At 70.6% G+C, this 55125-nt stretch carries 57 protein-coding genes and 2 tRNA genes (1 of these 59 cut by a window edge); 32 read left to right on the forward strand and 27 right to left on the reverse strand.

All coding sequences use genetic code 11. The features are described 5' to 3' along the window. Positions 1–102 precede the first annotated feature (102 nt). Entirely contained in the window at positions 103–1068 is a 966-nt protein-coding gene (locus JOF40_RS07780) for a hypothetical protein (RefSeq protein WP_129181657.1), read from the reverse strand. A gap of 217 nt (positions 1069–1285) precedes the next feature. Here JOF40_RS07780 and JOF40_RS07785 point away from each other — a divergent pair, with 217 nt between their 5' ends. Both JOF40_RS07785 and JOF40_RS07790 read left to right on the forward strand, forming a co-directional pair. Next, the gene (locus tag JOF40_RS07785; protein WP_129181660.1) at positions 1286–1699 is read left to right on the forward strand and encodes a DUF3151 domain-containing protein; all 414 of its coding nucleotides are present in this window, start codon (positions 1286–1288) and stop codon (positions 1697–1699) included. A 9-nt stretch (positions 1700–1708) separates the two neighbouring features. Further along, positions 1709–2668, forward strand: a complete 960-nt coding sequence (locus JOF40_RS07790) for a DUF389 domain-containing protein (RefSeq protein WP_129181664.1) — start codon at positions 1709–1711, stop codon at positions 2666–2668. Between the two features lie 13 nt (positions 2669–2681). Here JOF40_RS07790 and JOF40_RS07795 read toward each other — a convergent pair whose 3' ends face one another. Next, entirely contained in the window at positions 2682–3572 is an 891-nt protein-coding gene (locus JOF40_RS07795; protein WP_129181667.1) for a diacylglycerol/lipid kinase family protein, read from the reverse strand. Between the two features lie 9 nt (positions 3573–3581). Then, entirely contained in the window at positions 3582–4538 is a 957-nt protein-coding gene (locus JOF40_RS07800; RefSeq protein ID WP_129181670.1) for an EamA family transporter, read from the reverse strand. A 59-nt stretch (positions 4539–4597) separates the two neighbouring features. Between JOF40_RS07800 and JOF40_RS07805 the strand changes: the two genes are divergently transcribed. The 14 genes from JOF40_RS07805 (at position 4598) to JOF40_RS07870 (ending at position 18032) form a co-directional block, all read left to right on the forward strand. Further along, positions 4598–5131, forward strand: a complete 534-nt coding sequence (locus JOF40_RS07805; protein WP_129181673.1) for a CGNR zinc finger domain-containing protein — start codon at positions 4598–4600, stop codon at positions 5129–5131. Between the two features lie 91 nt (positions 5132–5222). Continuing rightward, the gene (locus tag JOF40_RS07810) at positions 5223–6506 is read left to right on the forward strand and encodes an adenylosuccinate synthase (RefSeq protein ID WP_129181676.1); all 1284 of its coding nucleotides are present in this window, start codon (positions 5223–5225) and stop codon (positions 6504–6506) included. A gap of 186 nt (positions 6507–6692) precedes the next feature. Then, positions 6693–7862 (forward strand): Ig-like domain-containing protein, encoded by a 1170-nt coding sequence (locus tag JOF40_RS07815; protein WP_129181679.1) that lies wholly within the window; start codon positions 6693–6695, stop codon positions 7860–7862. 217 nt (positions 7863–8079) lie between these two features. Beyond that, the gene (locus tag JOF40_RS07820; protein ID WP_129181682.1) at positions 8080–9045 is read left to right on the forward strand and encodes a hypothetical protein; all 966 of its coding nucleotides are present in this window, start codon (positions 8080–8082) and stop codon (positions 9043–9045) included. A 112-nt stretch (positions 9046–9157) separates the two neighbouring features. Next, positions 9158–10429, forward strand: a complete 1272-nt coding sequence (gene purD / locus JOF40_RS07825) for a phosphoribosylamine--glycine ligase (RefSeq protein WP_129181684.1) — start codon at positions 9158–9160, stop codon at positions 10427–10429. Continuing rightward, complete coding sequence (gene purB / locus JOF40_RS07830; protein ID WP_129181687.1) at positions 10426–11847, forward strand: adenylosuccinate lyase; 1422 nt, start codon at positions 10426–10428, stop codon at positions 11845–11847. Before purD ends, purB begins: the two co-directional genes overlap by 4 nt. 42 nt (positions 11848–11889) lie before the next feature. Then, positions 11890–12279, forward strand: coding sequence for a DUF3592 domain-containing protein (locus tag JOF40_RS07835; protein ID WP_129181690.1), 390 nt, complete (start codon positions 11890–11892; stop codon positions 12277–12279). A gap of 9 nt (positions 12280–12288) precedes the next feature. Then, positions 12289–13155 (forward strand): phosphoribosylaminoimidazolesuccinocarboxamide synthase, encoded by an 867-nt coding sequence (locus JOF40_RS07840; RefSeq protein WP_129181693.1) that lies wholly within the window; start codon positions 12289–12291, stop codon positions 13153–13155. Positions 13156–13226: 71 nt separating this feature from the next. Continuing rightward, on the forward strand, positions 13227–14783 hold the full coding sequence (locus JOF40_RS07845; RefSeq protein WP_129181696.1) for a long-chain-fatty-acid--CoA ligase: 1557 nt from the start codon (positions 13227–13229) through the stop codon (positions 14781–14783). A gap of 127 nt (positions 14784–14910) precedes the next feature. Further along, a complete protein-coding gene (purS, locus tag JOF40_RS07850) occupies positions 14911–15162 on the forward strand; it encodes a phosphoribosylformylglycinamidine synthase subunit PurS (RefSeq protein WP_129181699.1) in 252 nt (83 codons plus the stop codon). Next, positions 15159–15833 (forward strand): phosphoribosylformylglycinamidine synthase subunit PurQ, encoded by a 675-nt coding sequence (gene purQ / locus JOF40_RS07855; protein WP_129181702.1) that lies wholly within the window; start codon positions 15159–15161, stop codon positions 15831–15833. The genes purS and purQ overlap by 4 nt, the downstream gene beginning before the upstream one ends. A 91-nt stretch (positions 15834–15924) precedes the next feature. Continuing rightward, complete coding sequence (locus tag JOF40_RS07860; protein WP_129181705.1) at positions 15925–16143, forward strand: SCO4848 family membrane protein; 219 nt, start codon at positions 15925–15927, stop codon at positions 16141–16143. Between the two features lie 14 nt (positions 16144–16157). Continuing rightward, positions 16158–16436 carry a GNAT family N-acetyltransferase gene (locus tag JOF40_RS07865; RefSeq protein ID WP_129181708.1) on the forward strand — a complete coding sequence of 93 codons (279 nt, stop codon included), beginning with the start codon at positions 16158–16160 and terminating at the stop codon, positions 16434–16436. A gap of 171 nt (positions 16437–16607) precedes the next feature. After that, on the forward strand, positions 16608–18032 hold the full coding sequence (locus tag JOF40_RS07870) for a DEAD/DEAH box helicase (RefSeq protein WP_209674451.1): 1425 nt from the start codon (positions 16608–16610) through the stop codon (positions 18030–18032). 74 nt (positions 18033–18106) lie between these two features. Here the strand turns inward: JOF40_RS07870 and JOF40_RS07875 are convergent, their stop codons facing one another. Then, complete coding sequence (locus JOF40_RS07875) at positions 18107–18535, reverse strand: hypothetical protein (RefSeq protein WP_209674453.1); 429 nt, start codon at positions 18533–18535, stop codon at positions 18107–18109. A gap of 78 nt (positions 18536–18613) precedes the next feature. On the opposite strand from JOF40_RS07875, the gene JOF40_RS07880 reads away from it, so the two are divergent. Genes JOF40_RS07880 through JOF40_RS07890 form a run of 3 tightly spaced genes read left to right on the forward strand, consistent with a single transcriptional unit; the run spans position 18614 to position 21837 of the window. Beyond that, on the forward strand, positions 18614–19831 hold the full coding sequence (locus tag JOF40_RS07880) for an Nramp family divalent metal transporter (RefSeq protein WP_209674774.1): 1218 nt from the start codon (positions 18614–18616) through the stop codon (positions 19829–19831). A 46-nt stretch (positions 19832–19877) separates the two neighbouring features. Next, positions 19878–20969: an alpha/beta fold hydrolase gene (locus JOF40_RS07885; protein WP_129181711.1), complete on the forward strand. Its 1092-nt coding sequence runs from the start codon at positions 19878–19880 to the stop codon at positions 20967–20969. A gap of 7 nt (positions 20970–20976) precedes the next feature. Continuing rightward, positions 20977–21837, forward strand: coding sequence for an Fpg/Nei family DNA glycosylase (locus JOF40_RS07890; protein WP_129181713.1), 861 nt, complete (start codon positions 20977–20979; stop codon positions 21835–21837). A gap of 104 nt (positions 21838–21941) precedes the next feature. On the opposite strand, the gene JOF40_RS07895 is transcribed toward JOF40_RS07890, so the two are convergent. Continuing rightward, positions 21942–22769: an EamA family transporter gene (locus JOF40_RS07895; RefSeq protein ID WP_129181716.1), complete on the reverse strand. Its 828-nt coding sequence runs from the start codon at positions 22767–22769 to the stop codon at positions 21942–21944. A gap of 58 nt (positions 22770–22827) precedes the next feature. Here JOF40_RS07895 and JOF40_RS07900 point away from each other — a divergent pair, with 58 nt between their 5' ends. Next, positions 22828–23460, forward strand: a complete 633-nt coding sequence (locus JOF40_RS07900; protein WP_129181719.1) for a hypothetical protein — start codon at positions 22828–22830, stop codon at positions 23458–23460. Between the two features lie 30 nt (positions 23461–23490). Here JOF40_RS07900 and JOF40_RS07905 read toward each other — a convergent pair whose 3' ends face one another. Continuing rightward, complete coding sequence (locus JOF40_RS07905) at positions 23491–25902, reverse strand: hypothetical protein (protein ID WP_129181722.1); 2412 nt, start codon at positions 25900–25902, stop codon at positions 23491–23493. Positions 25903–26015: 113 nt separating this feature from the next. Here JOF40_RS07905 and JOF40_RS07910 point away from each other — a divergent pair, with 113 nt between their 5' ends. The 3 genes from JOF40_RS07910 to JOF40_RS07920 all read left to right on the forward strand — a co-directional run bounded on the left by JOF40_RS07910 (position 26016) and on the right by JOF40_RS07920 (position 29619). Further along, positions 26016–26834 carry an ABC transporter gene (locus JOF40_RS07910; protein WP_129181726.1) on the forward strand — a complete coding sequence of 273 codons (819 nt, stop codon included), beginning with the start codon at positions 26016–26018 and terminating at the stop codon, positions 26832–26834. A 135-nt stretch (positions 26835–26969) separates the two neighbouring features. Continuing rightward, a complete protein-coding gene (gene purL, locus JOF40_RS07915; protein ID WP_129181729.1) occupies positions 26970–29255 on the forward strand; it encodes a phosphoribosylformylglycinamidine synthase subunit PurL in 2286 nt (761 codons plus the stop codon). Between the two features lies 1 nt (position 29256). Continuing rightward, complete coding sequence (locus JOF40_RS07920; protein WP_245343106.1) at positions 29257–29619, forward strand: sterol carrier family protein; 363 nt, start codon at positions 29257–29259, stop codon at positions 29617–29619. 9 nt (positions 29620–29628) lie between these two features. Here JOF40_RS07920 and JOF40_RS07925 read toward each other — a convergent pair whose 3' ends face one another. The 5 genes from JOF40_RS07925 to JOF40_RS07945 all read right to left on the reverse strand — a co-directional run bounded on the left by JOF40_RS07925 (position 29629) and on the right by JOF40_RS07945 (position 35306). Then, positions 29629–30381 carry a glycerophosphodiester phosphodiesterase gene (locus JOF40_RS07925; protein WP_129181732.1) on the reverse strand — a complete coding sequence of 251 codons (753 nt, stop codon included), beginning with the start codon at positions 30379–30381 and terminating at the stop codon, positions 29629–29631. A 2-nt stretch (positions 30382–30383) separates the two neighbouring features. Next, positions 30384–31703 carry a glycoside hydrolase domain-containing protein gene (locus JOF40_RS07930; protein ID WP_129181734.1) on the reverse strand — a complete coding sequence of 440 codons (1320 nt, stop codon included), beginning with the start codon at positions 31701–31703 and terminating at the stop codon, positions 30384–30386. A gap of 46 nt (positions 31704–31749) precedes the next feature. After that, entirely contained in the window at positions 31750–33090 is a 1341-nt protein-coding gene (locus JOF40_RS07935; protein ID WP_129181735.1) for a glycoside hydrolase domain-containing protein, read from the reverse strand. A gap of 152 nt (positions 33091–33242) precedes the next feature. After that, positions 33243–34805, reverse strand: coding sequence for an AMP-binding protein (locus JOF40_RS07940; protein ID WP_129181737.1), 1563 nt, complete (start codon positions 34803–34805; stop codon positions 33243–33245). Between the two features lie 51 nt (positions 34806–34856). Further along, positions 34857–35306: an SRPBCC family protein gene (locus JOF40_RS07945; protein WP_129181739.1), complete on the reverse strand. Its 450-nt coding sequence runs from the start codon at positions 35304–35306 to the stop codon at positions 34857–34859. A 115-nt stretch (positions 35307–35421) separates the two neighbouring features. Between JOF40_RS07945 and purF the strand changes: the two genes are divergently transcribed. The 4 genes from purF (at position 35422) to JOF40_RS07965 (ending at position 38881) form a co-directional block, all read left to right on the forward strand. Then, a complete protein-coding gene (purF, locus tag JOF40_RS07950; protein ID WP_129181742.1) occupies positions 35422–36915 on the forward strand; it encodes an amidophosphoribosyltransferase in 1494 nt (497 codons plus the stop codon). After that, positions 36912–37985 (forward strand): phosphoribosylformylglycinamidine cyclo-ligase, encoded by a 1074-nt coding sequence (gene purM, locus JOF40_RS07955; RefSeq protein WP_129181745.1) that lies wholly within the window; start codon positions 36912–36914, stop codon positions 37983–37985. The genes purF and purM overlap by 4 nt, the downstream gene beginning before the upstream one ends. Positions 37986–38108: 123 nt before the next feature. Beyond that, entirely contained in the window at positions 38109–38279 is a 171-nt protein-coding gene (locus tag JOF40_RS07960) for a DUF3073 domain-containing protein (protein WP_082555933.1), read from the forward strand. 113 nt (positions 38280–38392) lie between these two features. Then, complete coding sequence (locus tag JOF40_RS07965; protein ID WP_188111733.1) at positions 38393–38881, forward strand: ATP-binding protein; 489 nt, start codon at positions 38393–38395, stop codon at positions 38879–38881. A 103-nt stretch (positions 38882–38984) separates the two neighbouring features. Here JOF40_RS07965 and JOF40_RS20230 read toward each other — a convergent pair whose 3' ends face one another. Continuing rightward, positions 38985–40073: a Glu/Leu/Phe/Val dehydrogenase dimerization domain-containing protein gene (locus JOF40_RS20230; RefSeq protein ID WP_129181747.1), complete on the reverse strand. Its 1089-nt coding sequence runs from the start codon at positions 40071–40073 to the stop codon at positions 38985–38987. Between the two features lie 158 nt (positions 40074–40231). Between JOF40_RS20230 and JOF40_RS07975 the strand changes: the two genes are divergently transcribed. After that, positions 40232–41674 carry an NAD-dependent malic enzyme gene (locus tag JOF40_RS07975; RefSeq protein WP_129181750.1) on the forward strand — a complete coding sequence of 481 codons (1443 nt, stop codon included), beginning with the start codon at positions 40232–40234 and terminating at the stop codon, positions 41672–41674. Here the strand turns inward: JOF40_RS07975 and JOF40_RS07980 are convergent. Genes JOF40_RS07980 through JOF40_RS08005 form a run of 6 tightly spaced genes read right to left on the reverse strand, consistent with a single transcriptional unit; the run spans position 41633 to position 45449 of the window. Then, entirely contained in the window at positions 41633–41962 is a 330-nt protein-coding gene (locus JOF40_RS07980) for a hypothetical protein (protein WP_129181753.1), read from the reverse strand. The genes JOF40_RS07975 and JOF40_RS07980 overlap by 42 nt on opposite strands. Next, entirely contained in the window at positions 41959–42426 is a 468-nt protein-coding gene (locus tag JOF40_RS07985; RefSeq protein WP_129181756.1) for a MarR family winged helix-turn-helix transcriptional regulator, read from the reverse strand. The genes JOF40_RS07980 and JOF40_RS07985 overlap by 4 nt, the downstream gene beginning before the upstream one ends. Before the next feature lie 50 nt (positions 42427–42476). Next, entirely contained in the window at positions 42477–42953 is a 477-nt protein-coding gene (locus tag JOF40_RS07990) for a heme-degrading domain-containing protein (RefSeq protein ID WP_129181758.1), read from the reverse strand. Continuing rightward, positions 42950–43993, reverse strand: a complete 1044-nt coding sequence (locus JOF40_RS07995; RefSeq protein ID WP_129181761.1) for a zinc-dependent alcohol dehydrogenase — start codon at positions 43991–43993, stop codon at positions 42950–42952. Before JOF40_RS07995 ends, JOF40_RS07990 begins: the two co-directional genes overlap by 4 nt. Then, a complete protein-coding gene (locus JOF40_RS08000; RefSeq protein ID WP_129181764.1) occupies positions 43990–44811 on the reverse strand; it encodes an SDR family NAD(P)-dependent oxidoreductase in 822 nt (273 codons plus the stop codon). Before JOF40_RS08000 ends, JOF40_RS07995 begins: the two co-directional genes overlap by 4 nt. Continuing rightward, positions 44808–45449, reverse strand: a complete 642-nt coding sequence (locus JOF40_RS08005; RefSeq protein ID WP_129181767.1) for a TetR/AcrR family transcriptional regulator — start codon at positions 45447–45449, stop codon at positions 44808–44810. The genes JOF40_RS08000 and JOF40_RS08005 overlap by 4 nt, the downstream gene beginning before the upstream one ends. Positions 45450–45525: 76 nt before the next feature. Between JOF40_RS08005 and JOF40_RS08010 the strand changes: the two genes are divergently transcribed. Next, positions 45526–46422 carry a sterol desaturase family protein gene (locus tag JOF40_RS08010; protein ID WP_245343107.1) on the forward strand — a complete coding sequence of 299 codons (897 nt, stop codon included), beginning with the start codon at positions 45526–45528 and terminating at the stop codon, positions 46420–46422. Here the strand turns inward: JOF40_RS08010 and JOF40_RS08015 are convergent. Both JOF40_RS08015 and JOF40_RS08020 read right to left on the reverse strand, forming a co-directional pair. After that, a complete protein-coding gene (locus JOF40_RS08015) occupies positions 46406–47161 on the reverse strand; it encodes an SDR family oxidoreductase (protein WP_129181773.1) in 756 nt (251 codons plus the stop codon). The two genes, JOF40_RS08010 and JOF40_RS08015, sit on opposite strands and share 17 nt — an antisense overlap. Positions 47162–47195: 34 nt before the next feature. Then, positions 47196–47654 carry an MSMEG_6728 family protein gene (locus JOF40_RS08020; RefSeq protein ID WP_129181776.1) on the reverse strand — a complete coding sequence of 153 codons (459 nt, stop codon included), beginning with the start codon at positions 47652–47654 and terminating at the stop codon, positions 47196–47198. A gap of 79 nt (positions 47655–47733) precedes the next feature. On the opposite strand from JOF40_RS08020, the gene JOF40_RS08025 reads away from it, so the two are divergent. Continuing rightward, positions 47734–48072, forward strand: coding sequence for a DUF3140 domain-containing protein (locus tag JOF40_RS08025; protein WP_129181779.1), 339 nt, complete (start codon positions 47734–47736; stop codon positions 48070–48072). Positions 48073–48102: 30 nt separating this feature from the next. On the opposite strand, the gene JOF40_RS08030 is transcribed toward JOF40_RS08025, so the two are convergent. The 6 genes from JOF40_RS08030 to JOF40_RS08055 form a co-directional block, all read right to left on the reverse strand. After that, positions 48103–49398 carry an HNH endonuclease signature motif containing protein gene (locus tag JOF40_RS08030; RefSeq protein ID WP_129185970.1) on the reverse strand — a complete coding sequence of 432 codons (1296 nt, stop codon included), beginning with the start codon at positions 49396–49398 and terminating at the stop codon, positions 48103–48105. Positions 49399–49537: 139 nt separating this feature from the next. Further along, on the reverse strand, positions 49538–51031 hold the full coding sequence (locus JOF40_RS08035; protein WP_129185393.1) for a serine/threonine-protein kinase: 1494 nt from the start codon (positions 51029–51031) through the stop codon (positions 49538–49540). A 204-nt stretch (positions 51032–51235) separates the two neighbouring features. Then, positions 51236–51309, reverse strand: a tRNA-Phe gene (locus tag JOF40_RS08040). 63 nt (positions 51310–51372) lie between these two features. Further along, entirely contained in the window at positions 51373–52710 is a 1338-nt protein-coding gene (locus JOF40_RS08045) for a dipeptidase (protein WP_129185394.1), read from the reverse strand. Positions 52711–52742: 32 nt separating this feature from the next. Continuing rightward, on the reverse strand, positions 52743–53357 hold the full coding sequence (locus JOF40_RS08050; protein WP_129185395.1) for a malonic semialdehyde reductase: 615 nt from the start codon (positions 53355–53357) through the stop codon (positions 52743–52745). Positions 53358–53428: 71 nt separating this feature from the next. Continuing rightward, positions 53429–53505 (reverse strand) — tRNA-Asp (locus JOF40_RS08055). A gap of 153 nt (positions 53506–53658) precedes the next feature. Here JOF40_RS08055 and JOF40_RS08060 point away from each other — a divergent pair. Continuing rightward, entirely contained in the window at positions 53659–54171 is a 513-nt protein-coding gene (locus tag JOF40_RS08060) for a cysteine dioxygenase (protein ID WP_209674455.1), read from the forward strand. Beyond that, on the forward strand, positions 54168–54590 hold the full coding sequence (locus tag JOF40_RS08065) for a rhodanese-like domain-containing protein (RefSeq protein ID WP_129185397.1): 423 nt from the start codon (positions 54168–54170) through the stop codon (positions 54588–54590). Before JOF40_RS08060 ends, JOF40_RS08065 begins: the two co-directional genes overlap by 4 nt. Before the next feature lie 9 nt (positions 54591–54599). Here JOF40_RS08065 and JOF40_RS08070 read toward each other — a convergent pair whose 3' ends face one another. After that, on the reverse strand, positions 54600–55125 hold the 3' portion of the coding sequence (locus JOF40_RS08070; RefSeq protein WP_129185398.1) for a hypothetical protein. Its footprint extends 80 nt past the window's final position; the window shows 526 of its 606 coding nt (coding positions 81–606); the start codon falls outside the window, past its right edge; its stop codon occupies positions 54600–54602.

Consider the following 55125-nt stretch of genomic DNA (forward strand, 5'->3'; position numbering starts at 1 on the left):
CCGGAATCTCTCGGGCTGCACCACGACAACCGGCACGTCACCCCTGTTGCATCCGGGAGGGCGTGCCGGTTTTCTGTGGGCGGCTCCGGTGGCCCCCGGACGTCAGGCGATGTGGCGGGCGTAGAGCGACCGCGAACGGTCGAGGTCGGCCTTCAGCCTGGCCATCGCCCTGGCGACGGCCAGCTCACCGAGATCGGACCAGATGAGCCGCGTGAGGCCCCACAACTGGGCGCGGACGAGATCCTCGCGCCGTTTCTCGTCGAAGACGGACGCGAAGCCGTCTGGGCCGAACGTCCCGTCGTACTTGATGCGGCCGTCGAACTCGGCCAGGTGCCGGTGCAGCCGCCAGGCGAAGTCGGTGCGCGCCACGAACAGTCCGCTCTCGTCTGTGACCCGGAACTGCAGGTCGGGGCGCGGGATGCCGTGACGCCAGAACTGATACCGGGCTCGTGACTCACCCGGCGATTCGGCGCGGCCGTCAGCCAGGCTCAGCGCGAGTCGTCCCGACCGGGAACCACCCCAGGTGCGGAACCGGCCCGAGGTGTCGTGCAAGGACGCGGCCGTGACCAACCCCTGGTGCAGTGCCGCGTCGGCCGAGACGATCGCCGACTCGGGGGACTGCCCGCAGGCCAGCTCCCACACACATCGGTCGGGACTCGACACCAGGACGCCGTCGATCTCGACGACGTCGGCCTCGGCCATGCCGCCGACATGGTGCTGCACGCCCGCCTCGTGCCGGCTGCGTCCGTGATCGAGTCGTGTCACGTGGACCTCGTCGAGCGGTGCGCCCCACAGCGCGATGCCGTGGACGGCCGCGGCGGACTGGTGGGTGAGGGCGACGGTCCCACGGTGGCGGTCGAACACCGCCCTGCTTCGGGTGACCAGCTTCTCCTCGTCTGTCAGACCACGGTAAAGCGTTGCCGGCGCGTAGAGGCCGGCCCCGATCCGGGTCAGGAGGCCCGATCTGATGGCCGACCGGATCTCGCGGTCTCCGTGACCCGTGGCGAGGATCTCGGGCCGGGAGATGTGTCCGCGTTCGTGCGCGAGGTGGAGGAGGGAGGCGTCCATGGCCCGATCGTGGCCCGGTCCGTCGGGCGTCGACACGGGCGATTCGTCGGCTGTGGACAGTCGGACTGGAGCCGTGACGGTGTGGACCTTTCACCTCACCCCGTTTCCTTGCACGTCGCCCCTGTCGCATCCGGGGTGAGGTGGCGGTTTCCCAGGTGCGCCCCCGAAGATTCCGGGGTGAACCTGGGAAACCGGCAGCGCCTGACACACTGAGCCCATGACCAATCTCTTCGGTGAACCGCCCGCCACGCTCCTGCCCGCCGACCCCGGTGCCGCCGAGCTCGCCGCCGGCGACAGCCCGCAGACCGTGGCCTCGCTGCACCCCGACTCCGCGCTCGCCTGGGTCACCCTGGCCGAGCTCGCGCTCGCCGAGGGCCGCGACCTCGAGGGCTACGCCTTCGTCCGCACCGGCTACCACCGCTCGCTCGACCTGCTGCGCCGCAACGGGTGGAAGGGCCACGGCCCGCTGCCGTGGGAGCACGAGCCGAACCGTGCGTTCCTGCGCTCGCTCGCGGCGCTGGCCGATGCCTCCGAGCGTCTCGGCGACGAGGGCGAGGCCCACCGCTGCCGCGAGTTCCTGCACGAGTCGAGCCCCGAGGCCTACGCGGAGCTCGTCGCCCCCAGCGGCTGAGACCGACCCGTGCTGAGCGTGCGCGTCGTGGCGTCGTCGGCCCTCTGCGACGAGGTCGTCGACCGGCTGCGGGACGATCCGGCGGTCGTCGACATCGTGCTCGTGCGGGGCGCGGCGGTCGCCGACGGAGGCGATCTGCTGATGTTCGACGTCGCGCGCGAGGGTGCCGACGCGGTCATCCACCACCTGCACGACCTGTCGGTCGACCGCACCGGCTCGATCTCGATCACCGAGCCCCTGGTCGTGATGTCGCGCGCAGCCACCGAGGCCGAGGCGCAGGCACCGGGGCATCCCGACGACGGCGTGGTGTGGGCGCAGGTCGAGAGCCGGGCCCGTCGGTCGGCCAGGGGCTCGTGGTCGTTTTTCGTGTTCCTGACGATCGCCTGCCTGATCGCCGGGGTCGGTCGCTACCTCGACCAGCCCATCCTGATCATCGGCGCGATGGTCGTCGGTCCGGAGTTCGCTCCGATCGCGGCGATCTGCCTCGCGGTCGCGCGACGTCGCCCGGGGCTGGTGGGCCCGGCAGCCGCGACGTTGACGCTCGGGTTCTCGGTCGCCTTCGCGATCTCCGTCGCGGTCTGGTGGGTCGCCGCGCAGCTCGGCGTCGTCGACACGGTCGAGGCGACGACCGGCGACCTCACCGAGTTCATCGTCAAGCCGGACGCGTGGTCGTTCGTGGTCGCCCTCCTGGCGGGCTGCGTCGGCGTGCTGTCGTTGACGGCGTCGCAGTCGTCGGCGCTGGTCGGCGTCTTCATCTCGATCACGACCGTCCCGGCGGTCGCGACGGCGGGGCTGACGGTCGCGGTGGGTGCCTGGGGCGAGGCGGGCGCGTCGGTCCTGCAGCTGGCCGTCAACCTGGCAGGCCTCGTCGTCGCGGGCACCGTCACTCTCGCGGTGCAGTCGGCCGTGTGGACGCGGCTGGCCGAGCGTCGGCGGCGCCTCGGTGCGATCGTCGACGGTCCCCGGTAGCGGTCGAGACGGGCTACGGCACGTACATCGTCATGGCCGCCGGCTCGATGCGCCACGAGTAGCGGGGGGACGCCTCGGTGAGCTCGCCGTCGCTGGTGCAGCGCAGGGCGTCGCCGCGCACGTCGATCTCGGTGCCGCGCAGGTAGACCACGTCGTCGCGCCGGTGGTGCTCGCCGCGGCGGACGCTGAAGGCGTAGGCGATGCGCCGGCGCGGCGACTCGGTGTACGACACCGACACGTCGATCAGCCCGTCGGACGGATCGGCGCGCGGCAGCAACGGAGCGCCGCCCCCGACGTACCGCCCGTTGCCGATCGCCACCTGGATCACGGGCTCCTTGCGGGTCAGGGTCTTGCCGTCGACCGTGATGCGCAGCCGCGCACCCGGTGTGGTGAGTCCCTTGAGGCCGGTCAGCGCCGCGCCGACGGCGTAGCCGACAGGGCCGAGCGCCTTCTTCCACGGGCGGGCGGCCGCGGCGGCCTCGGCGCCGATGCCGATGTGCGCGGCGTTGACGACGACGGTGTCGCGTCCGTCGACCACCACGTCGATCGCCCGGGTGCGTCCGGCCACGACGATGCGGGCGGCCTCGACGTGTCCGTCGGGCAGCCCGAGGGTCGCCGCGAAGTCGTTGCCGGTGCCGAGCGGCACGAGCCCGACGACGACCTCACCCAGCCGACCGGCGTCGCGCATGGCCTGGACGACGGCGTGCAGGCTGCCGTCGCCACCGAGCACCACGACACCGTCGACGTCCGGGTGCTGCGCGAGCGCCTCGGCGAGGTCGTCGGGGCTGGACGTGCGGACGAGCTCGACGTCGGCTCCCTCACCCAGGGCGGCGACGACCTCGTCGACGGCAGCGTCGTCCGAGGTGCCGGCGTCGGCATTGGCGATGGCGATCAGTGACGTCACTCCCGCACCCTACGGGGCGGTGCCCGGTGGCGCAGCCGCGTCGACCCGCGGCTCTCCGAGCTTGACCCCGACGACGCCGAGCAGGATCAGCGCGCCGCCCAGCAGCTGCACGGGCCGGGGTGTCTCCGACAGCAGCAGCCAGGCGAAGACGACCCCGAACACGGCCTCGCTCAGACCCACGAACGATCCGAGCCGCGATCCGAGCCGGCGGCTGCCCGCGATGCTCAGGACGTAGGCGAGCCCTGCGGTTACGACACCCAGCAGGAGCAGCGGCAGCCACCAGGCGACGGTCGTGCCGGCCAGCGCGACGTCGCTCGTCGACGCGTCCATCGGGATGACGCCCACGATGCCCGCGGCGAGCAGCGCCAGGCCACCGAACGTCATGCCGCCGGCCGCGAGCGCGATGCCCGGCAGGCCGTTGCCCTCGTCGGCCGACAGGATCCAGTAGACCGCTGCGCAGGCCATGGCACCGAACGCCCACAGCAGGCCGACAGCGTCGGCAGTGGCCCCCGACGTCAGGTCGAGCACCAGCACGAGCCCCCCGATCGCGAGCGTCGCTCCGATCGCGGTGATCCGCGACGGACGCTGTCCGTGCCGCCACCACATCCAGCCGAGCACCGCGACGGGGCACGTGAACTCGATCAGCAGCGCGACGCCGACCTGCATGTGGTCGACCGCGTTGAAGTAGGCCAGCTGGCAGCCGGCGACCGCGATGAGTCCGTACGCGGCGACGAGCCCGAGGTTGCCGCGGGCTCGCACGAGGTGCCACCGGCCACGCATCGTGACGGCCGCGGGCACGGCGAGCACGACGGCGGCGATCAGCACCCTGACCGTGACGGCGGCACCTGCGGTCCACCCCGCGTCGATGAGCCCCTTGGCCAGCGGGCCCGACATCGCGAAGGACGCCGCGCCGGCTGTCGCCAGCGCGATCCCGGACGTCGTGCGGGACGTTCCGGAGCGCGACATGTCATGAGTCAATGTGGCCATGACATGTGACATTAAAGCGGCCGCGGTAAGGTGTCAACATGGTCTTTGCTCATGACACCGAGCTGGCGCTGGTCGCCGCGGTCGCCCTGGTCAACTCCGCCCAGCAGCCCGACACCCTCGAGACGACCGGTCAGCTCGAGGCGTTCTACGACGAGCAGGGATACACCGGACGCCTCACGGGCGACCAGACCGAGCTCGACGAGCTGCGCGAGCTCCGCCCCGGACTGCGCCGGCTGCTCACCAGCAGCCGCGACGACGCCGTCGCGACCGTCAACACGATGCTGCGCGAGGCGGGAGCGCTGCCCCAGCTCGTGCGCCACGGCGACATGGACTGGCACCTGCACGCCGTCGAGGGCGACCGGCCGTTCGCGACCCGCATCGTCGTCGAGACCGCGATGGCCATGATCGACGTCATCCGCGCCGACGAGATGTCGCGACTCGGGGTCTGCGCCGACGACGACTGCGGTGGACTCGTGCTCGACCTGTCGCGCAACCGCTCGCGCCGCTTCTGCAGCACGGCGTGCGGCAATCGCGCCGCCGTCGCCGCCTACCGTGCCCGCCAAGGCTCGTAGACGGGACGCATCGCCCCGATCTCCGATAGGGTGAACCGGTAAGAGCCCCGCGAGAACGGGGCTTGTCGCATGTGTGAGGGTGGTGCATCCCATGCCCGCAGTCGTCATCGTCGGAGCCCAGTGGGGCGACGAAGGCAAGGGCAAGGCCACGGACATCCTGGGTAGTCGCGTCGACTACGTGGTGAAGTTCAACGGTGGCAACAACGCAGGCCACACGGTGGTGATCGGCGACCAGAAGTACGCCCTCCACCTGCTGCCGAGCGGCATCCTGAGCCCCGGGTGCGTCCCGGTCATCGGCAACGGCGTCGTGGTCGACCTCAAGGTGCTGTTCGAGGAGATCGAGGGTCTCGAGCAGCGCGGCATCGACACCTCCAAGCTCGTCATCAGCGCCAACGCGCACGTCATCGCCGACTACAACCGGACGATGGACAAGGTCGCCGAGCGCTTCCTGGGCAGCCGCAAGATCGGCACGACCGGCCGCGGCATCGGCCCGACCTACGCCGACAAGATGAACCGGCTCGGCATCCGCGTGCAGGACCTCTTCGACGAGAAGATCCTGCGCCAGAAGGTCGAGGGTGCGCTCGAGCTCAAGAACCAGATCCTCAGCAAGATCTACAACCGTCGTGCGGTCGAGGTCGACGAGATCGTCGAGGAGCTGCTCTCGTACGTCGACCGGCTCCGCCCGATGATGGCCGACACCCCCCTGCTGCTGCACGACGCGCTGCGCGACGGCAAGACGGTCCTGCTCGAGGCCGGCCAGGCCACGCTGCTCGACGTCGACCACGGCACCTACCCGTTCGTCACGTCGTCGTCGGCGACGACGGGTGGTGCGTGCACCGGATCGGGCATCGCGCCCACCGAGATCACCCGCGTCATCGGTATCGTCAAGGCCTACGCGACCCGCGTCGGCGAGGGCCCGTTCCCGACCGAGCTGTTCGACGACGACGGCGAGCGCCTGCGCAAGAACGGTGCCGAGTTCGGCACGACGACCGGACGTCCGCGACGCTGCGGCTGGTACGACGCCCCGATCGCCCGGTACGCCGCGCGCATCAACGGCGTCACCGACTTCGTGCTGACCAAGCTCGACGTGCTGACCGGCTGGGACGAGATCCCGGTGTGCGTCGCGTACGACGTCGACGGTGAGCGGGTCGACGAGATGCCGATGACGCAGACGGGCTTCCACCACGCCAAGCCGATCTACGAGATGTTCCCCGGCTGGCACGAGGACATCTCGGGTGCCCGCACGTTCGACGACCTGCCGCAGGCGGCCCAGGACTACGTCCTGGCGCTCGAGGCCATCTCGGGCGCGCGCATCTCGACGATCGGCGTCGGGCCCGACCGAGAGCAGTCGATCGAGCGGCACCCGCTGCTCTGAGCGCTGCTCCGAACCCCCCCTGTCGGTCCCGCGAAGTGGGACGGATGGGGCGTGTGGGGTTTGGCACTCTTGGACTGATGTGTTGAACTGGGGTCAGGCTGTCTCGCGTCAGTGTCGAGGCGGCATGCCGATCCGCGGCAATCCCCGGGGGGTCCGGGGGGACTGATTGCAAGGGATGCACACGACATGACTCAACTCATCACGCGACGCCGGGCAGGTGCTGGTGTCGCCACCGGCGCGCTCATCGCCTCCGCGCTCCTGTTCGCTCCGTCGGCCCAGGCCGCCACGACCACCGACGTCCGCGAGACGCAGATCGCCGCGACCGGCGAGCCGTTCTCGGCGGGCTACCACCACGAGGGTGCCGGCACCTACAAGGTCGTCAACGACGGTCTCGAGCTGACCGGCGAGTCGGCCTTCGTGCGCGGCTACACCAACAACACGTCGGATGGCCTCGGCACCACCAACGGCAACGCCGATCTCGACAAGCTCGGTGCCACCAGCGTCGTCTCGACGGGTACCCCGGTCGTCAAGGTGGCCGTGTACAGCGACAACATCACCGGCGAGAGCGACAACAAGCTCACGACGCTGACGCAGGCCGCCGAAGGCACCTGGACGACCAGCGCCAAGATCGGCACCGACAGCAACGCCATCGACGCCGGTGCCACCAAGCCGACCGCCGACATCGTGACGGCCCTCAAGCCCAACTACCGGGTCAAGGGCTTCGGCGTGTTCAACACGACCGGCACCGCGACGGTCAAGTCGCTCACGTTCGACGACGTCACGTACCAGTTCAAGAACAACGCGCCGACCGTCGCCGACCGTTCCGTCTCGACCAAGATCAACACCCCGGTCGCGATCTCGCTCGCAGCCACGGACGTCGATGGCAACGAGCTGTCCTACGCGATCGACTCCGTCGTCGGCGGTGCCGTCACCGGCAGTGGTGCTGCGCAGACCTTCATCCCTGCCAAGAACTTCAAGGGCAGCGCCTCGGTCAAGTACACCGTCACCGACGGTCGCGGCGGTTCGGCCTCGGCCACCGTCACGGTCAAGGTCGACAAGTCCAAGGGTCGCGTCGAGATCTACCGCATCCACCCGACGCGTCCCTCGGTGCGCAGCACGGTCTACATCTACGCGTCGATCCAGGTCGACGGCCAGAAGGCCAAGCCCGGCACGACGATCTACGCCTACGCCAAGGGCAAGAAGGTCGTCACGGCCAAGGTCAACAGCACCGGCAAGGTCAAGCTGAAGCTGCCCAACAAGCTGCCCAAGGGCAACGCGACCCTCAAGGTCACGCAGGTCGGTTCGGCCACGCTCAACGGCGACAGTGACTCGATCAAGGTCAAGGTCCGCGGCTAGCACCTGGCACCACCCCGCACGAACGATCGAAGGCCCCGTCCGCCCCGGACGGGGCCTTCGGCGTGCTCGACCCGAACGAAGATTGCCTGGCATGTCCCCTCATTCGACAGGCTTGCGCCCCAAAGTTGTCACACTGTCTTGAATTCATGGTTCAGTGGAGGATCAACCCCGGGGGGAGCTCGGGGAGTCCGTCAGCTCAACTGCGAGGAATCCACACATGACCCAGACAGCCACGCGCTCGCGCGTCGGAGCAACCATCGGCATGGGCGCGCTCGTCGCGTCCGCCCTCATGTTCGCGCCTGCCGCGAGCGCTGCGACCGTCGTCAACGTCGTCAACGCCGACGTCCTGCCGACAGAGACCACCGCCAACTACACGAGCTGGCACCAGGGTCAGCCCGACGCGCCGACTCGCGCCAAGGTCACGGCCAACGGCCTCGAGCTCTCGGGTGGCAAGTCGCAGGTCATCAAGGGCTACGCCGACAACAACGAGACGATCACCCCCGGCAAGCCGAACTTCAACATCGAGCAGGAGATCGCCGGTTCGCGGTTCACCGCAACGGCCGGTCAGGCAACTCTCCAGATCCCCCTGCGCAGCAGCAACGTCGACGCAACCGGCAACTTCACGACGATCTACAGCCTTGCTGACCAGGGCAGCCGGGTGAAGACGTCCGATCTCTTCATCTCGACGAGGACGATCGATGACGGCACCGGTGCCGCCATCGTCGCCAACCAGAGGTACCCGCTGACCACCATCCTCGCCGAGCTCGGTGACTACAAGGTCATCGGCTTCGGCGTCCAGGCCGAGGTCAACGCCACGATCACCGACATCACGTGGCAGGGCACGACCTACAAGTTCAAGGACCCGATCGACAAGGCCGCCTCGAAGGTCGACATCTACCGCGTCCACCCCAAGTCGGGCAAGATCACGACCAAGAACACCGTGAGCTTCTACGCGACGGTCTCGATCGGTGGCCAGAAGGCCCCGGCCGGCACCCCGGTCGTCGGCTACGCCAAGGGCAAGAAGGTCGCCAACGGCAAGGTCAACAGCCTGGGCAAGGTCAAGCTCGTCATCAAGGGCAAGCTGCCCAAGGGTTCGGCGACGCTGAAGGCCGAGTACGCCGGTTCGCCGACGATCGCCGCGTCGACCGACTCGGTCAAGGTCAAGGTCATCAAGAAGAAGTAGCACCGCACCGGCACAGCCGCTGTGCCTGAACGCGCCGCGAGGGCCCCATCCACGACGGATGGGGCCCTCGTCGCGTCCGGGGCCCCGAGGCGGACGACTAGAGTGGCCTCCCGTGAAGACCCTCGTCATCGGCACCGGCGGCCGCGAGCACGCCCTGGCCCTCGCCCTGTCCCGCGATCCGCAGGTCACCGAGGTGCACGCCGCCCCGGGCAACCCCGGCATCGCCGACGTGGCCTCGCTGCACCCCGTCGACCCGCTCGACGGTGACGCCGTCGCGGCCCTCGCGACGTCGCTGGGTGTCGACCTGGTCGTCGTCGGGCCGGAGGCGCCGCTCGTCGCGGGCGTCGCCGATGCTGTCCGGGCGGCCGGCATCGCGTGCTTCGGCCCGTCGAAGGAGGCCGCGCAGATCGAGGGTTCCAAGGCCTTCGCCAAGCAGGTCATGGCCGCGGCCGAGGTGCCGACGGCGCTGGCGCACGTGTGCGAGACCCCCGAGCAGGTCGTGGACGCGCTCGACGCCTTCGGCCCCCCGTACGTCGTCAAGGACGACGCCCTCGCCGCCGGCAAGGGAGTGGTCGTGACGGACGACCGCCAGGCCGCGATCGACCACGCAGCGGCGTGCGACCGGGTCGTCATCGAGGAGTTCCTCGACGGCCCCGAGGTCTCGCTGTTCGCGATCACCGACGGAGAGACGGTGCTGCCGCTGCAGCCCGCGCAGGACTTCAAGCGCGCCCGTGACGGCGACGAGGGCCCCAATACCGGCGGCATGGGCGCCTACACGCCGCTGCCGTGGGCACCGGACGACCTCGTGGCCGAGGTGAGCCGCCGTGTCCTGGTGCCGACGGTGCAGGAGATGGCACGCCGCGGGACGCCCTTCCAGGGTCTGCTCTACGCCGGCCTCGCACTGACCAGCCGCGGCGTGCGGGTCATCGAGTTCAACGCGCGCTTCGGCGATCCCGAGACCCAGTCGATCCTCGCGATGCTCAAGACCCCGCTGTCGGCGCTGCTGCACGGTGCGGCGACCGGCACCCTCGGCGAGGTCGGGCTCCCGCAGTGGGAACGCGCCTCGTCGGTCACGGTCGTCGTCGCGTCCGAGGACTACCCCGAGTCGCCCGTCACCGGAGACGTCATCGAGGGCGTGTCCGAGGCCAATGCCCTCGACGGGGTCGACGTCATCCATGCCGGCACCGCACTCGTCGACGGCCGGCTCGTCACCGCCGGAGGCCGCGTGCTGTCGGTCACCGCGATCGGCATCGACCTCACCGAGGCCCGCGAACGCGCCTACGCGGGCGTCGACCGCATCACGATCCGCGGTGCCCATCACCGCTCCGACATCGCCCTCACCGCGGCGCAGGACGCCCAGAACAACGACAGGACCGCACTGTGACCACCCCCAACGTCCTCGCCAGCCGCTACGCCTCCCCCGAGATCGCGCGCATCTGGTCGCCCGAGCACAAGATCGTCCTGGAGCGTCGCCTCTGGATCGCGGTCCTCCGGGCGCAGAAGGACCTCGGCGTCGAGACGCCCGACGGCGTCATCGAGGCCTACGAGTCAGTCGTCGACCACGTCGACCTCGTCTCGATCGCCGACCGCGAGAAGATCACCCGCCACGACGTCAAGGCCCGCATCGAGGAGTTCGCGGCGCTGGCCGGCACCGAGCACATCCACAAGGGCATGACGTCGCGCGACCTCACCGAGAACGTCGAGCAGCTGCAGATCAGGGCCTCCCTCGAGGTCATGCGCGACCGCGGTGTCGCGACCCTGGCCCGTCTGGGCCGGCTCGCCACGGAGCATGCCGAGCTCGTCATGGCCGGCCGCAGCCACAACGTCGCGGCGCAGGCCACGACGCTCGGCAAGCGGTTCGCGACGATCGCCGACGAGCTGCTGTACGCCCTCTCGCGCCTCGACGACCTCATCGCCCGCTACCCGCTGCGGGGCATCAAGGGTCCCGTCGGCACGGCGCAGGACCAGCTCGACCTGCTGGGCGGCGACGAGGAGAAGCTGATCGAGCTGGAGCAGCGCGTCGCGCGTCACCTCGGCTTCGACACGGTGCTGACCAGCGTCGGCCAGGTGTATCCCCGCTCGCTCGACTACGACGTCGTGACGGCCCTCGCGCAGCTGTCGGCGGCACCGTCCAACCTCGCCACGACGATCCGGCTGATGGCCGGCAACGAGATCGTGACGGAGGGCTTCAAGCCCGGCCAGGTCGGCTCCAGCGCGATGCCGCACAAGATGAACACCCGCTCGTGCGAGCGCGTCAACGGTCTCGCGGTCATCCTGCGCGGCTACGTGTCGATGGTCGGCGAGCTGGCCGGAGACCAGTGGAACGAGGGCGACGTGTCGTGCTCGGTCGTCCGACGCGTCGCGCTGCCCGATGCCTTCTACGCCGCCGACGGCCTGTTCGAGACGTTCCTGACGGTCCTCGACGAGTTCGGCACGTTCCCGGCCGTCATCCAGCGCGAGCTCGACCGCTACCTGCCGTTCCTGGCGACGACCAAGGTGCTGATGGCTGCGGTGCGTCAGGGCAAGGGGCGCGAGACGGCCTACGACGCGGTCAAGCAGCACGCCGTCGCCGTGGCGCTGGAGATGCGCGAGAAGGGTGCCGCCGAGAACGACCTCTTCGCGCGCCTCGCCGCCGACGAGCGCCTGGGTCTGACGCAGGACGACCTCGCGAGCCTTGTGGCGTCGCCGATCGAGTTCACGGGCGCGGCCGTCAGCCAGGTCCGCTCGGTCGTCGCCCGCATCGAGCAGCTCGTCGCCGAGCAGCCCGAGGCGGCGGCCTACACGCCGGGCTCGATCCTCTAGCGCCGCCCGGCGCGGACGTCGTGCCGGGCCTAGGCTCGGGACGTGTCCGTGACCCTGCTCCCGTTCTCGATGGTGCTGGTCGGCGGATGGCTCGTGTGGTGGGGCCTGCGGCGGCGTCGATCGCTGGGCCAGGTCCCCACCGACTGGCGCCGGGTCGCCGGCACCGTGATCGACGTGGGTGACGGCGTCGCCGTCCCGCCGCGCATCGAGTACCGGACGCCCGACGGTCGCCGGCTCCGTGTGCCGGGCCCGCTGGCCACGCCGTTCGCGGTGGGCGACGAGGTGTCGGTGCTGATCGACCCGGCCGACAGCAAGCGGGCCCGGCTCGACCTGACCGAGCAGGAAGCCGTCCGGCTGGTCACGCTGCTGCTCGTGACGGGCACCGTCCTGGCCGTCGGCGGCGCGATCATGGGCGTCTTCCTGCTGCTCTAGGCTGAGCCCGTGCCACTCGACATCCCCGGAGCCACCCACCTGCACTCGGGCAAGGTCCGCGACCTCTACGAGCTCCCCGACGGCCACCTGCTGATGGTCGCGTCCGACCGCATCTCGGCCTTCGACTTCATCCTCACGCCGGGCATCCCCGACAAGGGCGAGATCCTGACGCGGATGTCGCTGTGGTGGTTCGACCAGCTGGCCGACCTGGTGCCCAACCACGTCGTCTCCACGACGGTGCCCGAGCGCGTCCGTGGCCGGTCGCTCGTCGTCGAGAAGCTCGACATGTTCCCCGTCGAGTGCGTCGCCCGCGGCTACCTCACCGGCTCGGGCCTGCTCGACTACCAGGCCACGGGCGAGGTGTGCGGCGTCCCGCTGCCGGCCGGACTGGTCGACGGCGACCGGCTGCCCGAGCCGATCTTCACCCCCGCCACCAAGGCCGATCTCGGCGAGCACGACGAGAACGTGTCGTTCGAGCAGGTCGTCCGGACGATCGGCGCGGAGTCCGCCGAGGCGCTGCGGGACCTGACGCTGAGCATCTACTCGCGCGCCGAGCAGGTCGCCCGTGAGCGAGGCATCATCCTGGCCGACACCAAGCTCGAGTTCGGTGCCCGCGCCGACGGCACGATCGTCCTGGCCGACGAGGTGCTGACCCCCGACTCGTCCCGCTTCTGGCCGGCCGACGCCTACGCGCCCGGGCGCCCCACGCCGCCGTCGTACGACAAGCAGTTCGTGCGCAACTGGCTGCTCTCCGCAGAGAGCGGATGGGACCGTGCCGGCGACACACAGCCGCCAGCGCTGCCTGCCGAGATCGTCGCCAGCACGCGCGAGCGCTACGTCCAGGCCTACGAGCGGCTCACCGGCGAGACCTTCTGACGTTCGCCGGGCCGTCCGATGTGACTCACCAGTAGGCTGACGGAGACCGTCGTCACACCTGAGGAGCGAACGTGGCCAATCTTGCCGCCCTGCTGGAGAATTCCGTCGAGAAGTACGCCGATCGCACGGCGATCGTGTTCGGCGACACGCGCCTGACGTACGCGCAGGTCGACGGGGCGGCCAACCAGGTCGCCAACCTGCTGGTCTCCCGAGGCATCCAGCCCGGTGACAAGGTGGCGCTGTCGTGCCCGAACCTGCCCTACTTCACGATCGTCTACTACGGCATCCTCAAGGCCGGTGGCACCGTCGTGCCGCTCAACGTCCTGCTCAAGCCGCGCGAGGTGGCCTACCACCTGGCCGATTCGGACGCCAAGGCGTACTTCGCGTTCGAGGGCACGCCCGATCTGCCGATCGGCGAGAACGCATGGGAGGGCTTCGAGGCCACCGACACGTGCAGCGAGTTCTTCCTGATCCGCATGGACGCCAAGTGGCCCGCCCCGATCAGCCCGCCGGAGTACTTCGCGCCGCTGGTGGCCGAGCAGCCGACGACGTTCACGACGGTCGAGGTCGACGACGACGACACCGCGGTGATCCTCTACACGTCCGGCACGACGGGCCAGCCCAAGGGTGCCGAGCTGCGGCACCGCAACATGCGCGACAACGCGCTGGCCGGTGCCGACCTGTTCGGCGCCGACGCCGACAACCCCGACACGTACCTGTGCGTGTTGCCGCTGTTCCACTCGTTCGGGCAGACGTGCATCCAGAACGGCGCCTTCGCGTTCGGCGGTACGGTCGTGATGCTGCCGCGGTTCGAGGCCAAGGCCGCGCTCGACCTGATGATCGCCAACGAGGTGAGCTACTTCGCGGGCGTCCCCACGATGTACTGGGGCCTGCTCGCGGCGCTGGACGACAGTGTCGACGTCACGACGCTCGCTGCGAACCTGCGCGTCGCGGCCGCAGGCGGCTCGGCGCTGCCCGGTGAGATCCACAAGCAGTTCAAGGACCGCTTCGGCGTGACGATCCTCGAGGGGTACGGCCTGTCCGAGACGTCGCCGGTCGCCTCGTTCAGCGTCTACGGGCAGGAGCCGCGCGTGGGCTCGATCGGCAAGCCGATCCCGGGCGTCGAGATGAAGCTCATCAACGACGACTGGAGCGACATCGAGGCCGGCCCCGACGCGGTCGGCGAGATCGCGATCAAGGGCCACAACGTCATGAAGGGCTACTACGACCGCCCCGAAGCGACTGCTGAGGCGATCCGCGACGGCTGGTTCCGCTCGGGCGACCTGGCCAAGAAGGACGACGACGGTTTCTACTACATCGTCGACCGCAGCAAGGACATGATCATCCGCGGCGGCTACAACGTCTACCCGCGCGAGATCGAGGAGGTGCTGATGACGCACCCGGCGGTCTCGCTGGTCGCGGTCATCGGCGTGCCGAACGACCAGCACGGCGAGGAGATCAAGGCCGTCGTGGTCAAGAACAAGGACCATGACGACGTCACCGAGGCCGACCTCGTGGCCTGGGGCAAGGAGCAGTTCGCCGCCTACAAGTACCCCCGCATGATCCAGTTCATGGACGAGCTGCCCATGACGTCGACCGGCAAGATCCTCAAGCGCGAGCTCTCCTGACGCTGACGGGTCACTTCCCGCCCGCTGACGGGTCACTTCCCGTCCCGGGCAAGCGGCGGTAAGTGGCCCCTCGAGGGGCCGGAAGGGACCCGTCACCGAGGGGTGTGGGGTCCAGTAGGATTCAGGCATGCCCCGAGTGATCGTCGACGTCATGCCCAAGCCGGAGATTCTCGACCCGCAGGGCAAGGCCGTCCACGGCGCGCTGCCGCGGCTCGGCTTCGACGCCGTCACCGACGTCCGTCAGGGCAAGCGCTTCGAGCTGCAGGTCGACGTCGCCGACGAGGCCACCCTCGCCGAGGTGCACCAGCTGGCCGAGACCCTGCTGTCCAACCCCGTCATCGAGGACTATGCCGTGCGGGTGGACGGGGCCGACGCGTGAAGGTCGGCGTCGTCACGTTCCCGGGCTCGCTCGACGACGTCGACGCACGACGTGCCGTCCGCCTCGCGGGAGGTGAGCCGGTCGCGCTGTGGCACGGCGACCACGACCTGCAGGGCGTCGACGCGATCATCCTGCCGGGCGGCTTCTCGTACGGCGACTACCTGCGGTGCGGCGCGATCGCCCGCTTCGCGCCCGTCATGACCGAGGTCGTCGCGGCCGCCAAGGCCGGCATGCCGGTGCTGGGCATCTGCAACGGCTTCCAGATCCTGTGCGAGTCGCACCTGCTGCCGGGCGCGCTGATCCGCAACGACCACCGCACGTTCATCTGCCGCGACCAGGAGCTGCGGGTCGAGAACGCGTCCACCGCGTGGACGTCCGACTACGCCGCCGGCCAGCAGATCACGATCCCCCTCAAGAACGGCGAGGGCGGCTTCGTCGCCGACGACGCCACGCTCGACCGCATCGAGGGGGAGGGCCAGGTCGTCTTCCGCTACGTCGGCGTCAACCCCAACGGCTCGCTGCGCGACATCGCCGGCATCACCAACGAGCGCGGCAACGTCGTGGGTCTCATGCCGCACCCCGAGCACGCCGTCGAGGACCTCACGGGCCCCGGCACCGACGGGCTCGGCTTCTTCACTTCGGCCGTCAGCTCGCTGCTCGCGAAGGCCTGACCGCCGCCGTCGGCCGGTGCATCAGCGTCCACCGCGGTGCCCTGCTTGGACGCGGGCGCACCGCTGCGCGAGAAGCTGAAAGGATGGGGACATGGATCTTCCCGTTGCCGTGTCCGTCCTGCTGATCGTCGCCGGAGTCTGGAACTTCGTCGTCTGGCCCCAGTTCCTGCGTCGCGTGCTCAAGGACCCGCGGGCCCGCGACGAGGCCGGCAAGGCCACGACGTTCCTGACGGTGCACCTCGTGCTCGTCGCGGTCTCGCTGACCCTCGGCCTGGCCACAGGCATCGTGGGAATCGCCGCCCTGCTCTGAGCGTTGCACCCGTCATGACCAACTCCGTTTCCCACAACGTCGACAAGCAGCGCTACGAGATCCACGTCGACGGCGCGTTCGCCGGCCTCACCCAGGCCCTCGAGGACGGCGAGGTCGTGACCATGCCGCACACCAAGATCTTCGACGAGTTCGAGGGCCAGGGCCTCGCGACCCAGCTCGTGACCGGCGCGCTCGACGACATCCGCGCCCGGGGCAAGAAGATCGTCGCGGAGTGCCCCTACGTCGCGCAGTTCGTGGTCAAGCACCCCGAGTACGCCGACCTGCTGGCCTGAGTCGTCTCGCCTGAGTCCCGGGTCACAGGGCGACGAATCGTCCCGTCGCGGCCCCGGATGCTAGTATGTGAACACGTGAACGCGCACTTCTGCGCTGTTCCGGCCCGACGAAGTAGCGCGAATCCGCGTGAAATGGTTTAGCGGGCATCGTCCCGAACGTCTGTGAGTTCCTTGAATCAGCCTGACGGCAGCACTGCGCTGCCTACTTTCTCCACCCTGTCCCTTCCCCAGTCGATCGTCACGACGCTTGCGCGTCAGGACATCGTCAACCCGAGTCCCGTCCAGATGGCCGTCATCCCCGACGCGCTGGCCGGCAAGAACGTCCTCGGCCGCGCACGCACCGGCTCCGGCAAGACCCTGGCCTTCGGCCTGCCGGTCCTCGCCCGCCTGGCGGGTCGCACGAGCCGTCCCCGCGCCCCCCGCGCGCTGATCCTGCTGCCCACGCGCGAGCTGGCCACGCAGGTTCGCGCCGCGATGGAGCCGCTCGCCCAGAAGATGGGCCTGCGTCTCACGACGGTCTACGGCGGCGTGCCGATCAACAAGCAGATCAACACGCTCAAGAACGGCGTCGACGTCGTCATCGCGACCCCCGGTCGTCTGACCGATCTGCTCGATCGTCGCTGCATGACGCTCGACGACATCGAGATCACGGTGCTCGACGAGGCCGACCACCTGTGCGACCTCGGCTTCTACAAGCCGATCGACGCGATCCTCACCAAGACGCCCGAGCGCAGCCAGCGCCTGCTGCTGTCGGCGACGCTCGACGGCGACGTCAACAAGCTCGTCAAGCGCCACCTGCCGCAGCACGTGCTGCACGAGGTCGACTCCGGCGAGAGCACGGTCGAGACGATGGAGCACCACGTGCTCGTCAGCGCCGCGACCGAGAAGTCGAAGGCCGCGTTCGACCTGCTGCGCGCCAACCCGCGCAGCATCGTGTTCACCCGCACGCGTCGCGGTGCGATGCGTCTGGCCAAGCAGCTGACGCAGAACGGCATCGAGGCCGTCGACATGCACGGTGACCTCTCGCAGCGTCACCGTGAGCGCAACCTCGAGGCGTTCAGCAGCGGTCGCGCCAGCGTCATCGTCGCGACGGACGTCGCCGCGCGCGGCATCCACGTCGACGGCATCGGCCTGGTCGTGCACTACGACGCCCCCGCCGAGCACAAGGCCTACCAGCACCGCTCGGGCCGCACGGCCCGCGCCGGCGAGTCGGGAGCCGTCGTCACGATGACGACGCCCGAGGCGCTGCGCGACGTCATCCAGCTGCAGAACAAGGCCGGCGTCACGGCGCGTCACCACGACGCGCGCACGGCACCGTCGCCCATGACGGTCGACGCCCTGTCGGGTGCCGGCACCGAGGCACCGCACGCGTCGAGCGTCCGTCAGGGTGCTCGTTCGTCCGGCGGCGGCAACGGCGGCGGCAACCGTGGTGGGGGCCGCCCCTCCGGCGGCTTCCGCGGCAACGGTGGCGGACGCCCGCAAGGCGGCGGCAGCGGCGGCAACCGCGGCGGTGGCGGCGGACGTCGTCGCACCGGCGGAAGCGGCAGTGGCAACGGCGGCTCCGGCGGATCGCGCACCGTCTACTCGTCCTCGTAGACCCCGCAGACTGCGACGGCGTCATCCCCAGGTCACGCACCTGGGGATGACGCCGTTCGTCGTCCAGCTGTGATCTAGGCGGACGGGGGCGGCGGGGGAGGCGGCAACGCGGACCCGGCCTGCAGCGCTGCGTCCGCGGCGATGACGTCCTTGTGGAACCTGCGGTGGACGTGGAGCGGCTCGCCGAGCGCCCTGCAGGTCCACCACAGGCTGCTGGGCTCGCCCAAGACGATCCCTCGGGGCAGCTCGCCCAGCACCTTCTTCGGCGTGCCCATCGTCCACTTGCCGGCGTCGAGCAGCAGGATGCGCTGGTCGGTCACGAGGGCGATGCGGTATCGGTTCAGGCTCATGAGGACGACGAAGTAGGGGAGGATGCCCACGAGGATCAGGAACACCCACCACCCGTTCATCGTCTGCCCGGGGATCACCGCCTGGACCTTCTCGCCGGGGCGCAGGTACGGGGCTGACTTCTCGACGATCTTGTCGCGAATCTTGATGGCCATGACGGGACGGTACGACAACGTCCTCAGGGCGACGACCTCGGCCCGGTGCCGGCACCGCGATGGTGGATGCTGATGGCCATGCCCATCCGCGACCGTCGACCCCGGCTGGGCCTGCTGGGTCCCGCGTTCATCGCGGCCGTCGCCTACGTCGACCCCGGCAACGTCGCGACCAACGTGACGGCCGGCTCGACGTTCGGCTACACGCTGGTGTGGGTCGTGGTGATGGCCAATGTCATGGCGGTGCTGGTGCAGTACCTGTCGGCCAAGCTCGGGATGGTCACGGGCCGGTCGCTGGCGACGCACGTGGGGGAGCGACTCCCGCGCGGGCCGCGCATCGCCTTCTGGCTGCAGGCCGAGGCGATCGCCGTCGCGACCGACCTGGCCGAGGTGGTCGGCGGCGCCATCGCGCTCAACCTGCTGTTCGACCTCCCGCTCATGGTGGGGGCCGTCATCACCGCCGCCGTCGCGATGGTGATCCTGCGCATCGGCGACCGTCGGGGCCAGAGCGCGCTCGAACGGGTCATCATGGGATTCCTCGTGCTGATCGCGGTCGGGTTCATGGCCGGGCTGTTCATCGACCCGCCGGCCGTCTCGCCGCTGGCGCAGGGCCTGGTGCCGCGGTTCGACGGAGCCGAGAGCGTGCTGCTGGCCTCGGGCATCATCGGTGCCACGGTCATGCCGCACGTCATCTACCTGCACTCCAGCCTGACGACGTCGAGGCTCGGCGCGCGGGGCGAGGGTCGCAGCGTCCGCGAGCTGCTGGCGGCGACGCGCACCGACGTCGTGCTGGCGCTGATCCTGGCCGGCGTGCTCAACCTGTCGCTGCTGGTCGTGGCCGCGACGAGCCTGCAGGGGCTCGAGGGCACCGACACGCTCGAGGGCGTCCACCGCGTCGTGACGTCCGAGCTCGGCGCTGGCGTGGCGCTGCTGTTCGCGGTCGCCCTGCTCGGCTCCGGGCTCGCGTCGACGTCGGTCGGCAGCGCGGCAGGGGCCGAGGTGATGCAGGGGCTGCTGGGCATCCGGCTGCCGGTGCTGCTGCGCCGGGTCGTCACGCTGATCCCCGCGCTGGTGGTGCTGGCCCTGGGTGCCGAGCCGAGCCGGGCGCTGGTCGTCTCGCAGGTCGTCCTGTCGATCGGCATCCCGTTCGCGTTGGTGCCGTTGATGGTCCTGACCGCCAGCCGGGACGTCATGGGCGAGCACGTCAACGCCCGGGGCACGACGGTCGCCGCGTGCGTCGTGGCGGCCATCGTGATCGCGCTGAACGTGTCGCTGCTGTGGCTCACGTTCACGGGCTGACACGGTTCGTTCCGCGCCGGTCGGACCGCTCTGCCAGAATCACGGGGTGGCACCCCCCAAGATCGGGCTCCCCCGCACGCTCGGGTCGGCCCGCACCAACCTGTCCGACAAGCTGCGGCGCAAGCCCATCGCCGACCTGCGCGGCATGCCCCGCGAGGTCGTCGAGGAGCGTGCGTCGTTCACGCTCTACCGCTACCTGCCCGTCGCCGGCATCGAGCCGCAGGGGCGCCCCGTCCTGCTGGTCCCGCCGCTGGCCGCGCCCGCGCTGGCCTTCGACCTGCGGCGTGGGTGCAGTGTCGTGGAGTACCTCGTGCACCAGGGGCGGCCGGTCTACCTGGTCGACTACGGGCCGGTCAACTTCGCGCACCGCGGTCTCGGCATCGAGCACTGGGTCGACAGCGTCGTGCCGGCAGCCGTCGAGATCGTCGCCGCGCAGCCGGGCGTCGACAGGGTGCACGTCATGGGCTGGAGCCTGGGCGGCATCTTCACGGCGTTCACCGCCGCGGCGCACCCCGAGTTGCCGCTCGCGTCGGTCACGGCCGTGGCCAGCCCGTTCGACCTGCGCCAGGTGCCGCTGCTCGCCCTCGCGCGTCCGATCGACCGCATCGCCGGGCCTCTCGTCGGTCCTGCCTACCGGGCGATGGGCGGGGTCCCGGCCCCTCTGACGCGCCTGGGGTTCCAGGTGTCGAGCCTCGACAAGTACCTCACCAAGCCGCTCGCGATGATCGCGCATGCCGACGACCGCGACTTCCTCGCCCAGCTCGAGGGGGTCGACCGCTTCATGGCGTCGATGTACGCCTACCCGGGGCGCACCTTCGGGCAGCTGTACCACGTCGTGATGCGGTCCAACGAGTTCGCGTCCGGCACGATGGAGCTCGCCGGACGCCCCGTCGAGCTGGCGAAGATCGACGTCCCCGTGCTGGTCGTCGCCGGCACGGGCGACACGCTGGCACCCGAAGCGGCGGTGCGCCACCTGCTCGACCTCGTCACGGGGTCGCCCCAGAGCCGGCTCGTGCGGGCACCTGGCGGGCACCTCGGCGTCCTGACCGGACGCGCGGCGCGGCGCACCACGTGGCCGGCGATGGAGGTCTTCTTCCGTCAGCACGACGATGGAGTCCGGGCCGCCGACGGGGGATGATGGACCCATGCCCGAGCTTCCCGAGGTCAACGCACTGGTCGAGCTGCTCGACGAGCGGATGGCCGGTGCCGTCGTCGCATCGGTCGAGCTCGCGTCGTTCGCGGTCCTGAAGACGTTCGACCCGCCCGCGTCGGCCCTGCAGGGTCTCGAGGTGTCGGGGGTGAGCCGCCACGGCAAGTTCATCGACATCGACGTCAGCGGCATCCACGTCATCGTCCACCTGGCCAAGGCCGGCTGGCTGCGGTGGTCCGACAAGCTCCCCGACACCAGGCTCAAGCTGGGGGCCAGCAACATCGCCGCCCGGGTGCGGCTCGATCGGGGGGACGGCCCGACCGTGGGCTTCGACGTGACGGAGGCCGGCACCCGCAAGGGCCTGGCGATGTACATCGTCCGCGACCCGGCCGAGGTGGCCGGCATCGCGGCGCTCGGCCCCGACCCCCTCGCCGACGGGTTCGAGCTGCGTCCGCTGCTGGCACGTCGCATGCAGGTCAAGCGGCTGCTGCGCGACCAGAAGATCATCGCCGGCGTGGGCAACGCGTACAGCGACGAGATCCTCCACGCCGCGAAGCTGTCGCCCTTCGCGATCGCCGAGAGCCTCGACGACGACCAGGTCGAGCGGCTCGAGGCGGCCCTCCAGGACGTCCTGCGCGAGGCGGTCGATGAGGCCCGCGGCAAGCCCGCCGACGAGCTCAAGGACGACAAGCGCACCCGCATGCGCGTGCACGGCCGGGCCGGCGAGACCTGCCCCGTCTGCGGCGACACGGTGCTCGAGGTGACCTACGCCCAGTCGGCGCTGCAGTACTGCCCGACCTGCCAGACCGGGGGCAAGCCGCTCAAGGACCGGACGACGAGCAAGTTCCTGAAGTAGGCCGCGCCGCTTCGCGGCTCCAGCGGTTCGTCCCTCACCGCTGCCGGCTTCGCCGGGGCGGCTGCCCGTCGCTCGCAGAGCTCGCTAGGGCCCATGGTCGGGTATCAACCCGCGGCGACCAGAGCCACTGCGGCTGCTGCGGTCAGCAGCCCTACGGCCTGCCAGCGCAGGATCTTCTCGCGCAGCACGACCGCCGCCAGCACGACGGTGCTCGCGGGGTAGAGCGAGCTGATGACCGACACGACCGACAGCAGGCCGTGCTGCGAGGCGTAGAGGAAGGCGCCCTGGGCCGTCGCACCGAGCGGTCCCATCACGACGGCCGACCAGTCCGCGCGGCTGCGCGGCATCCACGCCTGTCGCAGCACCATCGCGGTCACGACGACGCTCACGATCGACGTCAGCTGTGACATCGCGAGCGGCATGAGCCCGGCGTCGTCGCCGATCTGGCCGAGGAACACGAACAGCAGCCCGAAGCCCACGCCCGCCAGCGTCCCGTCGACGACGCCGCCGCGATGGCCCGGTTCGGCATCGGCAACCCGGGAGATCAGGGCGATCGCGGGAAAGGCCAGCACGATCCCGACCACGACCGTCGTCGACGGACGGTCACCGGTGACGACACCCACGACCACCGGGATCAGGGCCGTCCCGATCGCCGACAACGGCGCGACGACCCCCATCCGCGCGGTCGACAGGCCGCGGTAGAGGAAGGCCGCGCCGAAACCGCCGCCGAGCCCGGCCAGCGCGCCGAACGCCAGGTCGTGCCCGGTCGGGGAGCCGCTCACGACGAGGGCCGCCACGAGGCTCAGCACGCCCGACGATGTCTGTCCCACCACGGCGACCTGCCACGGAGAGACCCGCTTCGAGAAGATGCCGCCCAGGAAGTCCGAGACGCCGTACGCGAGGGCTGACACGAGCGACAGGACGATGGCCACGTGCCCATCGTGCCGTCATGGCCACGGTGCGCACCACGGGGGTCGGTAGCCTGATGGCGTGAGATTCCGTCGTTCCGACCGCCTGGGCGCGCAGGCCAACGCCGCCGTCAGCGACTTCGCCACGCGCGCCGACGGCCGGGCGACCGAGGTCGCCGGTCGGGCCGCCCAGGTCATCGTCCTCGCGGTGCGGGTGCTGCGCGTCCCCACCGCCGTCGTGGCGTCCCTGCCGATCCCGTTCATCGCGGCCACGGTCGTGCTGGGACTGGTCGCCGACGGCTCCGTCGGTGTCGTGGTGCTGGCAGCAGGTGCCGTGCTCGCCGTGGTCGACGGCCTGTTCTGGGCACGTCGTCACCGCATCATCCGGGCGGTCGACGATCCCCAGCGTCTCGCCACCGAGCTGGCCGTCATGCTCTCGATGACGGGCAAGGTCGACGAGGCGCGCGGCATGCTGACGCAGGTGGCCGGTGCCGGCGGCTGGCGCGTGCTGGGACGGCTCCGGGGCATCTGGCGAGGAACGCAGATGCCGGTGCACTGGATCGAGGAGATCGGCGACCTGCCCCGTGCCCGCTACTTCGGGCCCCCGAAGATCGGCACCACGATCACGATCTCGGTCGCGACCCTGTGGCTCGTGCCCGTCTCGGTCGTCGTCGCCCTGTTCGCCGTCGTCGGCACCGTCGCCGGAGCGATCTGAGCAGCGATCAGGGGCTCAGGGAATAGGCGCTCAGGGCAGACGCGGCGCTGAGAGGTCGGCGAGGGCGGACAGCCGGGTGCGGGTCTCGGGCGTGAGGTCGGTCGCCCGTCGGGCCATGTCGAGCACGAACTGAGCGACGCCTGCGGCCATGAGCCGGGCCTCCTTCGCCTCCAGGTCGTCCGCGAGATCCACGATCGACGCGATGTCGTACTCACGGACAGCCCACGCGAACGACTGCCAGACCTTCGGGACGCCCGTCGGGTCGACGAGGTCGTCGACGGCCTCGATCAGACGCTCGACCTGAGGTGGTCCGCCGACCAGCACTCCTGCGGCAGCGGCCTCGATGCGGGTCAGCCGCAACCCGCGGTCGATCGTCTCGTCGATGACGCCGTCGAGGATCTCGAGGGCCTCCTCGGGCTCGGCGAGCGCATCGCGGACCGCGGCCATCGTGATGCGGCGCTCGAGGTCGACCTGGGGCAGGGCCGACGGATGCCGGGCAGCCGTGTCGAGCATCGACATCGCCTCGGAGGCACGGTCGAGGTGGACGAGGCACTCGGCGGCCACGGCCTCGATCCAGCCGCGCAGCATGTGGGGGTCGTGGGTGCCCAGCTCGTCGAGGAACTTCAGGGCGTTGTCGAGGGCGTCGCGCACCTCGCCGTGCTGCATCCGCACGAGGGCCAGCAGCACCGTCTCGAGTCGTCCGCTGCCGCCGGTGCGGAGACCCGCGGCAGAGTAGGCCCGCACGGCGTCCTCGGCCCCCGGCAGGTCGAGCGCGGTCATCAACGCGCGGACGTGCAGCTCGTGGGTCGTGGCCAGGTGGTGCGCGCTCATCGCGTCGCCGGCATCGCTGAGGATCTCGAGCGCGAACGTCGACGCCTGCAGTGCCTGCGCTGGACGAGCCGAGTGGCGCATCGCCGCCGACAGCGTGGCGAATGCCATGGCGCGGTTGCCGGGCGACAGCTGCCCGGAGAACGCCAGGGCCCTCAGCCGGCTGGCGACCTTCTCGCCGGCGGTGACGAACGTCGCGCGCGCCAGGTCGCTCAACGTCCGCACGGCCTCGCGGCGTCGACGGGTGGCGGGATCGTCGGAGTGCAGGGCGCGCTGGGTGAGCCGGTCGCGCTCGTCGTCGTCGAGCAGCGCCACGCCCAGGAGGTAGGAGAACAACTCGTCCTCGCCGAGGTGGGCCGGTTCGATGCCGTCGTACAGCGCGAGGAACTCGTCCGTGCGACCGAGCTCGATGAAAGCGAAGCCACGCTCGACCGGCACGATCGGCGCGTGCTCGACGTTGTTGCCCGGGTCGGAGTACACGAGGGCCCGGCGGTAGCGGCCCTGCAGGTTGGCGCCCCGTGCAGCCCGTGCGGCCAGGTCGACCGGCAGCAGATGGCCGGTCGCGCGCCACCAGTCGGCGGCCCGCGGCGCGACACCGGCCCGGGCCGTCGTCCGTGGGAGAGCGTCGGCGTACCGGTCGAACAGCTCTCCCTGCCGGTCGAGGTCCATGGTGCGCGGAGCCTCGACCGGGAACGTGAAGCCGATCGTGTCGTCGGCCAACGACAGCACGCCCGCCGTCGACGCGATCTCGACGACCCTGGCACCGAACAGGGTGCGCGCCTCGTCGGCATCGAGCTGGCCCAGCAGGGCCGTCACGTCGACCAGGTCGGCGAGGCTTACTCCGCCGTCGGTGGGCGTGGAGTCGGGGCCGTCGGCTGGGGGGACCAGCGTCGCGCCCGGTCCGCCGGCCGGTGAGCCCGGCAGCGGTGGGCCGACGACGAGCATCCCGTCGTCGACCACGATCGTGCCGGCCACGACGCACGCGTCGACCAGGCGGTGCACGAAGCCGTGGGCGCCGCCCGTGCGCTGCAGCACCTGCTCGGTCAGGGACGGATGCGGCTCGGCGCCGAACCGGGTGCGGAGGAGGTCGGCGATCTGCGGGCCGTCGAGGGGTGGCACCTCGACGACAGCACCGCCGGTCGCGAGCAGCCGATCACGTGCTGCCTCCGCCCCGGGTGCGATGGTGGCGACGAGCAGCAGGTGCCCCGAGCCCGCGAGGTCCACGAGCACATCGACGCTCTCGGGATCGGCCAGCTCGGCGTCGACCAGCACCAGCAGCGGCGGCTCGTCGGACTCGTCGATCGTGTCGCGCACGAGCTCAGCGACCACGTCGGCACCGGCCCCTGCCGACGGGCGGAGATCGGTGAACAGCTGCCCGAGCGCGAAGTAGGGGAGGACGTCCTCACCCTGCCGGGCGACGTGCCGCGTGGGGGAGGGGCGTCGGACGAGCCCCGCGACGGCGGCCGCGAGCTCGTCGCGGGCACCCCCTGGGGGCCCGACGGCCACGAGGACGCGCGCGGCCGTCAGGGTGGCGCGGGCGTCGTCGACGAATGCCCCGGAGAAGGCAGGGGGCCATGGGCGGATGTCGAGGTCGACCTCGGAATCGTCCGGCACGGTGCTCCTCTGGCTGTCCCCCGTGGATGGCACCACGATAGGGCCACGAGCGCCGACCGTGCAGGGGGCGCGCGAGCGATGACAGGTGGGAGTGGAGCACCTACGCTGCCTGCATGGATCTTCGCGGGCTCGCCCTCCTTCCGCTCCGCGTCTCCGTGGCCGCGACGCAGGCCACGTTGGGGCTGGGACAGCTGGCCTCGCCGAACGGCCCGATCCTGCGCGAGGGCGGCTACGGGACGCGGCTGGGCCAGATCATCAGCGAGGGCGGCCTGCTCGACCAGATCGGCCGCATCCTCGCCGACGAGCGGGGGCCGATCGGCCTGGCCAACACGCTCGCCGACCTGACGTCCGACGACCGACCCATCGGCAAGGCGCTGGCCCGCGACGGCCTGCTCGACCGCATGGCCGACGAGGACGGACCCTTCGTGCGGCTCCTCGAGGCAGGTGGCCCGCTCGACCGGGCGCTCTCCGAGGACGGACCCCTCTACCGGTTCCTCGCACCCGGCGGTGCGCTCGACAAGCTGCTCGCCGAGGAGGGGGCGCTCGACCGGGTGCTGGCCGACGGCGGTGCGCTCGACAAGCTGCTCGTCCAGGGAGGAGTGCTCGACCGCGTGCTGGCCGACGGCGGCGTCCTCGAGCGGGGCCTGGCCGAGGGAGGGCTCGTCGAGCAGCTCCTGGCCGACGACGGGATGCTCGAGCGGTTGCTGGTGCCGGGCGGCACGCTCGACCAGCTCGTGGCCCTCGGGGCGACGCTCGAGCGGCTGGCACCTCGTCTGGAGGCGCTCGGCGACGCGATCCCCGGGCTCAACTCCGCGGTGGGGGCGCTCAGCGGGGCCGTCGAGCCGCTCAGCTCGCTGGCCGGCCGGCTGCCGGGTGGCCGCCGCCGATCAGCGGTCGATGCGTCCCCGGTGCAGCCCGCCGAGCTCGAGTGACCCCGCCCGTCCGCCGAGTGGCGCGATCTCGCGATTTCGGGACGGCGTGTCGCGCGGATCTGCGCCACTCGGCACCCGGAATGCGCCACTCGCGGCGCTGTCGGGCGACGCCGGGATGCCCGATAGGATCGGGTCGTGACTGACGCCTCCAGCCCCGTCCGCCCCCGCCTCGACACCGTGGCGCACGCCACCGGCACCCCCGACCAGGCGCAGCCCTGGTCCGAGCTGGGGCTCAAGCCCGACGAGTACGCGACGATCCGCGAGATCCTGGGCCGTCGTCCCACGGGTGCCGAGCTGGCGATGTACTCGGTGATGTGGAGCGAGCACTGCTCGTACAAGTCGTCCAAGGTGCACCTCAAGAAGTTCGGCGACCTGCCGCAGGAGACGCCGCTCGGCAAGACCCTCGCCGGCATCGGCGAGAACGCCGGCGTCATCGACATCGGCCAGGGCTACGCCGTCACGTTCAAGGTCGAGTCGCACAACCACCCGTCCTACGTCGAGCCCTACCAGGGCGCTGCCACGGGCGTCGGCGGCATCGTCCGCGACATCCTCGCGATGGGTGCCCGTCCGGTCGCCGTCATGGACCCGCTGCGCTTCGGACCGCTCGACGCGCCCGACACCGCGCGCGTCCTGCCCGGCATCGTGGCGGGCGTCGGCGGCTACGGCAACTGCCTCGGCCTGCCCAACATCGGCGGCGAGGTCGTGTTCGACGAGACGTATGTCGGCAACCCGCTCGTCAACGCCCTGTGCGTCGGCGTGCTGCGTCACGAGGACCTGCACCTGGCGTTCGCGTCGGGCGTCGGCAACAAGGTCGTGCTCTACGGCGCGCGCACCGGCGGCGACGGCATCGGCGGCGTCTCGGTGCTGGCGTCCGAGACCTTCGAGTCAACAGGCCCGTCCAAGCGTCCCGCCGTCCAGGTCGGCGACCCGTTCATGGAGAAGCTGCTGATCGAGTGCACGCTCGAGCTGTTCGCGGCGCAGGTCGTCAACGGCATCCAGGACCTCGGCGGCGCCGGTCTCTCGTGCGCCACGAGCGAGCTGGCCTCGGCGGGCAGCGGCGGCATGCACGTCGAGCTCGACACCGTCCCCCTGCGCGACTCGACGCTCTCGCCCGAGGAGATCCTCATGAGCGAGTCGCAGGAGCGCATGATGGCGGTCGTCGAGCCGCACCACCTCGACGCGTTCATGGCGATCTGCGACAAGTGGGACGTCGAGGCCGTCGTGGTCGGCGAGGTCACCGACGGCGACCACCTCGTGATCGACTGGCACGGCGAGACCGTCGTCGACGTGCCGCCGCGCTCGGTCGCGCACGACGGGCCGACCTACGACCGCCCCTACGCGCGTCCGTCGTGGCAGGACGCCTTGCAGGCCGATCCCGCCGAGGCACTCGCACGGCCTGCGACGGGTGACGAGCTGCGCGACCAGCTGTTCGCGGTCGTGAGCTCGCCCAACATGGCCGACAAGTCGTGGGTCACCGACCAGTACGACCGCTACGTGCAGGGCAACACCGTGCTGGCCCAGCCCGAGGACGCCGGCGTCATCCGCATCGACGACGAGACCAACCTCGGTGTGGCCGTCTCGACCGACTGCAACGGTCGCTTCGCCAAGCTCGACCCCTATGTCGGTGCGCAGCTCGCGCTCGCCGAGTCGTACCGCAACGTCGCCGTCACGGGCGCGCTGCCGCTCGCGGTCACCGACTGCCTCAACTTCGGCTCGCCCGAGAACCCCGACGTCATGTGGCAGTTCGAGCAGGCCACGCACGGCCTCAAGGACGCCTGCGCGGTGCTGGGCATCCCCGTCACGGGCGGCAACGTGTCGTTCTACAACCAGACCGGCGACACCCCGATCCTGCCGACGCCCGTCGTCGGCGTGCTCGGCGTCATCGACGACGTGCGGCAGCGCATCACGCAGGGCTTCTCCGCCGAGGGCAGCCACGTGCTGGTGCTCGGCGAGACCCGTGAAGAGCTGTCGGGATCGACGTGGGCCGATGTCGTCCACGGCCACCTCGGCGGTCAGCCGCCTGTCGTCGACCTCGCCGCGGAGTGCTCGCTCGCCGACCTCATGGTCGAGGCCGCCAAGACCGGTGTCGTCGAGTCGGCGCACGACCTGTCCGACGGCGGGCTCGCGATGGCCCTGGCCGAGGCGTCGTTCCGTCACGGCATCGGCGTCACGGTCGACCTCGACGAGCCCTTCGTCGAGCTGTTCAGCGAGTCGTCGGCCCGCGCGATGGTCGTCGTCGCCGCGGATCGTCACGACGAGTTCGTCGGTCTCGCCGAGAAGCACGGCGTCGAGCTCGCGTCCGTCGGCCGCACTGGCGGCGACACGATCGAGGTCGCCGGTCAGCTGAGCGTCCCGATCGCCGAGCTCAAGGCCGCGTGGCAGGCCACGCTGCCGGCGGTGCTCGGCGCGCACCTGGCCTGACATGGCCGGTACGATGGCGCGATACGCCGCCCTGACGCACGAGGAGTTCGCGCAGATCTGCGAGCGGCTCGACGCGGGGGAGCCGTCGCGCGCCGACCTGAAGGCCGCGACCAAGCACCTGGCCGCCCTGCTGGTCGCCAAGGCGCCGGGCGCGAGCGTCGAGGTGCGCATCCCGCCGTTCGCCGCGGTGCAGGTCGTCGAAGGGTCACGGCACACGCGCGGCACACCACCTGCGGTCGTCGAGATGGACGCCGCCACGTGGATCGCCCTTGGCCGGGGACGGCTCGGCTGGGCTGACGCGACGGTGCGGGCATCCGGCGAGCGCTCCGACCTGTCACCGCTGCTGCCGCTCGACGTCGCCTGACCCACCGCCTCAGGTGGTGCCGCCGCGACGGGCCGCGATCGCCCGGGCCGGATGGTTGGTCGTCACCATCCACGCGTCGGGGTCGTTCATCCACCGGTCGAGCTCGTCGGGGCGGTCGACGGTCCACACCAGCAGCGGGAGCCGTCGGCGTCGGGCGTAGGCGCGCAGGCTGACCCGGGCCAGCGCCTTGTGCGAGACGACGAGGTTGGCGTGGCTGCGCCGGATGCGGGTGCGCGGGAACGCCGCCTGCCACCGGGCGATCCGTCGCTGCCAGGGGCTCGTCCAGGAACGGGGGCTCGACGACAGACCGACCAGGAGCCCGGGGGCGTGCCGGTGCGACCACGCGACGATCTGCCGCACCGACGAGTCCTCGGCCGTCGTGATGATGAGCTGGTCGCTGCCCAGGACGTCGACCAGGTGCGACACCAGCTCGATCTCGCCGCCGGGCACCTTCAGGTCGACGTGCGCCTTGACGCGACCGCGGACGACGTCGAGCACCTCGTCGAGCGTCACCAGGACGACGCCGGTGAAGTCGTCGAGCCGGTGACCCGCGATCGAGCGGTGCTGCGACCCGTCGGCGACCTCGTCGTCGTGGAAGACGACCGGGACGCCGTCCGCGGTGAGGCGGACGTCGAACTCGACGTAGTCGCAGCCCATCGCGATGGCTGCCTCGAACGCCGCCAGGGTGTTCTCGGCGCTGCGCTCGTCGCCCGCACCGCCGCGGTGGGCCGAGACCAGCACCGCGGTCGGGCGCGAGGACATGCCTAGATGATCTGGCCGCGCTGCAGCTCGGCCCAGACCGACGCCTCGACGGTCGGGTACTGAGGCAGACCCCGCGCAGCGCGATACGCCCGCACCGCGCGGATCGTGCCGCCGTCGTAGACACCCGTGACCTTCAGGCTCGCGCCAGCGGCCACGAGCGACCGCTGCAGACGATAGACCGACGGTCCGACCGAACCCTGCTTGAGGACGACGGGGTTACGGCCCTGCGAGAGCAGCGCGGTCCACGTCACCCGGTTGGCGTTGCCGGCAGGAGCCAGGCCCAGCCGGGCGCGGAAGGCGTCGACCGCACGGGCCGTGCCGATGCCGAAGTGCTGGTCGACCGACGACAGGACGCCCTGACGGCGCAGCAGGCACTCCAGCGCCTTGACCTGCTTGCCCTTCGAGCCGACCTTGAGCGTCGAGTAGCGCGTGAACGTCTGGGTCGTGCCGCACGGCGTCGATTCCTTGCCGGCCTTCGAGCCCTTGCCGACGTCGAGGAAGTTCCGGTCGATCAGCAGCGAGGCGCCGCCGTGGGAGACGCGCACGTCGAGCTCGTACTGGTGCAGGCGCTGGCGCTTCCAGCCCTGCCGCGACAGGTAGGGGCCACCGTTGGTGTTGGCCTTGCCGTTGCCCCACGCGAGCCACATCTGGTCGGGCTCGGTGAATCCGCGACGCTTGGTGCGGCGGGCCTCGTCGACGGCCTGGATCGCGGCCGAGCCACTGCCGTAGAGGCCCGACTTGTAGCCCTTCTGGTGCAGGCGCTCGGTCCACGCGTCGACGAACTCCAGCACGATGCGGTCGCACGACGCGGTGCGCGTGTAGTACTCGATGTCGAGGTACGACACGCTGTGCTTGCCGAAGCCGTAGCGCTTCAGCGCCGCGACGGCCTGGTCGGCCTCGCTGCGAGCCTCCTGCCGAGCCGTGCGCGCGCTGCGCGACATGACCGACTTCGGCACCTTGCTCGCCGGGTTGTTGACGAAGCACGGTGCCTGGCGACCCACGTGGATGGGCAGGAAGCGCCATCCGTTGCGGGCGTTCTGAGCGACCCACGCGGGGGACAGGTTGGGCTGCGCCGCGTCGCCGCAGAAGCGGGAGTCGCCGGAGATGTAGATGCCGACGGCGCTGAACGGCGACGTCAGGTTCCAGGTGTCCATCGTCGCCTGGTCGGGGGCCACGCACGTGTCGAAGCCGTGCCCCGTGAAGCCGCCGGGGGCCTGCGGCGAGGCCGCCGAGGCGGGCGTGGCCAGCAGGACGGACGCGAGCAGGCCGGTCGCGAGACCGACGACGGACAGGTGCAGGGCAGGACGGGACGGCAGACGCATGGGCTCGAGGCTACGTGCTGTCTCGATCGGTGTCACCTCGCCGGGATCAGGCCGTCTTGCCGCGACGCAGCTGGCCCCACACCTTCGACTCCGTCGTGGTGTAGCCCGGCAGCTTGCGTGCCTTGCGGTACGCCTGGACAGCCTTGACCGTCCGCGCGTCGTAGACACCCGACAGGCCGGGCTTGAGGCCTGCGGCCGTCAGCGATCGCTGCAGGCGCCACACGGGCTCGCCGACCGAGCCCTCCTTGAGCACGCGGGGGCGTGATCCCTGCGCCAGCAGTGCCGTCCACACCGCACGGGTCGCGACGCCGCTCTTGCTCCAGCCCCGCTTGGCCCGGTAGCGGTCGACGGCGCGAGCCGTGCCGGCCCCGTAGGACGTGTCGATCTTCTTGACGAGGCCCTGCTTCTTGAGCAGGCACTCCAGCGCCGCCACCTCGGCGCGGTTGGCGCCGACCTTGAGCGTCGGGTACGACCTGAACGTGACGGCCACGCCGCACGGGTTCGACTGCGGCGACGGAACGGATCCCTGACCGACGTCGAGGTAGTTCTTGTCGATGTTGAGCGTCTTTCCGCCGTACGAGACGTTGATGCCGTTGTGGTACTGGTGGATGCGCTGGCGGATCCACCCGCTGTCGGACAGGTACGGCCCGCCCTTGGTGTCGGCCTTCTTGTTGACCCACGCGTTCCACATCTGGTCGGGGAACGTCATGCCGGGGCGGCCCGCGAGCCGCGCCTCGTCGACGACCTTGATGCCGGCCGAGCCGCTGGAGTAGAGGCCCGACTGGTAGCCCATCGCGTGCAGCTGCTCGGTCCAGGCGTCGACGTACTCGAGCAGGAGGTTGTCGCACGCGGCGGTGCGGGCGTACCACTCGATGTCGAGGTACGAGACGCTGCCGGGGCCGAAGCCGTACTTGGCCAGAGCGGCGGCTGTCTCCTGCGCCTCGGCCACGGCTTCGGCGCGTGCCGTCACCACGTCGGTCGACATCTTCTTCTTCTGCACGCGGCTGCTGGGGTTGTTCTTGAAGCACGGCGACTGGCGGCCGACGTGGATCGGCATGAAGCGCCAGCCGTTGGCGGCGTTGCGGGCGACCCAGGACGCCGTGAGGTTGGGCTGGTACCTGTCGCCGCAGTAGCGGGAGTTGCCCGACACGTAGATGCCGATCGCGCTGAACGGCGACGTGAGGTTCCAGGTGTCCATGACCGACTGGCTCGGCGCGACGCACGCGTCGAATCCCTGGCCCGTGAAGCTGCCGGGTGCCTCGGGCCCCGCGGCGCGCGCAGGGGAGGACAGGAGGAGGGACGCGGCCAGGCCGGTGACGAGACCGGTGATCAGGAGCCGCGTGGTGGGGGAAGACGACTTCGCAGTGAGTCGGGGCACCAGACGCATGGCACGAGCGTACGTGGGCGCGGGGTCGCTGTCACGGGACTGGTGTGACTGGTGGGACGCATGGGAAGTGCGGGCGCTACGATCGGAGACATCGCGACCCCGGTCCCCACCCCTGGATGGCCGGGGTCGCGTTGCGTCCGCCGCCGACGGGCTCAGACCTGCCGGGTGCTGTCTCCCCAGTAGGGCTTGCGCAGCTCGCGCTTGAGGATCTTGCCCGAGGGATTGCGCGGCAGCGCCTCGACCACGTCGATCGACGACGGGGCCTTGTAGCCGGCCAGCCGTTCGCGCGCGAAGGCGATGAGCTCGTCGGGCGAGGCGCTCGCGCCCGGACGGAACGCGACGACGGCCTTGACGGTCTCGCCCCAGCGGTCGTCGGGCACGCCGATGATCGCGATCTCCGCGACGGCGGGGTGCTCGGCCAGGACGCGCTCGACCTCGGGGGAGTAGACGTTCTCACCACCCGTGATGATCATGTCCTTGAGCCGGTCCTCGATGTACAGGAAGCCGCCGTCGTCGACGCGGCCGAGGTCGCCGGTCCGCACCCACCCGTCGTCCGTGATGAGCGCGGCGGTGTCGTCGGGACGGCCGATGTAGCCGATCGTCGCCTGCGGCGTGCGGAACCACACCTCGCCGGAGCCTCCCGCGGGCACGTCCTGCAGCGTCGTGGGGTCGACGATGCGCATCTCGGCCTCCGGGACGGGGCGTCCGGCCGAGGTCAGGCGCTCGGGATGCGCGGTGTCGCGGTGCGCGTCGTCCTCGAGGGTCGTGATGACGCCGCCGAACTCGGTCATCCCGTACACCTGCTGGAACGACGTGTCGGGCCACGCCGCCATGGCTGCCCTCAGCACAGGTGGTGGCATGGGTGCCGCGCCGTAGCCGACGCCCTTGAGCCGGCCGAACAAGGCCATCGCCTCGGGTCCTGCCGCCACGAGCGCCGCGACGACGGCGGGGACGAGGAAGGCGTGGGTGCAACCGGCCATGATGCCGCCGGCCATGAGGGTCGCGTCGACCTCGCTGACGATGTAGCCGGGCACGCCCTTGACGGGCCCGAGCAGCGCGTACGACGTGCCGCCGACGTGGAACATCGGCATTGCGACGAGCAGCATGTCACCGTCGGCGTAGGTCGTGTCGCCGGCACCGTTGACGCTGTGCGCGACCATCGCCGCCTGCGTCAGCTGCACGCCCTTCGGACGTCCCGTGGTCCCCGAGCTGTACATCACGACGCACACGTCGTCGGGCGTCACGTCGTCCTGCCGGTCGATCGGGGCGGCCCCGTCGAGCCACGCCTCGAAGCCGTCGTCGGCGCCACCCACGACGACGATCTTCTCGACGTGCTCGAGCCGGTCGCGGATCAGCTCCAGCTGGTCGAGCAGGCGGTGGCCGACGAACAGCACCTTGGCGCGGCAGTCGTTGATGACGTAGTCGAGCTCGTCACCGGCCAGCCGCCAGTTGACGACCGTCGTGGCCGCGCCCACGTGGCACCCACCCAGCAGCACCTGCAGCACGGCGGGGTTGTTGCGGTCGAGCACCGCGACCCGGTCGCCGCGCCCCACGCCGTCGGCCCGGAGCGCGCCGGCCGCCTGCCCCACCGACTCCCATGCCTGCGCCCAGCTCCACGTGCGGTCGCCGAAGACCCAGCACGGCGCGTCGGGACGCTCGGCGGCCCGTGCCGCGAGGAAGTCGGGAAGGTAGGTGGCGTCGGGCAGCGCGGTCATGCAGGGCTCCTCGCGGATGTGGTGTGAGTCACACCACCCTAGCGGGGGTCGCTAGCGCGCAAGGGCCTCCGCGATCCGGTCGAGCGTCGTGCGCATGCTGCGCTCGGTCGCGGCCGGTATCTTGCTGCGCTTGATGAAGAACTTCTGCTTGTCGCGCGAGACGTCCCACGTCTCGCGGACGAGCGTGCCGCCCTCGACCGGCTCGAGCTCGTAGCGCCAGATGCGTCCGCCGACGATGCCCTTGAGGCCAGTGGTCTGCCATGCGATGCGCCGGTCCTGCTCGTGCTCGACGACCTCGTTGGACGTCCGGTAGCCGAATCCCTGGTGCATCGCCATCCCGAACCGGGTGCCGAGCGTCAGGGGTCGCGATGCCTCGCGCGTGCCTCGCACCGTGCCCGATCCGTCGAAGCTCTGGTGCTTGCCGGCGTCGGACAGCAGAGCGAAGATCTGCTCGGGTGCCGCCGGGATCGTGCGCTCCACGCTGATGCTGTCTGAGTCCATGGCTCGAACTGTAGGGGGATACGCGCACTCAGGCAGCCCGACGGAGTGCTCGGCCCGACGGGGTCACACCCGCCAAGGGTTGGGCCTGCCGGGCCGCCACCCCTACACTGGTGCGGTGCCCCGCGGAGATGGACGCCTCACCCACGACCTCGATCCTCAGGACGCCGGACCCCAGGACGCCTGTGGCGTGTTCGGTGTCTGGGCCCCGGGCGAAGAGGTCGCCAAGCTGACCTACTTCGGTCTCTACGCGCTGCAGCACCGCGGCCAGGAGTCCGCCGGCATCGCGGTGAGCAACGGCCGCCAGATCCTGGTCTACAAGGACATGGGCCTGGTGTCCCAGGTCTTCGACGAGGCGACGCTCGAGTCGCTCAAGGGCGAGATCGCGATCGGCCACGCCCGCTACTCGACCACCGGATCGAGCGTCTGGCACAACGCGCAGCCGACGTTCCGACCCACCGCCGCCGGCTCGGTCGCGCTCGGCCACAACGGCAACCTGACCAACACCGCCGAGCTGGCCGACCTGCTCGCGGCGCGCGACGTCGAGTCGGGCCGCGGCTCCGGCAAGGGCGAGACCGCCACCTCCGACACAGCCGTCATGGCCTCGCTGCTCGCGTCCTACCCCGACCGCTCGGTCGAGGAGGCTGCGCTCGAGGTGCTGCCGCAGCTGCGCGGCGCCTTCTCGCTGGTCTTCATGGACGAGGGGACGCTCTACGCCGCCCGCGACCCCCAGGGCATCCGGCCGCTCGTGCTCGGCCGGCTCGACCGCGGCTGGGTCGTTGCCAGCGAGACGGCCGCGCTCGACATCGTCGGTGCCTCCTTCATCCGGGAGATCCAGCCCGGTGAGTTCATCGCGATCGACGAGAACGGCCTGCGCACCGAGCGCTTCGCCACGGCAGAGCCCAAGGGCTGCATCTTCGAGTACGTCTACCTCGCGCGTCCCGACACCACGATCGCCGACCAGCGGGTGTTCTCGGTGCGCGCCGAGATCGGCCGCCGCCTGGCCCGCGAGTTCCCGGTCGAGGCCGACCTGGTCATCCCCGTGCCCGAGTCGGGCACCCCGGCCGCGATCGGCTACGCCGAGGAGTCGGGCATTCCCTTCGGCCACGGCCTGGTCAAGAACTCGTACGTCGGACGCACGTTCATCCAGCCGTCGCAGACGCTGCGCCAGCTGGGCATCCGGCTCAAGCTCAACCCGCTGCGCGACGTCATCGCCGGCAAGCGGCTCGTCGTCGTCGACGACTCGATCGTGCGCGGCAACACCCAGCGCGCCCTCGTGCGGATGCTGCGCGAGTTCGGTGCCGCCGAGGTGCACGTGCGCATCTCGTCGCCGCCGGTCAAGTGGCCGTGCTTCTACGGCATCGACTTCGCCTCGCGCGCCGAGCTCATCGCCAACGGCATCTCGGTCGACGAGATCTGCCGCTCGATCGGTGCCGACTCGCTGGCGTACGTGACCCTCGACCAGCTCGTCGAGGCGACCAACATCCCCAAGGACAACCTGTGCCGGGCGTGCTTCGACGGCATCTACCCCGTGGCGCTCCCGGAGGACGACGTGATCGGCAAGCACCTCCTCGAGGTCCAGGACCAGCTGCCGCTCGAGGTCATCCAGTGACCGCTCCGCAGGCCGGCACGTCGTACGCCTCGGCGGGCGTCTCTATCGAGGAGGGCGACCGCGCCGTCGAGCTCATGAAGGAGTGGGTCGACAAGGCCCGTCGCCCCGAGGTCGTGGGCGGCATCGGCGGCTTCGCCGGTCTCTTCGACGCCTCGGCGCTCAAGAGCTACCGCAAGCCCTACCTCGCCACGTCGGCCGACGGCGTCGGCACCAAGGTGCAGATCGCCCAGCGCATGGACCAGCACGACACGATCGGCTTCGACCTCGTCGGCATGCTGGTCGACGACCTCGTCGTCTGCGGTGCCGAGCCGCTGTTCATGACCGACTACATCGCCTGCGGCAAGGTCGTCCCCGAGCGCATCGCCGACATCGTCAAGGGCATCGCGCAGGCGTGCGCCGAGTCCGGCACGGCCCTGCTGGGCGGCGAGACCGCCGAGCACCCGGGTCTGCTGGGCGTCGACGAGTACGACATCGCCGGCTCCACGACGGGTGTCGTCGAGGCCGACGAGCTGATCGGTGCCGAGCTCGTGCGTCCCGGCGACGTCGTCATCGCGATGCGGTCGAGCGGTCTGCACTCCAACGGCTTCTCGCTCGTGCGTCACGTCTTCTTCCAGACAGCCGGCTGGGAGCTCGACCGCGAGGTGCCCGAGTTCGGCACGACGCTGGGCGAGCAGCTGCTCACGCCGACCAAGCTCTACACGCTGCCGTGTCTCGCGCTGGTCAAGCAGGTCGAGGTGCACGCGATGTCGCACATCACGGGAGGCGGCCTGGCGGCCAATCTCGCGCGCGTCGTCCCCCCGACCGTGTCGGTGCGCGTCGACCGCTCGACGTGGACGCCGCAGCCCGTCTTCGGGCTCGTCGGCCAGCTCGGGTCGGTGTCTCAGGCCGACCTCGACCTCGCGCTCAACATGGGCGTCGGCATGGTCGCGCTCGTCGCTCCCGACGCCGCCGACGCCGCGCTGCGGCTGCTGGCCGAGCACGGGATCGACGCCTGGATCGCCGGTGACGTGCAGGCGGCGGGCGTGCACGGCGACGGCGGCACCGTGACCCTGACAGGCTCGCACGCCTGAGTTCTGCGGCACGCCGCAGGTTTTCTGCCCCGCCGCGGGGGTCGGTGCCGAGATGGTTGCGTACTGCCGGTAGGGTGGTCAGCACGACAAACTGACTATTTCTCTGCGAGGGGGTCGAGCCTTATGGGCCGCGGCCGTGCGAAAGCCAAACAGACCAAAGTTGCGCGCGACTTGAAGTACCGGACTCCGGACACAGACTTCAACACCCTGCAGCGAGAGCTCCACGGAGAATCGGGCGAGCCCATTCCCGAGCAGTACCGCGATCTCGCGCGAGAAGACCCAGCCGCGTCCTGAGGCTGCTCACGTCGCACGACTGGCGTGAGCCGGTCGATGTCGAGCACATCGAGTCCATCCGGGCCGATGCGTCGCGTCATGCGCGTGGCGGTGTCCTGCACCTGCTCCTCGAGGTGCTGGCGTATGCCCTCGACGAGGCAGCGGAGGGCTCGACTCGTGCCATCGAGGTGATCGTCGGCGACGACGACTCCATCGCGGTGCGTGACGACGGACGCGGCACCGACACGCGGCGGGGTGACGACGGCACGTGGGTCGTGAAGCCCGTGATGGCGACGCCTGACCTTCGCTTCTTCGACGTGCCCGGGTCGCCGCAGCTGCCCGACGGCCTGCCGCGGTCGGGCATGTCGGTCGTGGCGGCGCTGAGCTCGTGGCTCGTGCACACCAACGTCCGCGCCGAGGGTGCGTGGTCGGCGCGCTACGTGCGGGGAATCCCTGACGGGCGGCCGGCGTCGCTCGTCCCTGCTGGCCTGCCGACCGGGACGACCGTCAGCTTCGTGCCCGACCCGCAGGTGTTCGGGTCGCAAGTTGTCGACCCCGAGCACCTGGGAGTGCTGCTCACGTCGATCGACTCGACCGCGATGATCTCCCTCACCACCCCGTAGCCCGGGCGGTGCGTACGCCACCGAACGACGTCGATCTCGACTGCATTCGGTGGCGTACGCACCGCGCCCCGGCGGAAGGTGGGGTACGCGCCGCCCGCGACGGCTACGGCAGGTAGACCGACCGCAGGCGTCCCACGTCGCGCATGCGCTGCTCGGCCATCCGGTCGGCGGCCAGCGACGGGGAGATGCCCTCGGCCTTCGCGTGCTCGAGCACGCCCAGGGTCGTGTCGTAGATCGAGGTCGCCCGCATCTTGGCGCGATCGAAGTCGAAGCCCTCGAGCTCGTCGGCGACCTGGATGACGCCACCTGCGTTGACGCAGTAGTCGGGGGCGTACGTGATGCCGCGGTCCTGCAGCTGCTTCTCGATGCCCTCGTGCGCGAGCTGGTTGTTGGCCGCGCCGCACACGACCTGCGCCGTCAGCGCCTGCACCGACTCGTCGTCGAGGGCACCGCCGAGCGCGCACGGGGCGTAGACGTCGAGCGGCTCGCGGATCAGGGCGTCGGTGTCGACGACGCTGCGGACGCCCGGGTGCGTCTGCAGCAGGGCCATGACGGCCGGAGCATAGGGGTCCGTGACGACGACGTCGGCACCCTCGTCGACCAGGTGCCCGACGAGGTGACGTCCGACCTTGCCGACTCCGGCCACTCCGATCCGCTTGCCGGCCAGTGACGTGTCGCCCCACAGGTGCTGCGCCGAGGCCCGCATGCCCTGGTAGACGCCGAACGCGGTCAGCACCGAGGAGTCGCCGGCACCGCCGTGCTCGACCGTGCGCCCGGTGACGAAGTCGCACTCGCGGGCGATGAGGTCCATGTCAGGCGAGAAGGTGCCGACGTCGCAGGCCGTGAAGTAGCGACCGTTGAGGGTCTGCACGAACCGTCCGTAGGCGCGCAGCAGAGTCTCGGACTTGAGCGTGTGCGGGTCGCCGATGATGACGGCCTTGCCGCCGCCGAGGTCGAGACCGGCCAGCGCGTTCTTGTAGGCCATGCCCTGCGACAGGTTGAGCACGTCGGTCAGGGCGTCGGCCTCGGACGCATACGGGTAGAAACGCGTGCCGCCGAGCGCCGGCCCGAGGGCGGTCGAGTAGATCGCGATGATCGCCTTGAGGCCGCTGGCCTCGTCGTGGCAGAAGACGACCTGCTCGTGGCGGGTGCCGAAGGCGGACGGTGTGGGCGGCGTGCTGGGATCGGTCACGGTGGCGCTCTCTCTCGATGTGGCGGAGGGGCGGTGGTGGGCCCCTCCAACGGTCGAGCCGCGGGGTGTTGCGGCTCGGGGCCGACTCTACTCGCGGGAGAGGGGCCTCGGCGGAGACCGGACAAACATGAGGAAAGCCTCGCGTTTACGATGGTGGGGTGAAGCCTTCCACCGCGCCCAGCATCTCGTACTCGATCACGATCCGGCTCGAGGTCCCTTCAGGGGGATCCGCCGTGAGCGACCTGACCACGACGGTCGAGCAGGCCGGCGGCCTCGTGACGGCGCTCGACGTCGCGGCGTCCGGTGCCGACGCGTTGCGCATCGATCTCACCTGCGCCGCGTCCGACACCGATCACGCCGCCGTCATCGTCGAGGCTCTCAAGGCCGTCGGCGACGTCGCGGTGCTCAAGGTCTCCGACCGCACCTTCCTGATGCACCTCGGTGGCGTCATCGAGACCGCCACCAAGCACCCGCTGCGCAACCGTGACGATCTCTCGATGATCTACACGCCGGGCGTCGCTCGCATCTGCCAGGCCATCGTGGCCGACAAGGAGGACGCGCGTCGCCTCACGGTCAAGCGCAACAGTGTCGCCGTCGTCAGCGACGGCTCGGCGGTGCTGGGGCTCGGCAACATCGGTCCGCACGCGGCGTTGCCGGTCATGGAGGGCAAGGCGGCACTGTTCAAGAGCTTCGCCGACATCGACGCCTGGCCGATCGTCCTCGACACGCAGGACGTCGACCAGATCGTCGAGACGGTCGCCGCGATCTCACCGGGCTTCGCCGGCATCAACCTCGAGGACATCTCGGCTCCCCGCTGCTTCGAGGTCGAGGCGCGGCTGCGCGAGCGCCTCGACATCCCGGTGTTCCACGACGACCAGCACGGCACCGCGGTCGTCGTGCTGGCGGCGCTGCGCAACGCCCTGCGCGTCGTCGGCAAGGACCTGCCGGCAGCCCGCATCGTGCTGGTCGGCGCGGGAGCGGCAGGCACCGCCGTGCTCAAGGTGCTGCTGCACGCGGGGGCCGTCGACGTCACGGTGTGCGATGTGCAGGGCGTCGTCCACGCCGGACGCGAGGGCCTCGACCCGTCCCTCGTGTGGACGGCCGAGAACACCAACCCGGCCGGGCACACCGGCACCCTGCGCGATGCGCTGCCCGGTGCCGACGTGTTCATCGGCGTGAGTGCGCCGAACCTCATCACGGCCGAGGACGTCGAGAAGATGGCACCCGGCTCGATCGTGTTCGCCCTGGCCAACCCTGATCCGGAGATCGAGCCGGCGATCGCCCGCCAGCACGCCGCGGTCGTCGCGACGGGCCGATCGGACTACCCCAACCAGATCAACAACGTCCTGGCGTTCCCCGGCATCTTCCGGGGTCTGCTCGACGCGCAGAGCCACGGCATCGGCATGGAGGTGCTGCTGGCGGCAGCCGACGCCGTCGCGAGCTCGGTCTCGCCCGATGAGCTCAACGCCAACTACATCATCCCCAGCGTGTTCCACCACGATGTGCACCAGAAGGTCGCCGCTGCCGTGCGTGACGCGGCCCAGCGCGCCGACAAGGGGTCACAGCACCCAGACGAAGCCGATCGCGGTCGGCACGAGTGACAGGGCGATCCACGCCGGAGCCCACAGCCGTGCGGCGAGGATGACCCGCACCACGACGTAGGTGACGACGGCGAACACGCCCGACATCACGAGCAGCAGAACGGCGTCGGAGCCGCGGTCCTCACCCTTGACGACGTGCGCCACGACGATGAGTCCCAGCACGCCGTGGATCGCGACGGCGAAGAAGGCGATCGCCCCGACGCGTCGCTGCACCCGGCGCAGCGCGACGAGCTCGGCGGACGGATGGGGGCTGGTGCGGCGGGGGGTGCTCGGGGTTTGGTTGCTCATGACTCGTGGCTCTCGTGTGCGGCATCGATGATGCGGTGGAGGACGTCGTTGGTGGCGACGAGGTCGGTCTCGGTCATGCCGAGCCGGGCCAGCATCGTCGAAGGGACGGCGAGGGCGCGCCGCCGCAGCTCGCGCCCCTCGGCGGTCACGCTCACGACCAGCACGCGCTCGTCGTCGGTGGAGCGTCGCCGGGAGACCATGCCGGCCGCCTCGAGTCGCTTGAGCAGCGGCGACGCGGTGCCGGGATCGAGGTGCAGCAGCGCGCTGAGCTGCTTGACGGACATGCCGTCCGAGGCCGAGCCCGAGGCGTCGTGCTGCCACAGTGCCAGCATCACGAGGTACTGCGGATGGGTCAGGCCCAGTGGTTCGAGCACCGATCGGTAGGAGGCCACGACCTCGCGGGACGCGACGGCCAGGGCGAAGCACACCTGCTCTTCGAGTGCGAGCGGATCGCGAGTGGTCATATCCCGAGCGTACCAATGATTGGTACACCAAGTATCTGTCGGGCCAGCATCTAGTGTGCGCGGGCGGCGATGAATGCCTCGAGCGTCTCGACGACGAGCCGGTGGTCGTCGCGCTGCGGCAGGCCCGACACCGCGACGGTGCCGATGCATCCCGTGCCGCGGACGATCAGTGGAAACGCCCCGCCGTGCGCCGCGTACCGCGTCGGGTCGAGCCGGGAGTCGGCCTCGAACGTCTTGCCACTCACGCGGAACTGCTCGCCGACGCGCAGCGACGAGCGTCCATAGCGATCGACGACGGCGCACTTGCGGTCGAGCCAGCCGTCGTTGTCGGCGGAGGCACCGGGGAGCGCGGTGTGGAACAGTCGCTGGCCGTTGCGGCGCACCGAGATCGCCACGGGCAGGCTCTGCGCGAGCGCGGCCTCACGGAGCGCCGATCCGAGCTGCCACGCATCGGTCTCGTCGAAGGACTCCAGCACCAGCCGTGCCTCCTGCGCCTCCAGCTCGTCCAACAGCAGCCGGTCGCTCATGGTGTGCTCCTCGTGTCGATGGATCGGTCGTACGACGGGTCGATGTGGATCTTGGGGCCGGGGCCTGCGTCCGCAGGGCGGTCGCCGCGCAGGACGGGGCCGACGTCGTCCAGGGTGAGGGTCGCTGCGACGAGGCCCCGTGGATCGACGGCACCCGAGGCGTAGAGCTCGATCGTGCCGGCGAGCCCGGGTGACGCACTGAGGATGCCGATCGCCCGGACGTCCTTCATGACCAGGGCGCGGGTGTCGAGGCAGCTGGCGGTGTCGGACAGCCCGATCAGGACGATGCGGCGGCCGGCGTCGACGAGCTCGGCGGCGAGGCCGGGGGAGCCGGGGGCATTGGAGGCGTCGATCACGGCGTCCCACCGCAGGTCGGGCAGGGTGTCGGCCGTCCAGGCGCCGTGAGCACCGTGCGCCACGGCGACCTCGAGGGATGCCGCCGTGGCACCCAGCACGTGCACCTCGCAGCCCTGCGCCAGGGCGAACAGGGCCGCGAGCAGGCCGATCGTGCCGGGCCCGATGACCAGCAGCCGCTCGCCGGGCGACAGGTCTGCGGCCCGCACGGCGCGCAGCGCGTTGCCGCCCGGCTCGACCATCGCCCCGGCGGTGTCGTCGACGGAGTCGGGGAGGGGAAGCAGCGCCGTCACGGGAACCGCCATCTGCTCGGCCAGGGCGCCGTCGAAGCCCCGCCGCAGGCCGATCTCGTGCCGCTGGTCGCACACGTGCTGGCGACCAGTGCGGCAGCGGTGGCAGCGGCCGCAGCCGATCTGGGTGTCGCCGGTCGTGCGTCGTCCCAGCCACGAGGGGTCGACCCCGTCGCCGAGGGCGCTGACCGTCCCGCACCACTCGTGGCCCGGTCGCAGCGGGTACGCGGCCAGACCGTCGCGCAGGTACTCCATCTCGCCGGAGAACAGCTCGCCGTCGGTGCCGCACACCCCGACCCGCGCGATGTCGACCACGACGTGCCCGGGCGCTGCCCGCGGGGGCCCGACGTCCTCGACCGTCCACGTGCCGGGGCCCGTCAGGATGAACGCCCTCACCGGGGCTTGTCCTGGTGGCCGGAGCGGCGGGCCAGCAGTCGGTCCATGCCGCGGAACAGCGGTCGCATGCCTGACGTGACCGGGCCCGGCAGCAGTGCCATGCCCAGCTCGCCGGCGGCCCCCTGCAGGCTGGTGACGCGAGCCGGCCGGTCGATGACGGCCTTGACGAGCCAGTCGGCCGCCTTGTCGGCGCTGAGCATCGGCATGGCCTGGTAGATCTCGGTGCGCCCAGACATCTCGGTGCGCACCATCGGGAAGTGCACGACGGTCGTGGACACGCCTTCGCCCCCGAGCTCGGCGCTCAACGACCGGGTGAACGACTCCAGGGCGGCCTTGCTCGCGAGGTAGGCCGAGAACAGCGGGATGGGCAGCTGGGTCGACATGCTCGACGAGATCACGACGTGACCTCGCCCCTGCTCGACGAAGCGCGGCACCAGCCCCAGGGTCAGTCGCACCGCGCCGAAGTAGTTGATCGCCATCGTGCGCTCGTAGTCGTGCATCCGGTCGAGCGACTCGGTGATGGGTCGGCGGATCGACCGGGCCGCGTTGTTGACCAGCGTGTCGATGCGGGGGTGGTCGACCAGCAGTCGTCCGACGACGTCGTCGGTGGCAGCGGGATCGCTCAGGTCGACCGCGTACGCGATGGCCGTGCCTCCGGCGGAGCGGATGTCTCCCACGACCTCGTCGAGCTCGTCCTCGCGGCGCGCGAGGAGGCACACGGTCGCGCCGCGTCGCGACAGCTTGCGAGCGGCTTGGGCGCCGATGCCGCCCGAGGCGCCCGTGACGACGACCGTCGTGCCCGCGAGATCGGTCCTCATGCGTGCGGCTCTGCGCGCGAGCCGGTCGTGCCGGCGTCGCCGAACAGTGCGTCGAGCAGCCGCAGGCACCGCTGCATCATCTGGTCGGCGGTCTCGTCGGGGTGGTCGATCCACCAGTTGACCAGGGAGTCGACGATGCCCAGCCACACCGACGTCATGGCCGAGACGTCGAGGGCGTCCTCGTTGCCCGCCAGGGCCATCAGCTCGCCGACACCCTCGTCGGCCAGTCTGCCGATACGGCCGGCGTAGAGCGCGACCGAGTCGCGGATCGGGCCGGTCGACGGTGCCGTGGTGTCGAAGAACAGTCGCCACAGGTGGCGGCGGCCCTCGAGGAGGTCGAAGAGCGCCCCGAGGGTCAGCATGCCGCGCTCGATGCCGACGGCCTCGCCTCGGGCCACGCGCTCCATCTCGTCGGCCAGCAGGGCGCCGCCGCGGTCGAGGCACGCCTCGTAGAGACCCTCCTTGGAGCCGAAGTAGTTGTAGATCAGCGGCTTGGAGATTCCGGCGTTCTCCGCGACCGTCGCGACCGATGTCGCGGTGAATCCGTGGGTGCCGAAGTGCTCGGACGCGACGTCGAGGATCTGCGACTCGCGGTCGAGCCGGGGGACGCCCTTCGTGCCGGCATTGGGTCGGGCCATGCGAGAAGTCTAGTCATGGCAACTGATCTGGTGGTAACTTACCCAAGAGTCATATAGCTCGAGAATGGAGGCGGTCATGGAGCTGCTCGACCCGCTGAAGAACCCCACGCTGGCCGCGGCGCCGTTCTTCGTCCTGACGCTGCTGCTCGAGCTCGCGGCGTTCAAGTGGCTCGAGTCCGACGGCGACCTGCGCGGCTACGAGAAGAAGGACGCCCGCACGAGCCTGGTGATGGGCATCGGCTCGATCGCGTCCAGCGCGATCTTCAAGGCCGGGACCCTGGTCGTGTTCGTCGCGATGAGCGTCTACCTCGCCCCGTGGCACCTGCCGACCGACACATGGTGGTCGTGGGCGCTGCTGATCATCGGGCTCGACCTGGCGTTCTACCTGCAGCACCGGTTCGTGCACCGGGTGCGGATCGGCTGGGCGGCCCACCAGGCGCACCACTCGAGCGAGTACTTCAACTTCTCGACAGCGCTGCGCCAGAAGTGGAACCCGTGGGCCGAGGCGATCTTCTGGGCACCGTTCCCGCTGCTCGGCTTCGAGCCGTGGATGCTCTACGTCGCCTTCGGCTTCAACCTGGTGTTCCAGTTCTTCCAGCACACCGAGCGTGTTGGGATGATGTGGTGGCCCATCGAGCTGGTCTTCAACACCCCGTCGCACCACCGCGTGCACCACGGCAGCGACCCGGAGTACCTCGACAAGAACTATGCCGGCATCTTCATCGTCTGGGACCGGATGTTCGGCACCTTCCAGAAGGAGCTGCACCGTCCGACGTACGGACTCACGGTGCCGGTCGGCACCTACAACGTCCTGAAGCTGCAGTACGGCCCGTTCGTCTCGTTGCTGCGGGACGTGCGCGCCGCAGGACGGTGGCGCGACAAGTTCGGCTACGTCTTCATGCCCCCGGGATGGCACCCGGGGGAGTCGCGCGCGGCCGCCGAGCAAGCGCGCGAGGTCACAGCGCCCGGGTGAGTCCCCCGTCGACCGGCAGCATCACGCCGGTCAGGAAGCTCGCTGCGGGCGACAGCAGGAAAGCGGCGGCGCGGCCGAACTCCTCGGGCTCGCCGTAACGACCCAGTGGAATGGTGCGCTCGTTGGCGGTTCGGGCCAGGTCAGCGTCGCCCGTGGCCTCGTCGAGCGACCTGACCCGGTCGGTCGAGATGCGTCCCGGCAGCAGCGCGTTGACGCGGATGCCGCGGGGACCCAGCTCGTCGGCGAGCGTCTTGGCGGCCATGGCCAGCCCGGGGCGCAGACCGTTGGAGATGCCGAGCCCGGCGATCGGGGCCTTGACCGAGGTCGACAGCACGAACGCGATGGAGCCGCCGTCGCCCAGCACCTCGGCGACCTCGGTGGCCAGTCGGACGGCTCCCAAGAACACTGACTCGAACGCCGTGCGCCACTCGTCCTCGGTGCGGTCCATGATGGGCCCGGCCGCGGGGCCGCCGACGCTGATCAGCACGCCGTCGATGCGGCCGAACGCCTCCTGCGCGGCGGCGATGAGCTGGGCGGGCGCTGTCGCATCGGCGTTGTCGACCGCGACGCCGATCGCGCGTGGTCCGAGCTCGGCGGTGGCACGGTCGACCGACTCCTGGCTGCGCGAGGAGATCACGACGTTGGCGCCGTCGGCGACCAGCTGCTGCGCGGTCGCGAGGCCGAGGCCGCCCGATGCGCCGGTGAGGATGTACGTGCGGTCGGTGAGCCCGAGATCCATGTGACCAGCCTAGAGGGGTGTGTCCGTCGGGTGATCACGTCCGGGGGACCGGCCAGACGTAGGGCAGGTCGTCGGGGACTCCCGGGAACAGGGGGCCGTAGTCGTCGGGGTCCTTGCGGACCAGGGCCGACTGGTGGTTGCGGTGCAGCGCGAGCCCGCCGAGCCACCACGGCAGCCCGCCGGTGTCCGCGAGCTCGGCCTGACTGCGGACGTCGACGAGGCCCGCGATGGCCACGTCCGTCGCGATGGTGCTGCCGCAGCTGTCGTCGTAGCCGCGCGACACCCATTCGTCGACGACCGCGAGCCCGTAGGCGGCGAGCGCCTCGAGGTATCCGCGCCACATCGCGGCGGCCGGGTGGTTGCGCCACCCGTAGCCCGGGACGGTGAGTGATCGCACGACCTGGATCGTCTCGACCCGCTGCTTGCCGAGTCGCGCGCGGTCGAGGCATGCGGCGCTCGTCGCGAAGTCGGCATGGGGGAGGAAGGTCTGCACGGCGGCGGGATACCCGAAGGTCTCAAGAGCATGCGTGTGCCGGGGTGCGAAGGGTCGGACGTCGGCGCAGCATGGACAGATGAGCGCAGACGACACCGACGACAGCATCCGTCACGACTTCGACGACGTCGTGAACATGACGGCGTCCGAGCTGGAGGCGTGGCTCGACACCGACGAGTCGAAGCAGGTCGGGCAGAAGTCGGACGGCAAGCGTGAGAGTACCGGGCACGCCTCCGGCCGCCGCATCATCGAGCTGCCGCGGACGAAGAAGGACGACCTGACCGATGCCGACCTCGCCCACATGAAGAAGGTGCACGGATACGTCGAACGGCACCTGGCGCAGAAGCCTGACGGGGACGTGTCGGAGACCCCGTGGCGCTATTCGCTGATGAACTGGGGCCACGACCCGATGAAGTGAGCCTCGCCTCGGCGAAGGCGGATGCTTCGGCTACCCGGCGCGGGGTTGCTGTGATGCGAAGCGTGAGTGGCGTTGTGGTCGTTGCTCGGGGTCCACATGGGCCGGTGGGATGAGTTCGACGATCCCGTCAGAGCTCATGCGGGCCACCCATTGGCCTTCGTGGACGAGGTGGTGGTGGAAGTGGCAGAGCAGGGCGGCGTTGTCGAGGTCGGTGGGGCCGTTCTCGGACCAGTAGTTCAGGTGGTGTGCTTCGCACCAGGAGGGTGGGCGGTCGCACGTGGGGAAGACGCAACCACGGTCGCGGGTGGCGAGGACGAGTCGTTGGTGGCGGTCGTAGAGGCGGCGGGTGGTGCCCAGATCGATGACGCGTTTGGAACTGTCGAGGTACATCGCGACCAAATTGGCGTTGCACGCCAACCTCTGTGCTTTGGTCGCGGACATCCTGGTGCCGGACGTGGTGGTGGCGGTGCCTTGACCTGTGCGGAGGTCGTCGACGTCGACCATCACCGCGACGGTCGCCGCCAAGCCCCCGGCCAGGGGCAGGGCTTCTGTGGGTAGGTGGTTGATGAGCTCGGTGAAGGCGTGGCCCATCTTCTGATCGCGGGGCAGGCCGGCCCAGTCGTCGGCACCCATGCCGAACGATTCGGCAGCCAACTGGTTGCGGCGTGGGGCGATGATCCCCTCGATCGCTGCTCTGAGGGTGTCGGCGTCGGTGTCGGGCACGACGAAGGACCCGTGGGTGGTGCCGTCACCACGCCGGCCCATCTGGAACCTGGTGCGGGCACGGGCCCGTTCTTCCTGCGCGCGGAGCTGTTCGCCGAGGTGTTCGTCGAATCCGTCGGGGTCGATGACCTCGAGCACCCGGTTCGCCAGCCGCTGCAACCCATCGAGGTCATGCTCGCCGGCCAACGCGATGAGGTGGGCTTCGGCGTCACCACGCTCGACGTCGCCGCACCAGTCCGGCAACGCGGTGATGGCTTTCATGATGATCGAGGCCTGCTCAGTGCTGAGCTGACCGGACGCCCACGCGGCACGGGTGGCCTCAGTACGCTCGCCGGTGACCTTCGCCATCCCGACCAGCTTGGACGCAGCACCCTTGGTGATGTTCGCCGAGCTCGCCAGCCACGCTGTCGTCGACGTCGCACCGTCGTCCTTCGGCAGCCCCATGTCATCGGCACACCCGGCCAGGCGCGACATGACAGCGTCCAACGCGGTGCGAGTCGTCTGCACCGCCGCGATCACCTCACGCACCTCGGCCGAAGTCAACGTCCATGGCTCGAGCGCAGCGACCTCATCGGTCAGGCTGGACAACTGCTCGATCAACATGCGACGTACCCCAGAGTGGATCAATAGAACGTATGTTCGACTCTACGCAAGAGTAGCGGCGCGAAACAGGGCCTAAAGTCCCGAAATCACCGTCGTTGCAGGCGGAGGGGATCACCCGCGACGGGACGCCGTCGTTCGACTACGGCTTCTTGGGTCCTTTGTCGTCCTTCTTGTCGCCCGGCCCACCGGCAGCGGGACCGGCGTCGTCGGCGGGCTCCGTCGGGGTCGTCTCGGACGGCGGGGCGGTGGTCTCGGGAGCCTCCTTCGCGACGGTCAGGATGACAGTGCTGCCGGGCTCCACGGAGCCCGATGGCGACACTCCGGTGACGGTGCCGGCGGGAGCGGGCGAGGTCTCTTCCTCGCGCCGGACGGACAGCCCGAGCTGCTTGAGCTGGTCGGCCGCGTCGTCGTAGGTCAGCCCGATGAGGGAGTTGCGGTCGACCGTGACGTCGTCGGGCTCCTCGCTCGACTGGGTGGGCTCGGGCGTCTCCGACGGTGTCGGATCGTCGGTCGGCGAGTCGCTGGTCGCTGTCGTGCTGCCGGGATCGGCCGGGTCGTCGTCCCCGCCGAGTGCCTGTGCCCCCAACACGGCAGCGAGCACCAGCAGCACCGCGATGACGGCCAGCACGATCCAGTGCGACGACCTCCGCTCGCGCTCGTCAGCTCCCGACGGGGGCGGGAGGACGGGCGGAGCCACTGGGGCCGTGGGAGCCGCCGTGGGCGGTGGAGGGGGAGCGGCAGCGGCCGGCTGGACGGTCGTCGCCTGCGCGGCAGGCGGAATCGCGGACGTCACCGGAGGGACGATCTGCGTGGCCGGGGACGTCTCGGCGTTCGCGAGCGACGCCACGATCGCGGCGCTCGACGGACGGTCGTCGGGCTCCTTCTGCGTCAGTGACGTGATGAGGGTGCGCAGCGCCGCCGGCACCGAGTCGTCCAGCGGGGGCAGGTCCGTCGTCAGCTGCGCCATCGCGGTGGCGACGGCGGTGTCACGGCGGAAGGGCGAGACCCCAGTGAGGCAGTGGTAGGCCACGATGCCGAGGGAGTACAGGTCGGAGCGGGCGGTCGCCGGTCGTCCCGCCGCCTGCTCGGGGCTGAAGTACTCGGCGGTGCCGATGATCGAACCGGTCGCCGTCAGCGGCTCGCTCCCGGCCGACCAGGCGATGCCGAAGTCGACCAGCACCGCGCGGCCCTGGGGCGTCACGACGATGTTGGACGGCTTGAGGTCGCGGTGCACGATGCCGGCGAGGTGGGCCGTCTCGAGCGCGTCGGCGACCTGCCCGACGAGCTTCGCGACACCGTCGGCGGGGATGGCTCCCCGCTCGGCGAGCAGGCGGCTCAGCGGCGTCCCCTCGATGAGCTGCATCACGATGAACGGCTCGTGCTCGGGCGACGACTCGTCCTCGCCGACGTCGTACACCTGGGCGATGCCGGGGTGGTGCAGCGAGCCGGCCAGCGTCGCCTCGGCCTTGAAGCGCGCGCGGGCCGTGGTGTCGTCCTCGCCGCCGCCGACGCGCAGGATCTTGATCGCGACAGATCGGCCCAGGCGGGTGTCAGTGGCGCGATGCACGCGGCCCATGCCCCCGGTGCCGATCGCCTCGCCGAGCTCGTAGCGTCCGTTCAGCAGTGTCCCCATCCGACCGATGCTAGGCGCAGCGGGTGAACGACGCAGGCCGGGGCGGCCTGTCGGCGGTGGCTGGGTCGCCTGTCGAGCGTGCTGAGCGCCGCTGACCCGGCCGGGGTCGAATCCCCCCCAGGCAGCCTGGGTCCGACCGCTGACCCGGGCCCGACAAAAAGACACAGCCCCCGCAAAAACCGCGGGGGCTGTGTCTTTTTGCTGTGGCCAGGGCCGGGGTCGAACCGGCGACCCTCCGCTTTTCAGGCGGATGCTCGTACCAACTGAGCTACCTGGCCACCGCTCGCGAACGAGCGACGTTCACCTTATCGCACGCTCGCGGACGGCCGCGACAGTAGTACTCAGGTCTGGTCGGCCAGGCGCTGCAGCAGCAGGGCCTCGGCGACGCAGACGCGGCTGAACTCGCCGAGGTGCAGGCCCTCGTCGATGCCGTGGGCGCGGGTGTCGGGGTCCTCGACGCCCGTCACGAGCACGGCCGCGTCGGGGAACAGGCGGGCGAACTCGGCGATGAAGGGGATCGAGCCGCCCATGCCCATGTCGACGGGCTCGGTGCCGTCCCAGGCGTCGCGGAACGCCGACCGGGCGGCGTCGTAGGCGGGCCCGTTGGCATCCACCGTGAACGGCTCGCCGAGGTCGCCGCGCTCGACGGTGACCCTTGCGCCGAACGGTGCGTGGCTCTCGAGATGGGTGACGAGGGCGTCCAGGTGGGTCGCCGCGTCGCCGCCGGGCGCGACACGCATGCCGATCTTGGCGCGGGCGCTCGGCGACAGGGTGTTGGACGCCGTGGCGACGGGCGTGGCGTCGATGCCCAGCACGCTCACGGCGGGCTCCGCCCACAGCCGCTGGACGATCGAGCCCCGGCCGATCTGCTGGACGCCGGGCAGGACGGACGACTCCTCGCGGAACCGGTCCTCGGGGTACTCCAGGTCGGCCGCGACGCCGCGGTGCAGGCCCTCGACCGCGACGGCCCCGTCGGCGTCGTGCAACGTGGCCAGCAGCTGAGCCAGCGTGGTCAGGGCATCGGGCACGACGCCGCCCCAGATGCCGGAGTGCACCGCGTGACCGAGCGTCTCGACCGTGACGACGCAGTCGACCATGCCGCGCAGCGTGACCGTCAACGCCGGCACGCCGATCGACCAGTTGGCCGAGTCGGCGATCACGATCGCGTCGGCCGTCAGCTCGTCGCGGTGCCGCTCCAGGAGGGCGACGAGGCTGGGCGATCCTGACTCCTCCTCGCCCTCGACGAACACCGTGACGCCGACCGGCGGGTTGCCGCCGTGCGCGCGGAACGCCGCGAGGTGCGCCGCCAGCCCGGCCTTGTCGTCGGCCGCTCCGCGGGCGTACAGGCGGTCGCCGCGGCGGGTCGGCTCGAACGGCGGGGACGTCCACAGTGCTGGGTCGCCCGTCGGCTGGACGTCGTGGTGCGCGTACAGCAGGACGGTCGGTGCCCCGGGCGGGGCCGGGTGGTGCGCGATGACCGCGGGGGCCCCGCCCGCCTCGACGATGCGCACCTGGGCGAACCCCGCCTCACGCAGCAGCCGCTCGACCTCGTCGGCCGAGCGACGCACGTCGTCATGGTGCTCGGGCTGCGCCCAGATCGACGGGATGCGGACGAGGGCCTCGAGGTCGTCGAGGACGGACGGGAGCACGTCGTGCACCCGCGAGGTGAGATCGGTCATGACCCCAGCCTGTCACCCGGCCCGGACGAGCGTCAGACGGTGCGGACCGCGTCGTCGGCAGAAATGCGCGGCAGGCGGTCGAACCAGGCGTTCTCGCCCGGGTGCCCGATGTTGATGACGAGCTGCGTGCGCCAGCTGGTGCCCGCGAAGAACTCGCCGTCGATGCCCGCGGCGTCGAAGCCGCCGACGGGTCCGGCGTGCAGGCCGGCCGCGCGGAGCCCGATGATGAAGTAGCCCGTCTGCAGGGCCGTGTTGTAGCGGGCGACCTCGGCGCGCTTGGCCTCGTCACCGGCGAACATGTCGCCGATGCCCGGCTTGTGCGGGAAGTGCACGTCCATCGAGGTGTGGAAGTCGGTGTCGGCGGCGACGACCGCGACGATCGGCGCGGCGGCCGCCTTGGCCTGGTTGCCCTCGGCCATGTGCGGGACGAGGCGCTCGCGGCCCTCGCCCTGCTCGACCAGCAGCAGGCGCATCGGCTGGATGTTCATCATCGTGGGGCCGAGCTTGACCAGCTCGAACACCTCGCGGACCTCGTCGGCCGAGACGGGCTCGTCGCTGAAGGTGTTGAGCGAGCGCGCCTCGCGGAACAGGACGTCGAGTGCGGCGTCGTCGATCACGAACGGGGAGACGGCAGTGGAAGAAGTCATGCAACGTTCAACTACCGACGGGGCAAAGAAAATCCCACGTCACTCCGAAGAGTGACGTGGGCTCTCTCACATGGCGACCCCGACCGGACTCGAACCGGCGACCTCCGCCGTGACAGGGCGGCGCGCTAACCAACTGCGCTACGGGGCCATGCTGTGCGGCGAACCGCGAACGCAACTCTATCGCACGGTCTGCTCAGCGACCAAAAGGGGTCAGGCCTACCGCATCCGGACGGTGCCGAGACGCCTGTCCGACAGGTGAGCACGCCTCTCCTGGCGGTCGGGATCGGCTTGCATGGTGCCCATGACCGCACGTCCCACCACCATCGCGCCCCTGTCACTGGCCGATCTCGCCGCTCTGTCGCGGGAGGTCGCCGACGACGTCCGTGCGGGCCTCCACGAGGTCCACGCCGACTCGGAGAGCCGCTGGCACGTGCGTCTGCGATGTGACGACGAGGTGGACGTCTGGCTCATCAGCTGGACGCAGGAGCAGGGCACGCAGCTGCACGACCACGGCGGCTCGTCGGGTGCCTTCACCGTCGTCAGCGGCACCCTCAGCGAGGCCGTGTGGACCCCGGGCGCGGAAGTGCTGACCGAGACCGAGCGTCACGAGGGCGATGCCGTGATCTTCGGGGAGCACTACGTGCACGACGTCCGCAACGTGCACGCCGAGACGGCCGTCAGCGTGCACGCGTACTCACCGCCGTTGTCGCAGATGAACTACTACGACGTCGACGGTCACCAGCTGACCCGGCTCGCCTCGGTGTGGACCGACGACCCCGAGGCTCCCGCCCCCGATCTGCGGGCCGCCTCATGACCGTCACGTACGCCTCGGTCGACGAGCTCCTCGCGTCGGCGCGCGGTGGACTCGAACGGGTGTCTCCGCTGGTGGCACGCGATCGCGTGGCCGCAGGTGCCGTCATCGTCGACATCCGGCCGGCCTGGCAGCGCGAGCTGGACGGCGAGATCCCCGGATCGCTGATCGTGGAGCGCAACCACCTCGAGTGGCGGCTGCACCCCGGTTCAGGCGCGAACCTGCCCGTGGCCGTCCCGGGCCAGGAGTGGATCGTGGTCTGCACCGAGGGCTACACGTCATCGCTCGCGGCGGCCGCGCTGGTCTCGCTGGGGCTGCCCGCCGCCGACATCGTCGGCGGGATCCACGCGTGGCGAGCAGCCGGACTGCCGGTCGTCCCCGGCCCGACGGCGGTCGAGCACCGGGTGCCCCCGGTGCAGTGAACTCGACGTTCAGGTCCCGTCCGTCTCGTCGCGGAAGACCGAGTGCAGGGACATCTGCTCCGCGAGCACGGCCATCGCGGCTGTCGTGCCGGGCAGCAGGCTGATACCGACCACCAGGAGCGCTTGCTGCCGGCTCTCGTCGACGGACTGGTAGGCGGCCAGGCCGATGGAAGGCAGGTCGCCGGCGGCGTCGAGCGCGACGTCGCGCAGCACTGAACCCGTGCGAACGTTCGCGTGGAAACCGATGCCTCGGCCCATCGCGGGGGTGGTGACGACGGGTGTCACGGCCGGCAGCCGGCTCCAGCCCATCGAGCGTGCCAGCAGGGTCTCCGCAGGCACGCCGGGCGGGGCTGGACCGACGGCGGCGAGGTAGTGCCAGCTCGTCGGCACGTCGAAGACTGCGCCTGCAGGTCCGCCGGCGACGCCGTGATAGATCCATCCGCCGGCCGCCAGGCGCTTGCGGAAGGCATCGATGCCGTCTGCCAGCAGATCGAGACGGGGTGGGGCTAGGTCGGGCATCCACTGCTGCAGGACG

The sequence above is a fragment of the Aeromicrobium fastidiosum genome (assembly GCF_017876595.1).
In the GTDB taxonomy this organism is placed as follows: domain Bacteria; phylum Actinomycetota; class Actinomycetes; order Propionibacteriales; family Nocardioidaceae; genus Aeromicrobium; species Aeromicrobium fastidiosum.

Excerpts from the sequence above, each read along its gene's own strand:
- JOF40_RS07910 (WP_129181726.1), top strand. The coding sequence starts at position 26,016 with ATGGATCTTCGCGGGCTCGCCCTCCTTCCGCTCCGCGTCTCCGTGGCC.
- JOF40_RS07820 (WP_129181682.1), top strand. The coding sequence starts at position 8,080 with ATGACCCAGACAGCCACGCGCTCGCGCGTCGGAGCAACCATCGGCATG.
- JOF40_RS07930 (WP_129181734.1), bottom strand. The coding sequence starts at position 31,703 with ATGCGTCTGCCGTCCCGTCCTGCCCTGCACCTGTCCGTCGTCGGTCTC.
- JOF40_RS07960 (WP_082555933.1), top strand. The coding sequence starts at position 38,109 with ATGGGCCGCGGCCGTGCGAAAGCCAAACAGACCAAAGTTGCGCGCGAC.
- JOF40_RS07815 (WP_129181679.1), top strand. The coding sequence starts at position 6,693 with ATGACTCAACTCATCACGCGACGCCGGGCAGGTGCTGGTGTCGCCACC.
- JOF40_RS07920 (WP_245343106.1), top strand. The coding sequence starts at position 29,257 with ATGGCCGGTACGATGGCGCGATACGCCGCCCTGACGCACGAGGAGTTC.
- JOF40_RS08045 (WP_129185394.1), bottom strand. The coding sequence starts at position 52,710 with ATGACCGATCTCACCTCGCGGGTGCACGACGTGCTCCCGTCCGTCCTC.
- JOF40_RS08035 (WP_129185393.1), bottom strand. The coding sequence starts at position 51,031 with ATGGGGACACTGCTGAACGGACGCTACGAGCTCGGCGAGGCGATCGGC.
- purS (WP_129181699.1), top strand. The coding sequence starts at position 14,911 with ATGCCCCGAGTGATCGTCGACGTCATGCCCAAGCCGGAGATTCTCGAC.
- JOF40_RS07780 (WP_129181657.1), bottom strand. The coding sequence starts at position 1,068 with ATGGACGCCTCCCTCCTCCACCTCGCGCACGAACGCGGACACATCTCC.
- JOF40_RS07810 (WP_129181676.1), top strand. The coding sequence starts at position 5,223 with ATGCCCGCAGTCGTCATCGTCGGAGCCCAGTGGGGCGACGAAGGCAAG.
- JOF40_RS08010 (WP_245343107.1), top strand. The coding sequence starts at position 45,526 with ATGGAGCTGCTCGACCCGCTGAAGAACCCCACGCTGGCCGCGGCGCCG.
- JOF40_RS07785 (WP_129181660.1), top strand. The coding sequence starts at position 1,286 with ATGACCAATCTCTTCGGTGAACCGCCCGCCACGCTCCTGCCCGCCGAC.
- JOF40_RS07875 (WP_209674453.1), bottom strand. The coding sequence starts at position 18,535 with ATGGCCATCAAGATTCGCGACAAGATCGTCGAGAAGTCAGCCCCGTAC.
- JOF40_RS08065 (WP_129185397.1), top strand. The coding sequence starts at position 54,168 with ATGACCGTCACGTACGCCTCGGTCGACGAGCTCCTCGCGTCGGCGCGC.
- JOF40_RS08050 (WP_129185395.1), bottom strand. The coding sequence starts at position 53,357 with ATGACTTCTTCCACTGCCGTCTCCCCGTTCGTGATCGACGACGCCGCA.
- JOF40_RS08015 (WP_129181773.1), bottom strand. The coding sequence starts at position 47,161 with ATGGATCTCGGGCTCACCGACCGCACGTACATCCTCACCGGCGCATCG.
- JOF40_RS07800 (WP_129181670.1), bottom strand. The coding sequence starts at position 4,538 with ATGTCGCGCTCCGGAACGTCCCGCACGACGTCCGGGATCGCGCTGGCG.
- JOF40_RS07935 (WP_129181735.1), bottom strand. The coding sequence starts at position 33,090 with ATGCGTCTGGTGCCCCGACTCACTGCGAAGTCGTCTTCCCCCACCACG.
- JOF40_RS07945 (WP_129181739.1), bottom strand. The coding sequence starts at position 35,306 with ATGGACTCAGACAGCATCAGCGTGGAGCGCACGATCCCGGCGGCACCC.
- JOF40_RS07860 (WP_129181705.1), top strand. The coding sequence starts at position 15,925 with ATGGATCTTCCCGTTGCCGTGTCCGTCCTGCTGATCGTCGCCGGAGTC.
- JOF40_RS07805 (WP_129181673.1), top strand. The coding sequence starts at position 4,598 with ATGGTCTTTGCTCATGACACCGAGCTGGCGCTGGTCGCCGCGGTCGCC.
- JOF40_RS08025 (WP_129181779.1), top strand. The coding sequence starts at position 47,734 with ATGAGCGCAGACGACACCGACGACAGCATCCGTCACGACTTCGACGAC.
- JOF40_RS07925 (WP_129181732.1), bottom strand. The coding sequence starts at position 30,381 with ATGTCCTCGCGCCCGACCGCGGTGCTGGTCTCGGCCCACCGCGGCGGT.
- JOF40_RS07940 (WP_129181737.1), bottom strand. The coding sequence starts at position 34,805 with ATGACCGCGCTGCCCGACGCCACCTACCTTCCCGACTTCCTCGCGGCA.
- JOF40_RS07865 (WP_129181708.1), top strand. The coding sequence starts at position 16,158 with ATGACCAACTCCGTTTCCCACAACGTCGACAAGCAGCGCTACGAGATC.
- JOF40_RS08030 (WP_129185970.1), bottom strand. The coding sequence starts at position 49,398 with ATGTTGATCGAGCAGTTGTCCAGCCTGACCGATGAGGTCGCTGCGCTC.
- JOF40_RS07980 (WP_129181753.1), bottom strand. The coding sequence starts at position 41,962 with ATGAGCAACCAAACCCCGAGCACCCCCCGCCGCACCAGCCCCCATCCG.
- JOF40_RS07890 (WP_129181713.1), top strand. The coding sequence starts at position 20,977 with ATGCCCGAGCTTCCCGAGGTCAACGCACTGGTCGAGCTGCTCGACGAG.
- JOF40_RS07985 (WP_129181756.1), bottom strand. The coding sequence starts at position 42,426 with ATGACCACTCGCGATCCGCTCGCACTCGAAGAGCAGGTGTGCTTCGCC.
- JOF40_RS08060 (WP_209674455.1), top strand. The coding sequence starts at position 53,659 with ATGACCGCACGTCCCACCACCATCGCGCCCCTGTCACTGGCCGATCTC.
- JOF40_RS07990 (WP_129181758.1), bottom strand. The coding sequence starts at position 42,953 with ATGAGCGACCGGCTGCTGTTGGACGAGCTGGAGGCGCAGGAGGCACGG.
- JOF40_RS07880 (WP_209674774.1), top strand. The coding sequence starts at position 18,614 with ATGCCCATCCGCGACCGTCGACCCCGGCTGGGCCTGCTGGGTCCCGCG.
- JOF40_RS08005 (WP_129181767.1), bottom strand. The coding sequence starts at position 45,449 with ATGGCCCGACCCAATGCCGGCACGAAGGGCGTCCCCCGGCTCGACCGC.
- JOF40_RS08000 (WP_129181764.1), bottom strand. The coding sequence starts at position 44,811 with ATGAGGACCGATCTCGCGGGCACGACGGTCGTCGTCACGGGCGCCTCG.